Origin of the sequence: Pseudolysinimonas kribbensis, assembly GCF_039531715.1 — a bacterium.
Classification (GTDB): domain Bacteria; phylum Actinomycetota; class Actinomycetes; order Actinomycetales; family Microbacteriaceae; genus Pseudolysinimonas; species Pseudolysinimonas kribbensis.
In genome coordinates, this window is sequence record NZ_BAAAQO010000002.1 from 477,342 (window position 1) to 534,203 (window position 56,862).

At 71.5% G+C, this 56,862-nt stretch carries 53 protein-coding genes and 2 tRNA genes (1 of these 55 cut by a window edge); 18 read left to right on the forward strand and 37 right to left on the reverse strand.

Annotated features, from left to right (window positions below; all coding sequences use genetic code 11):
- The first annotated feature begins 199 nt into the window (after window positions 1–199).
- Together ABD285_RS03015 and ABD285_RS03020 are read left to right on the forward strand one after the other, a co-directional pair.
- Window positions 200–1,246, forward strand: coding sequence for a LacI family DNA-binding transcriptional regulator (locus tag ABD285_RS03015; RefSeq protein ID WP_284253817.1), 1,047 nt, complete (start codon window positions 200–202; stop codon window positions 1,244–1,246).
- Window positions 1,243–2,121, forward strand: a complete 879-nt coding sequence (locus ABD285_RS03020) for an aldo/keto reductase (protein WP_284253818.1) — start codon at window positions 1,243–1,245, stop codon at window positions 2,119–2,121. Before ABD285_RS03015 ends, ABD285_RS03020 begins: the two co-directional genes overlap by 4 nt.
- Here ABD285_RS03020 and ABD285_RS03025 read toward each other — a convergent pair.
- From ABD285_RS03025 to ABD285_RS03045, 5 genes are read right to left on the reverse strand one after another with little or no spacing between them, the layout of a single operon-like run.
- A complete protein-coding gene (locus tag ABD285_RS03025; protein ID WP_344200176.1) occupies window positions 2,118–3,284 on the reverse strand; it encodes a serine hydrolase domain-containing protein in 1,167 nt (388 codons plus the stop codon). The genes ABD285_RS03020 and ABD285_RS03025 overlap by 4 nt on opposite strands.
- Window positions 3,281–4,258, reverse strand: coding sequence for a glycoside hydrolase family protein (locus tag ABD285_RS03030; RefSeq protein WP_344200179.1), 978 nt, complete (start codon window positions 4,256–4,258; stop codon window positions 3,281–3,283). Before ABD285_RS03030 ends, ABD285_RS03025 begins: the two co-directional genes overlap by 4 nt.
- Before the next feature lie 4 nt (window positions 4,259–4,262).
- Entirely contained in the window at window positions 4,263–5,087 is an 825-nt protein-coding gene (locus tag ABD285_RS03035) for a carbohydrate ABC transporter permease (protein WP_284253819.1), read from the reverse strand.
- The gene (locus ABD285_RS03040) at window positions 5,087–6,001 is read right to left on the reverse strand and encodes a carbohydrate ABC transporter permease (protein ID WP_344200182.1); all 915 of its coding nucleotides are present in this window, start codon (window positions 5,999–6,001) and stop codon (window positions 5,087–5,089) included. Before ABD285_RS03040 ends, ABD285_RS03035 begins: the two co-directional genes overlap by 1 nt.
- Window positions 5,998–7,347 (reverse strand): ABC transporter substrate-binding protein, encoded by a 1,350-nt coding sequence (locus tag ABD285_RS03045; protein ID WP_344200185.1) that lies wholly within the window; start codon window positions 7,345–7,347, stop codon window positions 5,998–6,000. Before ABD285_RS03045 ends, ABD285_RS03040 begins: the two co-directional genes overlap by 4 nt.
- 182 nt (window positions 7,348–7,529) lie before the next feature.
- Between ABD285_RS03045 and ABD285_RS03050 the strand changes: the two genes are divergently transcribed.
- Window positions 7,530–8,579 carry a LacI family DNA-binding transcriptional regulator gene (locus ABD285_RS03050; protein WP_344200188.1) on the forward strand — a complete coding sequence of 350 codons (1,050 nt, stop codon included), beginning with the start codon at window positions 7,530–7,532 and terminating at the stop codon, window positions 8,577–8,579.
- Here ABD285_RS03050 and ABD285_RS03055 read toward each other — a convergent pair.
- Window positions 8,559–9,560, reverse strand: a complete 1,002-nt coding sequence (locus tag ABD285_RS03055; protein WP_344200191.1) for a LacI family DNA-binding transcriptional regulator — start codon at window positions 9,558–9,560, stop codon at window positions 8,559–8,561. The two genes, ABD285_RS03050 and ABD285_RS03055, sit on opposite strands and share 21 nt — an antisense overlap.
- 143 nt (window positions 9,561–9,703) lie before the next feature.
- On the opposite strand from ABD285_RS03055, the gene ABD285_RS03060 reads away from it, so the two are divergent.
- Together ABD285_RS03060 and ABD285_RS03065 are read left to right on the forward strand one after the other, a co-directional pair.
- Complete coding sequence (locus tag ABD285_RS03060) at window positions 9,704–10,579, forward strand: ABC transporter substrate-binding protein (RefSeq protein WP_344200194.1); 876 nt, start codon at window positions 9,704–9,706, stop codon at window positions 10,577–10,579.
- Window positions 10,576–11,001 (forward strand): hypothetical protein, encoded by a 426-nt coding sequence (locus tag ABD285_RS03065; RefSeq protein WP_284253826.1) that lies wholly within the window; start codon window positions 10,576–10,578, stop codon window positions 10,999–11,001. Before ABD285_RS03060 ends, ABD285_RS03065 begins: the two co-directional genes overlap by 4 nt.
- Before the next feature lie 249 nt (window positions 11,002–11,250).
- On the opposite strand, the gene ABD285_RS03070 is transcribed toward ABD285_RS03065, so the two are convergent.
- From ABD285_RS03070 to ABD285_RS03110, 9 genes are all read right to left on the reverse strand, one after another.
- A tRNA-Ser gene (locus ABD285_RS03070) sits at window positions 11,251–11,340 on the reverse strand.
- A gap of 74 nt (window positions 11,341–11,414) precedes the next feature.
- A complete protein-coding gene (locus ABD285_RS03075) occupies window positions 11,415–14,276 on the reverse strand; it encodes a glucuronyl esterase domain-containing protein (RefSeq protein ID WP_344200197.1) in 2,862 nt (953 codons plus the stop codon).
- Between the two features lie 221 nt (window positions 14,277–14,497).
- Window positions 14,498–15,736 carry an LCP family protein gene (locus ABD285_RS03080; RefSeq protein WP_344200200.1) on the reverse strand — a complete coding sequence of 413 codons (1,239 nt, stop codon included), beginning with the start codon at window positions 15,734–15,736 and terminating at the stop codon, window positions 14,498–14,500.
- A 115-nt stretch (window positions 15,737–15,851) separates the two neighbouring features.
- A complete protein-coding gene (locus ABD285_RS03085) occupies window positions 15,852–16,853 on the reverse strand; it encodes a proline racemase family protein (protein WP_284255655.1) in 1,002 nt (333 codons plus the stop codon).
- Window positions 16,853–17,785: a dihydrodipicolinate synthase family protein gene (locus ABD285_RS03090; RefSeq protein ID WP_284253832.1), complete on the reverse strand. Its 933-nt coding sequence runs from the start codon at window positions 17,783–17,785 to the stop codon at window positions 16,853–16,855. Before ABD285_RS03090 ends, ABD285_RS03085 begins: the two co-directional genes overlap by 1 nt.
- Entirely contained in the window at window positions 17,782–19,206 is a 1,425-nt protein-coding gene (locus ABD285_RS03095) for an FAD/NAD(P)-dependent oxidoreductase (RefSeq protein WP_284253833.1), read from the reverse strand. Before ABD285_RS03095 ends, ABD285_RS03090 begins: the two co-directional genes overlap by 4 nt.
- Window positions 19,203–19,526 carry a (2Fe-2S)-binding protein gene (locus tag ABD285_RS03100; protein ID WP_344200205.1) on the reverse strand — a complete coding sequence of 108 codons (324 nt, stop codon included), beginning with the start codon at window positions 19,524–19,526 and terminating at the stop codon, window positions 19,203–19,205. Before ABD285_RS03100 ends, ABD285_RS03095 begins: the two co-directional genes overlap by 4 nt.
- A complete protein-coding gene (locus tag ABD285_RS03105; RefSeq protein WP_344200208.1) occupies window positions 19,523–20,701 on the reverse strand; it encodes an NAD(P)/FAD-dependent oxidoreductase in 1,179 nt (392 codons plus the stop codon). Before ABD285_RS03105 ends, ABD285_RS03100 begins: the two co-directional genes overlap by 4 nt.
- A gap of 23 nt (window positions 20,702–20,724) precedes the next feature.
- On the reverse strand, window positions 20,725–22,350 hold the full coding sequence (locus ABD285_RS03110) for an LLM class flavin-dependent oxidoreductase (protein WP_284253836.1): 1,626 nt from the start codon (window positions 22,348–22,350) through the stop codon (window positions 20,725–20,727).
- Between the two features lie 48 nt (window positions 22,351–22,398).
- On the opposite strand from ABD285_RS03110, the gene ABD285_RS03115 reads away from it, so the two are divergent.
- Window positions 22,399–23,604 (forward strand): metal-dependent hydrolase family protein, encoded by a 1,206-nt coding sequence (locus ABD285_RS03115; protein WP_284253837.1) that lies wholly within the window; start codon window positions 22,399–22,401, stop codon window positions 23,602–23,604.
- Between the two features lies 1 nt (window position 23,605).
- On the opposite strand, the gene ABD285_RS03120 is transcribed toward ABD285_RS03115, so the two are convergent.
- From ABD285_RS03120 to serS, 3 genes are all read right to left on the reverse strand, one after another.
- Window positions 23,606–23,693 (reverse strand) — tRNA-Ser (locus ABD285_RS03120).
- A 34-nt stretch (window positions 23,694–23,727) separates the two neighbouring features.
- Window positions 23,728–24,540, reverse strand: coding sequence for a Cof-type HAD-IIB family hydrolase (locus ABD285_RS03125; protein WP_344200213.1), 813 nt, complete (start codon window positions 24,538–24,540; stop codon window positions 23,728–23,730).
- Window positions 24,537–25,805: a serine--tRNA ligase gene (gene serS, locus ABD285_RS03130; RefSeq protein ID WP_284253839.1), complete on the reverse strand. Its 1,269-nt coding sequence runs from the start codon at window positions 25,803–25,805 to the stop codon at window positions 24,537–24,539. Before serS ends, ABD285_RS03125 begins: the two co-directional genes overlap by 4 nt.
- 44 nt (window positions 25,806–25,849) lie before the next feature.
- On the opposite strand from serS, the gene ABD285_RS03135 reads away from it, so the two are divergent.
- Complete coding sequence (locus ABD285_RS03135; RefSeq protein WP_344200218.1) at window positions 25,850–26,833, forward strand: diacylglycerol/lipid kinase family protein; 984 nt, start codon at window positions 25,850–25,852, stop codon at window positions 26,831–26,833.
- On the opposite strand, the gene ABD285_RS03140 is transcribed toward ABD285_RS03135, so the two are convergent.
- Genes ABD285_RS03140 through pheA form a run of 3 tightly spaced genes read right to left on the reverse strand, consistent with a single transcriptional unit; the run spans window position 26,811 to window position 28,458 of the window.
- A complete protein-coding gene (locus tag ABD285_RS03140) occupies window positions 26,811–27,083 on the reverse strand; it encodes a hypothetical protein (protein ID WP_284253840.1) in 273 nt (90 codons plus the stop codon). The genes ABD285_RS03135 and ABD285_RS03140 overlap by 23 nt on opposite strands.
- Window positions 27,084–27,106: 23 nt before the next feature.
- Window positions 27,107–27,520 (reverse strand): hypothetical protein, encoded by a 414-nt coding sequence (locus ABD285_RS03145; protein WP_284253841.1) that lies wholly within the window; start codon window positions 27,518–27,520, stop codon window positions 27,107–27,109.
- Window positions 27,517–28,458, reverse strand: coding sequence for a prephenate dehydratase (pheA, locus tag ABD285_RS03150; protein WP_344200221.1), 942 nt, complete (start codon window positions 28,456–28,458; stop codon window positions 27,517–27,519). The genes ABD285_RS03145 and pheA overlap by 4 nt, the downstream gene beginning before the upstream one ends.
- Window positions 28,459–28,493: 35 nt before the next feature.
- On the opposite strand from pheA, the gene pgm reads away from it, so the two are divergent.
- The gene (pgm, locus tag ABD285_RS03155) at window positions 28,494–30,125 is read left to right on the forward strand and encodes a phosphoglucomutase (alpha-D-glucose-1,6-bisphosphate-dependent) (RefSeq protein ID WP_344200224.1); all 1,632 of its coding nucleotides are present in this window, start codon (window positions 28,494–28,496) and stop codon (window positions 30,123–30,125) included.
- A 10-nt stretch (window positions 30,126–30,135) separates the two neighbouring features.
- Here pgm and ABD285_RS03160 read toward each other — a convergent pair whose 3' ends face one another.
- Window positions 30,136–30,933: a M15 family metallopeptidase gene (locus ABD285_RS03160; protein ID WP_344200227.1), complete on the reverse strand. Its 798-nt coding sequence runs from the start codon at window positions 30,931–30,933 to the stop codon at window positions 30,136–30,138.
- 23 nt (window positions 30,934–30,956) lie between these two features.
- Here ABD285_RS03160 and ABD285_RS03165 point away from each other — a divergent pair, with 23 nt between their 5' ends.
- Both ABD285_RS03165 and ABD285_RS03170 read left to right on the forward strand, forming a co-directional pair.
- Window positions 30,957–31,241, forward strand: a complete 285-nt coding sequence (locus ABD285_RS03165) for a GNAT family N-acetyltransferase (RefSeq protein ID WP_284253845.1) — start codon at window positions 30,957–30,959, stop codon at window positions 31,239–31,241.
- Between the two features lie 34 nt (window positions 31,242–31,275).
- Window positions 31,276–31,551, forward strand: a complete 276-nt coding sequence (locus ABD285_RS03170; RefSeq protein WP_284253846.1) for a hypothetical protein — start codon at window positions 31,276–31,278, stop codon at window positions 31,549–31,551.
- Window positions 31,552–31,579: 28 nt separating this feature from the next.
- Here the strand turns inward: ABD285_RS03170 and lplAB are convergent, their stop codons facing one another.
- Together lplAB and ABD285_RS03180 are read right to left on the reverse strand one after the other, a co-directional pair.
- Window positions 31,580–32,629: a lipoate-protein ligase LplAB gene (gene lplAB, locus ABD285_RS03175; RefSeq protein ID WP_284253847.1), complete on the reverse strand. Its 1,050-nt coding sequence runs from the start codon at window positions 32,627–32,629 to the stop codon at window positions 31,580–31,582.
- Window positions 32,630–32,682: 53 nt separating this feature from the next.
- Window positions 32,683–33,567, reverse strand: coding sequence for an alpha/beta fold hydrolase (locus ABD285_RS03180; protein ID WP_344200232.1), 885 nt, complete (start codon window positions 33,565–33,567; stop codon window positions 32,683–32,685).
- A gap of 71 nt (window positions 33,568–33,638) precedes the next feature.
- Between ABD285_RS03180 and ABD285_RS03185 the strand changes: the two genes are divergently transcribed.
- From ABD285_RS03185 to ABD285_RS03195, 3 genes are all read left to right on the forward strand, one after another.
- Entirely contained in the window at window positions 33,639–34,058 is a 420-nt protein-coding gene (locus ABD285_RS03185) for a MarR family winged helix-turn-helix transcriptional regulator (protein WP_284253849.1), read from the forward strand.
- A gap of 25 nt (window positions 34,059–34,083) precedes the next feature.
- Complete coding sequence (locus ABD285_RS03190; protein ID WP_284253850.1) at window positions 34,084–35,400, forward strand: MFS transporter; 1,317 nt, start codon at window positions 34,084–34,086, stop codon at window positions 35,398–35,400.
- Window positions 35,401–35,478: 78 nt separating this feature from the next.
- Complete coding sequence (locus tag ABD285_RS03195; RefSeq protein ID WP_284253851.1) at window positions 35,479–36,729, forward strand: FAD-binding protein; 1,251 nt, start codon at window positions 35,479–35,481, stop codon at window positions 36,727–36,729.
- 1 nt (window position 36,730) lies between these two features.
- Here the strand turns inward: ABD285_RS03195 and ABD285_RS03200 are convergent, their stop codons facing one another.
- Genes ABD285_RS03200 through ABD285_RS03225 form a run of 6 tightly spaced genes read right to left on the reverse strand, consistent with a single transcriptional unit; the run spans window position 36,731 to window position 42,881 of the window.
- Complete coding sequence (locus tag ABD285_RS03200; protein ID WP_344200236.1) at window positions 36,731–37,831, reverse strand: mandelate racemase/muconate lactonizing enzyme family protein; 1,101 nt, start codon at window positions 37,829–37,831, stop codon at window positions 36,731–36,733.
- A complete protein-coding gene (locus ABD285_RS03205) occupies window positions 37,828–38,712 on the reverse strand; it encodes a 5-dehydro-4-deoxyglucarate dehydratase (protein ID WP_425564928.1) in 885 nt (294 codons plus the stop codon). The genes ABD285_RS03200 and ABD285_RS03205 overlap by 4 nt, the downstream gene beginning before the upstream one ends.
- 19 nt (window positions 38,713–38,731) lie before the next feature.
- On the reverse strand, window positions 38,732–39,643 hold the full coding sequence (locus ABD285_RS03210) for an NAD-dependent epimerase/dehydratase family protein (protein ID WP_284253853.1): 912 nt from the start codon (window positions 39,641–39,643) through the stop codon (window positions 38,732–38,734).
- Window positions 39,640–40,995 carry a Gfo/Idh/MocA family protein gene (locus tag ABD285_RS03215; RefSeq protein WP_344200239.1) on the reverse strand — a complete coding sequence of 452 codons (1,356 nt, stop codon included), beginning with the start codon at window positions 40,993–40,995 and terminating at the stop codon, window positions 39,640–39,642. The genes ABD285_RS03210 and ABD285_RS03215 overlap by 4 nt, the downstream gene beginning before the upstream one ends.
- Window positions 40,996–41,003: 8 nt before the next feature.
- A complete protein-coding gene (locus ABD285_RS03220; RefSeq protein ID WP_284253854.1) occupies window positions 41,004–41,897 on the reverse strand; it encodes a carbohydrate ABC transporter permease in 894 nt (297 codons plus the stop codon).
- A 36-nt stretch (window positions 41,898–41,933) separates the two neighbouring features.
- Window positions 41,934–42,881 (reverse strand): carbohydrate ABC transporter permease, encoded by a 948-nt coding sequence (locus ABD285_RS03225; RefSeq protein ID WP_284253855.1) that lies wholly within the window; start codon window positions 42,879–42,881, stop codon window positions 41,934–41,936.
- A gap of 173 nt (window positions 42,882–43,054) precedes the next feature.
- Between ABD285_RS03225 and ABD285_RS03230 the strand changes: the two genes are divergently transcribed.
- From ABD285_RS03230 to ABD285_RS03240, 3 genes are all read left to right on the forward strand, one after another.
- Entirely contained in the window at window positions 43,055–44,059 is a 1,005-nt protein-coding gene (locus ABD285_RS03230) for a LacI family DNA-binding transcriptional regulator (protein WP_344200243.1), read from the forward strand.
- A gap of 149 nt (window positions 44,060–44,208) precedes the next feature.
- Complete coding sequence (locus tag ABD285_RS03235) at window positions 44,209–45,540, forward strand: ABC transporter substrate-binding protein (protein ID WP_344200246.1); 1,332 nt, start codon at window positions 44,209–44,211, stop codon at window positions 45,538–45,540.
- 69 nt (window positions 45,541–45,609) lie between these two features.
- Window positions 45,610–47,241 carry an MGH1-like glycoside hydrolase domain-containing protein gene (locus ABD285_RS03240; RefSeq protein WP_284253858.1) on the forward strand — a complete coding sequence of 544 codons (1,632 nt, stop codon included), beginning with the start codon at window positions 45,610–45,612 and terminating at the stop codon, window positions 47,239–47,241.
- Window positions 47,242–47,295: 54 nt separating this feature from the next.
- Here the strand turns inward: ABD285_RS03240 and ABD285_RS03245 are convergent, their stop codons facing one another.
- The 4 genes from ABD285_RS03245 to ABD285_RS03260 are packed head-to-tail and all read right to left on the reverse strand — an operon-like array spanning window position 47,296 to window position 52,104.
- Entirely contained in the window at window positions 47,296–48,696 is a 1,401-nt protein-coding gene (locus ABD285_RS03245) for a glycoside hydrolase family 5 protein (RefSeq protein WP_344200249.1), read from the reverse strand.
- The gene (locus tag ABD285_RS03250) at window positions 48,693–49,745 is read right to left on the reverse strand and encodes a M24 family metallopeptidase (RefSeq protein WP_344200252.1); all 1,053 of its coding nucleotides are present in this window, start codon (window positions 49,743–49,745) and stop codon (window positions 48,693–48,695) included. Before ABD285_RS03250 ends, ABD285_RS03245 begins: the two co-directional genes overlap by 4 nt.
- Window positions 49,742–51,052 carry an MFS transporter gene (locus ABD285_RS03255; RefSeq protein WP_284253862.1) on the reverse strand — a complete coding sequence of 437 codons (1,311 nt, stop codon included), beginning with the start codon at window positions 51,050–51,052 and terminating at the stop codon, window positions 49,742–49,744. Before ABD285_RS03255 ends, ABD285_RS03250 begins: the two co-directional genes overlap by 4 nt.
- A 50-nt stretch (window positions 51,053–51,102) precedes the next feature.
- A complete protein-coding gene (locus tag ABD285_RS03260) occupies window positions 51,103–52,104 on the reverse strand; it encodes a LacI family DNA-binding transcriptional regulator (protein WP_284253863.1) in 1,002 nt (333 codons plus the stop codon).
- 65 nt (window positions 52,105–52,169) lie between these two features.
- On the opposite strand from ABD285_RS03260, the gene ABD285_RS03265 reads away from it, so the two are divergent.
- Both ABD285_RS03265 and rhaI read left to right on the forward strand, forming a co-directional pair.
- Entirely contained in the window at window positions 52,170–53,099 is a 930-nt protein-coding gene (locus tag ABD285_RS03265; protein ID WP_344200255.1) for an aldo/keto reductase, read from the forward strand.
- Window positions 53,100–53,203: 104 nt separating this feature from the next.
- Window positions 53,204–54,370: an L-rhamnose isomerase gene (gene rhaI / locus ABD285_RS03270; protein ID WP_284253865.1), complete on the forward strand. Its 1,167-nt coding sequence runs from the start codon at window positions 53,204–53,206 to the stop codon at window positions 54,368–54,370.
- Window positions 54,371–54,377: 7 nt separating this feature from the next.
- Here the strand turns inward: rhaI and ABD285_RS03275 are convergent, their stop codons facing one another.
- The 3 genes in view from ABD285_RS03275 to ABD285_RS03285 are tightly spaced (each overlapping or abutting the next) and all read right to left on the reverse strand, a layout consistent with a single transcriptional unit that may run on beyond the window.
- A complete protein-coding gene (locus ABD285_RS03275; protein WP_344200258.1) occupies window positions 54,378–55,802 on the reverse strand; it encodes an FGGY family carbohydrate kinase in 1,425 nt (474 codons plus the stop codon).
- Window positions 55,799–56,491 carry an HAD family hydrolase gene (locus ABD285_RS03280; RefSeq protein WP_344200261.1) on the reverse strand — a complete coding sequence of 231 codons (693 nt, stop codon included), beginning with the start codon at window positions 56,489–56,491 and terminating at the stop codon, window positions 55,799–55,801. The genes ABD285_RS03275 and ABD285_RS03280 overlap by 4 nt, the downstream gene beginning before the upstream one ends.
- Window positions 56,491–56,862: the 3' end of a class II aldolase/adducin family protein gene (locus tag ABD285_RS03285; protein ID WP_344200264.1), read on the reverse strand. 402 nt of this gene lie beyond the right edge of the window; 372 of the gene's 774 nt are visible here — the last part of the coding sequence; its start codon lies beyond the right edge, outside the window; its stop codon occupies window positions 56,491–56,493. The genes ABD285_RS03280 and ABD285_RS03285 overlap by 1 nt, the downstream gene beginning before the upstream one ends.

A 56,862-nucleotide genomic window follows, 5' to 3' on the forward strand; every position in this document is an offset into this window, starting at 1 on the left:
TGTGAGACAGGACGCTCGTTGCGGCATTGCCGAACGAGCTTCCGGGAGGTGATTCCACGGTGAATCCCTTCTTCGTGCGGTTCGATCGCGGGATGCATAATCGATTTAGCAGTACGATCACACCACGAGGCGGATCTGTCAAGGCTCGCCGCGACAATACGGGGGGACCGGGGCGCTGACCCTGTGACATCGTGTGGGGATGAGTGCGGAGAGAAGGCGGGTGACCCTGGCCGACGTCGCGCGCATGGCGGGCGTGTCGTCCGCCTCGGCTTCGCTGATCCTCAACCGACGAGCAGGGACGAGGATCTCCTCGGAGACGCAGGAACGCGTTCGGACGGCAGCCCGCGAGCTGGGGTACCGGCCGAACATCGCGGCACAGAGCCTGCGCACCGACAAGAGCCACACGGTCGCGTTCGTGTCGGACTTCGTCTCCACCACACGCTTTGCAGCACGCATGATCCGCGGGGCCATGAAGGCCGCCGACGAGCTCGGGCAGGTGCTGATCGTGGTCGAGACTGAGGGCGACGTCGAGCGGGAGGCCCGGGCGATGCATACAGTGCTCGACCGCCAGGTGGACGGGATCATCCTGGCCGCAGAGCGTGCTCGCGCTGTCGACATCCCCGACTTTCCCGACTCCGTGAACGTGATCATGCTGAACGCGATGAATGATGCGCATCCGCATGCGATCCTGCCGGACGAGCTCCAGGGCGGCCGCACCGCGGTGCGCGAGCTGACCGCGGCGGGGCACCGTGACATCGGGCTGGTGGGGTACGACTTCGAGAGCGGAATCGGTGGATCGTCGCCGTCGGTGACCCTGGAGCGGCGCATGCACGGCATCCGTGAGCAGATGGCGGCTGACCGCGCGAGGTTCATCGCGCAGGGCGGCTCCCGGCGGTGGGAGCCCGAGGAGGGCTACCGGATCGCCCGCGCGCAGCTGCGCGCAGGGCCGGTCCGCGCATTCCTTTGCCTCAACGACCGACTGGCGTTCGGCGCCTATCAGGCGATCGCGGAGGCCGGTCTGACGATTCCCGACGACATCTCGGTGGTCAGCTTCGATGATGACGACATCTCGAGCTACCTGCGCCCGGGGCTCACGACGGTGGCACTGCCGCACGAGGCGATGGGCCGGCTGGCGGTCGAACGGCTGTACCGGGGTTCTCCGGCCGAGGAGGTCCTGGTGGCGATGCCGTCGATCCGACGCGGCTCCGTCGCGCCGCTGTCGGTCGGAGCGAGGCGGACGGGATGAACGAACCGGATCAGGGTGTCGACCTCGGCCTCGGCGTCCGGCTTCCCCGGATGGGCCTCGGTGTCGGGGGACTGGAACCCGAGCGCACCGGCGCTGTGGTGGCACTGGCCGTCAGCATGGGCTATCGGCACGTCGATACCGCGCAGATGTACGGCAACGAGGAAGAGGTGCGGCGCGGCGTCGAGGACTCGGGGGTCGATCCTTCGTCGGTCTTCATCACGTCCAAGGTGACCACGGGCCGCCACCGGTACGACGACGTGCTGCGCGGGTTCGACGTCTCCGACAGCCGACTCGGCGCCGGACGCATCGACCTGTACCTCATTCACTGGCCGTTGCCGGGCGTCGCCGATTACGTCGAGACCTGGAGAGCGCTCTGCCGGTTGCGCGACGATGGTCGTGTGCGCGCCGTGGGCGTCTCGAACTTCGGAATCCCCCAGCTCGAGGTCCTCGCCGCTTCGGGCCTCCCGACCCCGGCCGTCAACCAGGTGGAGCTTCATCCGTACTTCGTCCAGACGGAGCTGACCGAGTATCACGCGCGGCATGGAATCGTGACGGAGGCCTGGGCGCCCCTCGCCCAGGGCCGGGTTTTCGACGATCCGGTGCTCGAGGATCTCGCGAGCGAACGCGGGCGAACGGTCTCCCAGATCGTGCTGCGGTGGCATCTGCAGGCGGGGCGGGTCGTCTTCCCCAAGTCGACCAACCACGTTCGTCTCGCGCAGAACCTGCGTCTGGCCGACTTCTCGCTGAGCGAGGACGAGATGCGTCAGGTGGTACGACCGCAGCACGACGGCCGGCTCGGGCCCCGCCCGGAGGACGTGGTCGAGGAGATGCCTGATCCCCGCGGGGACTCGGTGCTCGACGACCGGCTCCGCTAGCGCGTCACGCACTCCCGCAGGGCATCGACGATGCGCGTCCCGCGGTCGTCGTCGGCCTCCATCTGATTCGTGAGGAACGCGAATCCGATCTCGTGCTCGCGGTCGGCGAAGGCCACCTGACCCCCGGCCCCGTCATGGCCGAAGCTCGCGTCGGAGAGATACCGGCGCGCCTCGGAGTCCAGCTGGAATCCTGCGCCCCAACGCGGCCACGGGGGCGCCGCATCGAACACCGGGGCTCCCGTCGCGCGGGGGACGAGCGCGATGTCCAGGGTCGCGTCGTCGAGCAGGCGCACCCCGTGGGTCGGCGTGACGGTGGCTGACCAGACCGTGGCGAGGGCGCGCGCGTCGGCGATCCCCCCCGCGCCGGGGATCTCCGCGCTGTGGATCCGGGGGTCGTTGAACCCGACGCCGTCACCCACCAGCTCGGGCGGCAGGGCACCGCCGAGGGTCATCGCCCGCCAAAGCCACTCGTGTCCGGGGAATCCGCGTTCGCGCTGCTGGGTCGCGGTGAGCTCGTCGAGCGAGGGACCGGACCACATGGTCGCGACCCGATCATGCCGGTCGGCCGGCAGCCCGATCCACATGTCCACGCCGAGCGGCTCGGCCACCGCCTCGCGGAACCGGTCACCGACGCTGCGCCCGGTCACGCGCCGCACGAGCTCGCCGCCGAGCCACCCGTGCGTGATCGCGTGATAGGCCCATCCCGTGCCCGGGGCCCAGAGCGGCTCCTGCCGGGCGAGGATCGAGACCATGCGATCCCAGTCGACGATGTCGTCGACCGACAGGTCCTGACGGGGCGCCGAGAGCCCGGCCCGGTGGGCGAGAAGGTCGCCGACGGTGAGGTCGGACTTGCCCGCCTCCCCGAACTCCGGCCAGTACCGGATCGCCGGCGCGTCGTAGTCGAGCCGGCCCTCCTGCACCAGCCGCGCCACGAGGATCGACAGCACGCCCTTGGTGCAGGAGAAGATCACGCTCAGGGTGCGATCGGTCCACGGCGTGCGACCGTGCCGGTCGGCGGAACCGCCGTGCAGGTCGACGACGAGCTCCCCGCGGTGCAGCACGGCGAGCGCCGCGCCCATCCCCGGGCGACCCTCGAACGATGCCTCGAACGCCCGGGCCACGGGCTCGAAGCCCTCGGCGACGTGCCCCTCGCGTCGTGTCATCGCACCACCTCATCCACTCGGCACACCAGCTGACCCTGGGTCGTCCATCGCAACGGGAGCGGATCGGACAGCCGGCCGACGAACTCCCCCCGCTCACCCACGTTCTCGAACCCGAGCAGCACCCACTCCCCGGAGCGCGACCGGGCGATGCGACCGGCATAGATCGACTCATCGGTCAGCAGCGTCGCCGACTCGACCCCGATCTCGGTGCCGATCTCGCCGGCCGGCACGGCCCAGACGCCCCCGCGGGCGCCATCCGCCGCACGTTCGCCCGCCAGGTGCTCGGCGTCGCACGAGAAGACGACGACGGGACGACCCTCGACGAGGACCCACTGGACGACCTCCAGGTGGGCGAACCCGCTGCCCGGCCGGCTGAGCGGCGGACGCGCCTCCCAGCGGAGCAGATCCTCGGAGACGGCATGGCCGATGACTCCGCGATCCCGTTCGTCCGCGCCCTCCGCCGCGCGGGCCGTCAGCAGCATGTGCCAGCCGCCACGCGGATCGGCGACCACCCACGGATCGCGCCAGGCCTGCTCGTGCCAGGTGCCGGATCCCAGCAGCTCGTACCAGCGCGGGTCCGCCTCGAGCGCGGCGCCGGACGCCGTGTCCCAGTCGTGGAGGTCGCGCGAGCTCGCGGCGACGATCGACTCGATGTTGGCGTCGTCGCTCGGCGACGGGAAGCGCGATCCGGTGTAGAACATGCGCCACAGTCCCGCCGCGTCGTCCCGGATGACGCTGCCGGTCCACGCGGCGCTCGCGTCGGCCTCCCCCGCCCGGCCCGGCCCGATCACCGGTCCGTGATCCGTCCAGGTGATGAGATCGTCGGACGTCGCGTGGCCGATCGCCGCGTTGCGGTGCCGCAGGTGCGGGTCGCCGAGCGATCGCGGCGCGTGCAGGTAATAGAGGTGGAAGATCGTTCCGTCGTCGGCGATCCAGAAGTCCCAGACCCAGTGATCCGGGAGGGCGAACGTCATCCGGTCACCCCTTGACCGCGCCCTGCAGCAGGGCCCGGATGAACTGACGCTGGAAGACGATGTAGATCACGATCGTGGGCAGCATGACGATGAGCGCGGCGGCGAACAGCAGCGGGAGCGCGTCGATGTACTGCCCCTGGAACGCTCCGAGGGCTCCCGCCATCGTGCGCTTGTCGGGGTCGTCGACGAGCACGAGCGGCAGCAGGAACTGGTTCCAGGTCCAGAGGAAGATCAGGATGCCGAGCGCCGAGAGCGCCGGCCGCGCCAGCGGGATCTGGATGCGGGCGAACTCCTGCAGCACGCCGGCCCCGTCGACCCGGGCGGCCTCGGAGAGCTCCCGCGGCACGCCGAGGAAGTGGGCGCGCATCCAGAACACGCCGAACGGCATGTAGAGCCCGATCAGCGGCAGGATGATCGCCCATTGGGTGTTCAGCAGCCCGTACGAGGTGATCTGGTAGTAGAGCGGGATCACGATCGCCTCGAACGGGATCGTCAGGCCCAGCACCATCGCGACGAGCACGATGCGGCCGCCCCGCACCCGGAGATTGCCGAGCGCGTACCCCGCGAGGGTCGCGAACAGCAAGCTGACGGGCACCACGACGACGACGATCAGCAGGCTCGACCCCAGCAGCACCCAGACGTGCCCCACCGTGAACGCCGTGACGAAGTTCTCCCAGTGCGGATGGGTGGGCCACGCCAGGCCGGTCGGGATCCGGTCCGGCGACTGCAGCGCGGCCGACAGCATGCTGAGCAGCGGCAGCACCGTCAGGACGAGGATCACGACCAGGACGATTCGCCCCACGATGATCTCGCTTCGCGTCATGACCATCAGTCGGCCTCCCGGGAGAATCGCTGCACCGGCAGCACGACGGCGAGCACGAGGATGAGCAGGACGACGCCGAGTGCCGACGCGAGCCCGACCTGCCCCTGCACGAAGGCGAGGCGGAAGATCGAGATGCCGGGGACGAGGGTCGTGGTGCCGGGGCCGCCCTTGGTGGTCGTGTAGATGATGTCGAAGCTGCTGAGCGCCGAGATCACCGTGATCGTGACGAGCACGACGATCTCCTGGCGGACGCCGGGCAACGTGACCGACCCGAAGAGCCGGAACCAGCCGGCGCCGTCGATGCGGGCCGCCTCGTACAGCGACGGGTCGATCTTGCCCATGCCGGTGAGCAGGAGCACGGTGCACAGCCCGGTGAGGACCCACGATCCGATGAGGCCGACGGCGGGCAGCGCGGTGCCGAAGTCGGCGAGCCACGAGCGGGAGAGGAATCCCAGCCCGACGGCGTGGAGGATCTGATTGATCGTGCCGGTCTGCGCGTACATCCACGACCAGGCGATGCCCGCCGCGACGAGCGGCACGATCTGGGGGAGGAAGAGGACGGTGCGCGCCGTCGCCGCGAACGGGCCCTGCTTCATGTCCCGGATCAGCGTGGCCAGCACCAGGCCGCTGATGATCGGGATGATCGTGAAGAAGACGATCAGCACGAGCGCGTTGACGATCGGCGCGAGCAGCGTCGGCTCCGTGAAGATCTCGGCGTAGTTCCCGAAGCCGATCCAGGTGGAGGCGCCGATGCCGTTCCACTTGTAGAAGGAGTACTGGATCGCCGTCACGAGCGGGTACAGCACGAACAACAGGTAGGCGATCACGGCCGGCAGCAGGAACAGCCAGCCGACCGCGAGCGCGCGCCGCGCTCCCCGGGAGGTCCTCCGGGGAGCGCGGCGCTGGGTGGTGGTGCTCACGAGCCGGCGAGGTCCTTCAGGTAGAAGGCCTGGATCGCCTTGGCGAAATCGGCCGGCGTCATCTTGTCGGTCAGCAGCAGCTGCTCATCCGGCTGCAAGGCGCCCTGGTAGATGCCCGACGTGGTGTTGGCGATGAAGTCGGTGAATCCGTCGTCCTTGCCGACGGTCGCCGACAGCTCCAGCGCCTTCTCGATCAGGCTCCCCTTCTCGACGCTCGGGAGCTTCTGGGCGGGGTCGCCCCCGGGCGAGGCGCCCGTCACGTCGACGACGATCTGGCGCGCCTTCGCGTTGGTGGCGATCCAGTTCAGGAAGTAGAGCGTCGTGTCGTGGTGCGTGGACTTCGCGGGGACGGCGAACGTGTTGCCGGTTCCCATCGCGACGTACTTGTCGCCCTTCTTGACCGGCGGCGCGAGGAAGAACTGCGCGCCGTCCTTGCCGAGGGCCTTCTGGACGTTCGCCGCGTCCCAGTTGCCGTCCCACATGAACAGCCCCTGGCCCGCCGAGAAGTTCGCGACCATCGTCGTGTAGTTGATGGCGTTCACGTCGGGCGGCAGGTAGCCCTTCTTGGCCCAGTCCTGGAAGACCGTCGCGCCCTTGACCACGGCCGGCGTGTCGAAGGTGGCCCCCGGCTTGTTGAACATCCAGTCGATGAGCTTCTGCTTGTCGCCGTACTGGTTGATGAGAGCCTGCAGCGTGAAGGTGCCGACGCCGTCCTGCATGCCCGTCTGGACCGGCAGCACCCCGGCGTCCTTGGCCTTCTGCAGGTCGGCCTCGAGCTCGTCGAGCGTCTGCGGGACCGCGGTGATCCCGACCTTGTCGGCGAGCTTCTGGTTCATGTAGATGCCGGTGACGCTGTAGCCGATGCCGAACTGCCAGAGCGAGCCCTCACCGCGCACGCCGGCCTTGGTCATCCGCGCGGGAGCGAGCTGCCCGGCGGAGAACTTGTTCCAGCCGTAGGCGTCGAAGTAGGGATCCAGGTTGGTCAGCAGCCCGTCCTTGACGTTGGACCCGAGGGTGGCCAGACGGATGAGGTCGGGAGCGTCGGCGCTCGCCATGAGCCGCGGCGCGTTGGCGAGCAGGTTCTGGAAGCTGTCGCGCACGATCTTGAACTTCACGTTGGGGTGCTGCTTGGTGAACTCGGCGGCCAGCTTCGAGGTGACGGGGAACCCGGTCTCGTCCTGGATCTTGAGCGTCACCTTCTTCGTGGTGAGCGTCGTGCTGACCTTGCCGGTCTGCGCGGCGCCGCCGCCGCTGCTGCCCGGGGCGCAGCCGGCGAGCGCCAACAACGCGACGACCGCGCCGACCGCAATGGTCGTGGCGCGGGTCGCCGCTGGGGAATGCCTCATGGTGGACTCCTTCGTCGAATCGTCGGAACAACTCTCGGCCCGGACCGGTTTCGCCTGTCCGATATGCTGCTAAATGGTTTTAGCACTAGGTAGTGTGCGGGGCGGACGAGGCCATGTCAAGGCGGGTCGCCGGCGCCGGCGGCTGCCCCGCACCAACTACGCTGCGAATCGGAGGACTCGGGATGACGGTCAAGCGGGTCACTCTGGCGGATGTCGCCCGTCGAGCCGGAGTCTCGCCCACGGCCGCATCCATGATCCTCAACGGCAAGCCGGACACCCGCCTCTCGGCCGACGCGCACGCGCGGGTGAATGCCGCGGCGCGGGACCTGGGCTACCGGCCGAACATCGGCGCGCGCGCCCTGCGCACCGACCGCACCTACACGATCGGCTTCATCTCCGACGTCGTCGCCACAACACGATTCGCGAGCGGACTCATCAAGGGTGCGCTCGAGGAGGCGGAGAGCGCCGGCCACGTCGTGCTCGTGCTCGAGACGGGGGGCGAGCCCGCCCGCGAGACCGAGGCGATCGAGGCGGTCCTCGACCGGCAGGTCGACGGGGTCATCTTCGCCACGATGCGCGCGCGCGAGCTCTACGTGCCCGAGGTGCCGCGCTCGACCTCCGTGGTCATGCTGAACGCGACGAACGACCGCTATCCGATCGCGGTGCTGCCCGACGAGGAGCGCGGGGGGCGCGCCGCGGTCGACGCTCTCGCGGGAGCGGGTCACCGCACGGGCATCGCCCTCATCGGGCAGAACCAGGTTGTCGAGCGCGACCTCTTCCGGTCGGCGACCGTCGAGCGCCGGGTTCGCGGCATCCGCGGCCGCATGGACGAGCTGGGCCTCGCGTTCGTCGCGGAGGAGTCCTGCTGGGAGTGGGAGCCCGACAACGGCTACGACGTGACCTCGCGGCTGCTGGAGCGGCGCGACGACGTGCGGGCCCTGCTCTGCATGAACGACCGGTTGGCCTTCGGCGCCTACCAGGCCCTGAGCGAGCACGGCCTGCGGGCCGGCTCCGACGTGTCGGTCGTCTCCTTCGACAACGACGAGCTCGCGGCCTACCTGCGACCCGGTCTCACGACCGTGTCGCTGCCGCACGAGGAGATGGGGCGGGAGGCGGTGCGTCTCCTGCTCGCCGCCGCCCCGGAGCCGGGCGAGTACCTCGTGCCGATGCCGCTGATCGAACGCAGCTCCGTCGTCGACACGGCGCCGCCCTCATCCGCGAGCAGCGGTTGACGATCGCACGACCAGAGACGTCGCGAGCTCGAACCGCACGACGGACCCCACCGGCGGGCGGCCGCCGCGATTGGCCAGAAGCAGCCGCATGGCCGCGGAGCCCATCTCCGTGAGGGGCTGGCGCACCGTGGTCAGGGTCGGTGTCGCCCATCCGGCCTCGGGCACGTCGTCGAAGCCGATCACGCTGAGGTCGTCGGGGATCCGCAGCCCCAGATCCTTCGCCGCGTCGTAGACGCCGAGCGCCATGAGGTCCGAGCACGCGAAGACGGCGGTCGGACGGCCCGGACCGCGCAGGATTCCGAGCGCCTGGCGGTGCGCGTCGGCGCGGCGCCAGTCGGCGAAGCCGATGCGGATCGAGGCATCCGGGACCACGGAGCGGAAGCCGTCGATCCGTGCCTTGCTGTAGCGATGGTGGCGGTGGCCGCCGATGACGGCGAGGGCGGAATGGCCGAGCCCCGCGAGGTGCTCGGCCGCGGACCGCCCGCCCTCCCAGTTCGTGACGCCGACCGTCGGCACATCCCGCGGCGGGGGGCTCATCGGGTCGATGAGCACGATCGGGATGCGCGCCCGCCGCAGGGCGGCGAGCTCCGAGGGCGCGGGGTCGACGAGCATGATGACGGCACCCTCGGACGGGCGGCGCAGCAGCCGGGTCACCCAATCCCTCCCCGACCGGGCGATCGTGATGACCACGTCGGTGCCCGCGGCCGTCGCCGCATCCTCCACACCGGTCAGCACGCCGTTGGCCCAGGTGCCCTCGACGTCGCTGATCACCAGGTCGACCAGCGGCGGCAGAGGGGTCAGCCGGGCCGGGCGCTGGTCGGCGCCGCCATAGCCCAGCTGGTGCGCAGCGTCCAGCACGCGACGGCGCATCGCGGTCGAGACGTCGGTGCGGCCGCGCATGACCTTCGACGCGGTCGGCACCGACGTCGATGCGAGTGCCGCGACGTCGGCGAGGGTCACCCGGCGTTCGGTGGAGGCCATCGCGCGATGCTATCGAGTTTGCGCAAAGTGTCGGCCGCCCCGGTCGATCGGGCGGGTTCTGCTGGCAGCATCCTGAGCACAGGGCCCGCCGAGAGCGCCGGATGATTGCGCAATGCGGGCCCCTTCGACGACGAAGGGACATCATGACCACCACCCCCCGGCTGACCCGCCGATCGCTGCTGCTCGGATCGGCCGCGGTCGGCCTGACGGCCGCACTCGCCGCGTGCGCTCCCGGATCGGGCGGAGGCCAGGCCCTCAAGTTCTGGAACATGCCCTGGGGCGGCACGGCGTTCAATCCGCTCGACAAGAAGATCTCCGAGGCGTTCAGTCCGAAGAAGGGGCTGCCCCGTGTGACCTACCAGACGGTGCAGTGGGCGGACTTCGTCACCACGTTCGCCTCGGCGATCGCCGCCAACACGGGGCCGGCCGTCAGCAGCGGCAGCGGCACCCAGGCGTTCCAGTTCGCGACCGAGGACAAGATCGCCCCGGCCGACGACCTGCTCGACTCGTGGAAGAAGAACGGACTGTACGACGACTTCCTGCCGGGTCTGCTCGGCACCATGAAGACGTCGCAGGGCTACGTCGCGATCCCGTACAACCTCGACATGCGCGCCCTCTGGTACAGCAAGCCGCTGCTCGAGAAGGCCGGGGTCGAGCCGCCCAAGGACTGGCAGACCTACCTCGACGCGTGCGAGGCGCTCAAGAAGATCGGCGCATACGGGTTCGGGATCGCGTCGGGCAAGAACGGGAACGGCTTCCAGATCCTCGTGGGGCTGCTCATCAACAACGGGGGCGGGCTCTTCGACGAGGAGCAGAAGCCGCGCTGCGTGACGCCGGAGAACATCCAGGCCCTCGAGTTCGTCGTCGAGATGATCCGGAAGGGCTACGTCGACCCGGGCAGCGCGGGATACTCGACCGACAACGCGCAGGCGCAGTGGAAGGCCGACCGCTTCGCGATGGGCTACGAGGGCCGGGCCTCGCATCCAACCTGGGCGGCAGGTTCGCCAGCGACGTCGTGATCGGGGACCCGCTGGTGGGGGCGACCGGCAAGAAGGGCGCGCTGTACTTCCCGAATAACATCATGATGTACAAGCACACCCCGAGTCAGAAGGACTCCGAGGACTTCCTGACCTACTACTACGAGAACATGGCGCCGCTGTGGACCAAGCACACGGGCATCGGCCTGCCTGTGCTGAAGTCGATCGCCGAGACGCCGGAGTTCTCGTCCGACGCCAACGCGGCCAAGCTCATCTCGGTGTGGCAGCCGATCTGCAAGACCTGGGCCGCTCCCGGCGGCGACGCCCTGTTCGCGAACGTGACGATCGTCGACAGCACACCCGCGATGACGGACTGGGCGCAGTCGCTGCTGTCGCTGAAGGAGACCCCGAAGGAGTCGCTGACCACGCTGCAGGCCAAGCTCGAGGCGAGCCTCAAGAAGTAGAACGACGCCGGCACGAGCACGCTCAGATTCCAGGGCGGCATCAACGTGCCGGATCCCCGCCGGACGCCGGGGCCGGCCGGATGACCTCGCCGCGTGACGGCGTTCCTCGCGTCCGCGGCATCGGACTAGGTCTCGGGCGTCATCATCCCCGTCGACGGCGGCTGGCTCGCGCGCTGAGTGCCCGCGCATCGTAGCCCGACGAGACCGACGCCACGGACCCGCACATCCCACCGACCGGGGATTTTCTTGCGGAGACGGAGGGATTTGAACCCTCGGACCCCCAGGAGGGGTCTCCACCTTAGCAGGGTGGTGCACTCGACCGGACTATGCGACGTCTCCCGGTTGCGTCAGCAACTATAGCGGCTGCCGGATGGCGCCCCGTCGTGGGAGGGGGCGCCATCCGGACCCGGATCTCAGCTGCCGGCGTTGATGTTCAGCACCAGCTGCTCCGCGGCCGCGACCAGGGCACGCGACGGCGCGGCACCGAGCTTGCCGGCCGCTGCGAGGTCGCGCACCTGCGACACGAAGGCCTCGAGCTGGTCGACCGCCTGGGCCTTCTTGCCCTTGTCGAGCTGCTTCGCGGCGTGGTCCAGCTTCACCGTCAGGGCGTTCGTGAGACCGCCGTTCAGGTGCGCCCCCGCGACCGCGCTCTTCAGGCCCGCGAGCTCCGAGTCGAAGCCGGCGAAGTACCAGCCGCTCGCGCCGGCGATGCCGTCGGTGCCGCCCGTGATCCCGTTGTAGCCGCCCCAGTAATAGTCGTACGGGCTCTCGGTCTGACCGTTCGAGACCTTGAGCGCGTACGGGTCGGTGTTCAGTTGCGTCGCGTCGGCGGCCGTGACCGTCGACGTGCCGTAGAGGAAGTCACTCAGGTAGCGACCCTCGGGCGCGGCCGGAGCCGCACCGTGGGGGTCGCCCGCCGACACGTACTTGCCGATGTTGAACTTGACGTAGTCCGACCCGTTCACCCCGAGGTTGTCGTAGACGCTCTTGGCGATCTCGAGGCTCATGTTGTCGGTGTCCGCGCCGTCGTTGTAGTCGTTCAGGTTGGTGTCGATGATGATCGCGCGGTCGGGCGCGAGCGTCGCCACCAGGTCGGCCTGATCGAACGGCAGCCGAATGTAGTCGCCGTAGCCGTACGAGCCGTCCTCGTGCGTGTACTCGTGGCCGTACGGCAGGAAGTGCCGGAACAGCTCGGTCTCGCGCACCCGGTTGTGCCGGTACGAATTGCCGGGCCCCTCGGTGCCGTGCGACACGACCGTGTCGGCGCCCGGGTTGTCGTACGCCGTACCGGCGAAGTCGAACTCCTGGCCCTGGGCGTTGTAACGCCAGTTCGCCGGGCCGGTCGCCCCCGCGCCGCCCGCGACGACCGCCTTGACGCGGTCGTCGAAGAGCGCGGCGACGAACGCCTCCTTGCCGTTGATCGAGAAGCCCTTCGTCACGGCGCGACCCGGGTCGATCTTCGCGGCGAGCGCCGCGTTCTGCGACACGGCGGCCTGCAGCGCGTCGAGGTAGACGGAGACCGCCGTCGCGTGCGCGATGAGGATGCTCGAGTCGGCCGACGTGCTGTTCCGCTGGTACGGGAACAGCGTGTAGAAGGTGCCGATCCGGTTCGGGTTGCCCCACGCACCGGCATCCGTCCGCACATCGAAGGCCCAGGACGGGAACGTGACGTTCGCGATCCCGTTGGCCGTGAAGTTCGTGCTGAACCCCACCGCCGCCTTGCCGCCGCCGGGCACCGACGTCGGCAGCGTGATCGGGATCGAGATGTTCACCGGCACGCCGCCGTCGAAGTTGCGGTTGGTCGGGATCACCTGCGCCGTGACGACCGGATTGCCGGTGCCCGCGTACGCGTTGCCGGTGACCTTCACGGTGTAATCGACGCCGAGCTGCGGCTTGTACCCGTACTCGTAGAACTGCGCGAGCGAGAGCAGCTCCTGCTTGCGCTGCTGCCACTGCGCCGACGTCGTCACCTGGCCGTTCGTGCCCTTGCTCGGGTCGAAGAAGGTGAAGGGGCTCGGCACGATCTGCGTCGCGGGCAGGTCGTGCGGGTCGGGATAGGTGGTGTCGCCCCAGCGCAGTCCCGCGAACGCGGTCGTCACCCTCGTGACGGCGGCCTCCTTCTGGGCACGCGTGGCCGTCGGGCTGTCCTTCACCGCCAGATAGGCGGACTTCGCGGCGATCATCCGGTCGCGGGATGCCGGGGTCCACACCGCGCTGTCGTCGCCGTCGTCGGTCGGCGCCGTCCCGTTGCCGGAACCGCCCGGGTTGGACTTCGAGTCCCAGAACCGGATGTCCTCGTCGGCGCTCCAGCCGCTGTACGCGAACGGGGTCTTCCCGTTCCAGCCTGCGAGGGTCACGACCCCCCAGTCGCGGTTCGGGATGCGCTGCGAGTCGGGCAGGTTCGAGCCGTCCTCCAACCCCGTGAAGTACTGGCTCTTGCTCCAGTAGGTGAAGGAGTGACCCTGATCATAGGCGCCCACCTCGAGGCCGACCTTCGTGCCGTTCCTCAGCTGCCGATCCGGCTGGTCGCCCCAGCCCTCCAGCTGCAGCGCGAACTCGTACGTGTAGTTCACCCCCGAGCCAGGCGTGTACCCCGACGACTTGAACGCCGCCAGCCGCGTCGAGTAGTCCTGATTGGCGGGGTTGAAGAACGACCCGAGCGACGGGATGCCGGCGTTGTTGTACGACGTCACCGACGTGAGGTTCGGGTTGGCGCTCAGGAAGAAGGTGCCCTGCGTGTCGGTCTCGAAACCCCACTGGTCGTTGTACACGTCCATCGACACGTAGATGCCGTCGGTGTTCGCGGCGTAGCTCGGGGTGTTCCAGTTCGGGGTCGCGGTGTCGGACTCCGTGCTGTCGCCGCTCACCTGCACGAGGCCGTAGAGCACGGGGCCGTCCCACAGGAGGCGCAGGGTGCCGTCGGTCGTGGCATCCGGGTCGTCGCCGGTCATGCCGGCGTCGAACGTGTGGCCGATCGGATAGCTCTTCGCGCCATTCCATGCGGCGTCCTTGACGCCGTCGACGGCGGGGGCCTGCGTCGTGAACGACGCGTCGGCCTGCGCGCGGTCGGCCGTGACCTTGTAGCTCTGGTTGTCGCCGCCGTCGGGCGAGAAGCGCTCGAGAACGTCGGTGTTCGTCACGTACTTCTTGTCGCCGGGCTGGGTGTAGGGGTAGGCGTCCCCCGGGCTCGCCGCCGCTGCCGCCGCCGGCGCCACCGCGCCGATGAGCAGGGCCGCGGGCACGAGCACCGCCAGGGACCTGGTCAGTCTTCTCACTGAGATCTCCGTTGTTCGTCACCATCGACGCCGGGCGCGCGTGAGCGCACTCGACTACGGGAACCGCCCCTCCGTTCGTCGCCGCCCACCGCTTCGTGAGGTGCGACATCCGCCCGATGCCGTTCCCGTCGAGTGCATGGGGCGGCGGATCAGCGGCTCTGTGAAACCGCTTTCTCGGAAGCTACCACCTGGCCCTGACGAGCGTCAACGCCCGCCCCGACTCAGAAGTGGTAGGCGACGGAGCAGGTGCGCTGCTCGGCCGTCTGGCCCTGCAGACCCGAGATCACCTGGGCGTCCGAGGGGGTGCCGGACGGGCTGGGCGTGCTCGTGCCGGTGGGCTGGGGCGCGTTCGGGTCGAGGGTCGAGCCGGAGTGATCGCCGCCCACCGAGCGGTCGTCGAGCCCGATCGGCTTGTCGGCCTTGAGTGCTGCGAACAGCTGATCGGCGATGTACCTGGTGGGCTGCACCTTGCCGGAGAAGATGCCGGTGCCACCGGTCGTGCCGGGGTACTGCACGAAGACGATGTTCTGCAGCGGGATGTTCTTGAGCACGAGGGCGACCGACACGAGGGTGTCGAGGCGGGTGAAGTTCTCGCTGAGCGTGATGTTCTTCGTGGCGGCCTCGGCGATCCCGTACAGCTTGCCGAAGTCGGTGAGCGTGCCGCTGCTCTTGATCGTGCGCACCAGCGACGAGAGGTACACCTGCTGCGAGGTGATGCGGCCGAGGTCGCTGCCGTCGCCGACGCCGTGCCGCGAGCGCAGGAACGCGAGCGCGTCGGCCCCCTGGAGCGTGTACGTGCCCGCCTTGGGCAGGTTCAGCCCCGTGTACGGATCGTGGATGGGCGCGTTGACGCAGACGTCGACGCCGCCGACCGCGTCCGACATCGCGATGACGCCCTGGAAGGTGATGAGGCCGGCGAACTGGATCTTGAGGCCGGTCAGGTTCTCGACCGTGGCGACAGTGCACGGCAGGCCGCCGTAGGAGAGCGTCGTGTTGATCGGCAGACCGGTCGCCGGACCGCCCTTGTCGCACCGCGGGATGGGCACGACCATGTCACGCGGGATGCTGACGACCGTGGCGCTCTTCTGGTCGTGCGCGACGTGCATGAGCATCGTGACGTCGTTGAGGGCGCTCCCGCTGTCGTGCCTCGGATCACCGATGCCCCCCTGGCCGTCACGGGTGTCGGAGCCGGCGAGCAGGATGTTGAACCCGCCCTTCATCGCCCCGATGCTGGGCGGTGGCCCGGCCTTGTCCGCGCCGATCGAGACGGTCTTGATGTTCGCGTGCAGGTTGTTCACCGCGATCGCCGCGACGGATCCGACGGCGACGAGCGCGACCGCGACCGCGCCGCCGAGCACGGCGAGGACGGTCCTCCACGCGGCGGAGCGGGTCAGTCGCCCGTGCCGCGCGACGGTGGCGCCGGCGGGCTGACGGGAGGATCGATCGCGGAACTCGCTCACGGCGGCACCTTCTCTCGGCGGTCGCAGTCGGGACGGACACGCGCCGCGCGACGGGCGGCGCGCGACACAGGACCCTATCCTCGCCTGTCGCGCCTGACCATTGGCGGCGAATCGGTCAGAACTCGAATCCCTCCGGGTACGGGTCCGAGGGGTCGAGCAGGTACTGCCCGAGCCCGGTGACCCAGGCCCGGCCCGTGATCGTCGGGATGACGGCCGCCCGGTCGCCGACCGTCGTCTGCGAGATGAGGCGACCGACGAACCGGCTGCCGATGAACGACTCGTTGACGAAGTCGGTGTCGAGCGGCAGCTCGCCGCGCGCCCACAGCTCGGCCATCCGGGCGCTCGTGCCGGTGCCGCACGGCGATCGGTCGAACCACCCCGGATGGATCGCCATCGCGTGCCGGGAGTACCGCGCCGTCGACCCCGGTGCGATGAACTCGACGTGGTGGCAGTGGTCGACGCCGTCGATCTCCGGATGCCGCGGCCGGTCGGCCTCGTTGATCGCCTGCATGATCGCGAGTCCCGCATCCGAGATGTCGCGCTGCCGCGTGCGATCGAAGGGCAGGCCGACGGCATCCAGGTCGACCATCGCATAGAAGTTGCCGCCGAACGCGAGCGAGTACGGCACCGACCCGAGGCCGGGCACCTCGACGTGCGCGTCGAGCCGCTCGACGTACGACGGCACGTTCTCGATCGTCACGGCGTCGGCGTGTCCGCCCGACACGGCGACCCGCGCGACCACCAGCCCGGCCGGGGTGTCGAGCCGGATCGTCGTGACCGGTTCGACGACCTCGACCATGCCCGCCTCGACGAGCGCGGTCGCGACGCCGATCGTGCCGTGCCCGCACATCGGCAGGAAACCGGAGACCTCGATGAAGACGACGCCCCAGTCGGCATCCGGGCGGGTCGAGGGCTGCAGGATCGCGCCGCTCATCGCCGCGTGTCCGCGCGGCTCGGTCATGAGGAACCGCCGCAGGCCGTCGAGGTGCTCCATCGCGTACAGGCGGCGCTCGTTGCCGGTCGCGCCCGGGATGACCGGGACGCCGCCCGTGACGACGCGCGTCGGCATGCCCTCGGTGTGGGTGTCGATCGCCGAGATGACGCGGGAGCTGTGCATCACGCCGCCGTTCGGCTCTTGTGCTCGGCAAGCGCGGCGAGCGCGTGCTCGGTCTGCGCACGCACGAGCGCCTCGTGCTCGGCGGTGAGCGGCCCGCGCGGCGGGCGGCACGGTCCGCCGTATCGGCCGACCATGTCCATGCTCAGCTTGATCGCCTGCACGAACTCGGTGCGGGAGTCCCAGCGGAAGACCGGCACGAGGTGCCGGTAGAGCGCGCGCGCCTCGTCGATGCGCCCGGAGCGGGCGAGCTCGTAGATCTCGACCGACTCCGCGGGGAACGCGTTCGGGAATCCCGCGAACCACCCGACCGCGCCGTCGACGAGGAGCTCGAACAGCAGGTCGTCGGCACCGGCGATCACGTCGATGTCGCAGCGCTCCGCGATCTCGAACGCGCGCCGCACGTCGCCGGAGAACTCCTTGACGGCCACGACGTTGTCGATGGCGGCCAGCTCGGCGACGACGTCGGGCGTCAGGTCGACCTTCGTGTCGATCGGGTTGTTGTAGAGCATGACGGGCAGGCCGACCGAGGCCACCTCGGTGTAGTGGGCGACGATCTGCGACCGTGACGCCCGGTACATCGTCGGCGGCAGGCACAGCACCGCGTCGGCACCGTCCTCCGCCGCGAGCTCGGCCCAGCGCCTGGCGAGATGCGAGCCCGGGGCGTGGACTCCGGCGATGACGATGCCGCGCCCGGCGACCGCCGAGACCGCGGTCTGCACGACGCGTCGGCGCTCGTCGTCGGTGAGCGACGAGTACTCGCCGAGCGATCCGTTGGGACCGACGCCGCGGCAGCCGTTCTCGATGAGCCAGTCGCAGTGCGCCGCGTAGGCATCGTGGTCGACGGCGAGACCGCCGGGCGCGGCGGGGTCGGGCCGGTACGGCAGCGCGGTCGCGACGACGACGCCGCCCAGGTCGGTGGTGGGGGTGCTCATGTGCTCTCGCCTTTCGTGGGGATGGTCTCGGGAGTCCGTGCGAGCTCGCCGAAGCGCAGCGGGGTGACGATCGGGCGCCAGTCGGAGACCGCGTCGTCGAGGATCGCGCCGGTGGAGCGCGCGAGCAGCTCCTCGACCACGCGACCGCAGATGCGCGCCTGGCAGGGTCCGAGCCCCGCGCGCGTCGTGAGGCGGAGCGAGCGCAGGCTCTGCGTCCGCGTCGCGGTCGCGGTCGCGCGCAGCCGGCCGTACGGCACCTCCTCGCAGCGGCAGACGATCGTGTCGTCGGTGAGCCCGTCGCGCCAGCCGGGCCGTGGGCCGTGCGCGGCGGCGAGCGCCCGCGCGAACCGGCGGTACCGGCGCACCGCGGCCCGGGCACGCGCGACGCGGGGATCGTGGGCGGCCCCGCCGGCCGCGATCCACCCCGCAACCGCGCCCTCGGCGAGGGCGGCGTCCGCCCCGCCGATGCCGGTCACCTCGCCGGCGGCGAGCACGCCCGGCGCGCTCGTGCGCTGGTCGGCGTCGACCGCGACGAAACGGCCGGCATCGAGGCGGCATCCGGCGGCGAGCGCGAGCTCGAGCCGCGGCGTGAAGCCGTGCGACACCGCGAGCGCGTCGGCCTCGACGGTGCGCTGCGTGCCCGGCACGGGGCGCCACTGCGCGTCGAGCCGCGCGATCGTCACGGCCTCGACCCGATCGTCGCCGTGCGCGGCGATGACGCCGCTGCCCACGCGGTACGGGATGCGGCCGCGCAGCTGCCCACGCGCGTACCCGGCGAGCTCGCCGAGCTTGCCCGCCATCGCGGGGAGCACGGGCAGAGCGCCCGCCCAGCCGGCGGCGAGCTGTCGACGGCCGGCGGCCTCGTGCACGCTCAGCACGGTCGCGCCCGTGGCGGCGAGCGACGCCGCGACCGGCAGCAGGAACGGCCCGGCGCCGGCGACGACGACCCGGCGGCCGATCGCCACCCGCTCGGCCTTGGCGAGCGCCTGCGCCGCGCCGCCGGTGACGACGCCCGGCAGGTCCCAGCCCGGGAACGGCAGCGTGAGGTCGTGCGCTCCGGTGGCGAGCACCAGCGCATCCGGCACGAGGATCTCCATCGTGCGGTCGGGTCCGTCGACGGCGCCGATCGCGAGCTGGAGCCGCGGACGGCCGTCGACGTGGTCGAGCGCCCACACCTGCGCGCCGGTGCGGATCCGGCACCGGGGATGCCGTTCGAGCCGGTCGCGCAGCGTCGTGAAACGCGACCAGCGGTGATGCAGCGCGGACTCGGCGGCGGCCGGACGGGCATCCGGCATGTGCCGCCAGAACTGCCCGCCGAGCTGGGTCGTGGCGTCGACCAGCGTCACCTCGGCGCCCGCCGCCAGAGCGGCCCCGGCCGCGGCCAGACCGGCCGGCCCTGCGCCGACCACGACGACGTTCACGACGTCGTCTCCGGCAGCGTCTCGTCCTGGGTCGTGACGAGGTCTCCGTCGGTCGCCGGACGCTGACACGCCCGGATGTCGCGCACCCCGCCGACCGCCACGAGGCAGTCGAAGCAGACGCCGATCCCGCAGAAGATCCCACGCGGCCGCCGACCCGCTGCGGTCGTGCGCCAGGCGGTGCGATCGGCGGCCAGCAGCACCCCCGCGATCGACTGGCCCCGGACACCGGTGACCGGCTCGCCGTCGACGACGATCGTCACGGCCTCGGCCGCTCCCGGCCGCACCGGGTCGCCCCCCGGCGGCATCGCGCGCGCGGTCACGCCGCCGCTCCGAGGCCGAGCGAGGCGCGAGCGGGCGAGAAGGGCTCGGGGTCGAGTGCGGGGGGCCGCCCCGTCATGACGTCGCGCAGCAGCTCGGCAGTGCCGAGCGCCAGGCCGACGCCGGCGCCCTCGTGACCCGTCGCGTGCCACAGGCCGGCGACCCGCGGGTCCGCTCCGATCACGGGGAGATGGTCGGGCATGAAGGGCCGGAAGCCGCCGTACACGCGCATGACCGCGGCATCGGCGAGGAAGGGGAACACGCGGGTGGCCTTGCGCGCGATCTCGCGCACGGCATCCAGATCGAGCGCCGCGTCGAACCCGGCCTGGCGGCGCGAGGATCCGACCAGCACCGTGCCGCCGGCGGTCGACTCGATGACGCTCGAGGTCTGCAACGCCGCATCGTCCGAGCCGACCGCGCCCACGTAGTCGGCGTCGTAGACCTTGTGGAAGACGCGGTGCGGCATCCGGGTGGTCACGAGCACGACACCGCGGCGCGGCCGCACGGGGAGGGAGGCGCCGAGCACGGTGGCCACCTCGCCCGACCAGGGTCCGGCGGCGAGCACCACGGCGCCCGCCGGATGCTCGCCCCGGTCGGTGCGCACGCCGGTGATGCGACCATCGCCGTCGCGCAGCGCGCCGACGACCCGCTCGCCGTACGCGGTGCGGGCCCCGCGGGAACGCGCCGAGGCGAGCAGGGCCTCGGCGGCGATCACCGGCTGCACCTGCGCGTCCTCGGGGTAGTGCACCGCGGCGTGGACGCCGGGGGCGAGGTCGGGCTCCAGCACGTGGGCGACCGCGTCATCGAGCTCCCGCGCGTCGACTCCGGCCGCCCGCTGACGCGCCGCGAAGGCGAGCAGCGGCGCCGCACCGGTCTCGGTCGTCGCGACCACGAGGCCACCCTTGCGCTCGTATTCGATCGCGGGAACGGCGGCCGTCAGCTCGTCGGCGAGCTCGGCCTGCAGCTCGTCCCACAACCGGAGCGAGCGCTGCACGAGCGCGAGCTCCGGGCCGGCGTCCTTGTCGGAGACCAGGATGTTGCCCTCGCCCTGCGCGCTCGTGCCGCTCGCGGCGCCCGATCGATCGATCACGGTCACGGCGAGGCCCGCGCCGGCCAGCACACGTGCGCAGGCCGCACCGACGATGCCGGCTCCGACGACGACGACGTCCGCGCGCATGGCCCTCCCTCGCCAGTAATATGTCACATGCTATTCGGGTGGACCGTCGCCCGCGACGGCCGCTCGTCGTTGCCGGCCCACCAGCCCACCACGTGACCGATGTGGCGGTGCATGAGGGCGCGGGCGCCGGCGGCGTCGTGGGCCGCGAGCAGGTCGAGCAGCTCGTGATGCTCCGCGGCCGACGCGGCGAGGAGGTCGCTCTGCAGGAGCCGCGTGAGGCCGCCGAGGCGGGTGCGCTGCCGCAGATCCGAGACGATCGACTCGAGCACGGGGTTGCCGAGGTGCCGGAGCAGGCCGAGGTGGAAGTCGTGATCGGCGAGCAGGTACGCCGGGAGATCCCGGCGAGCCGCTCCCTTCACGATCGCGTCGGCCAGCCGGCGTCCCGCCTTCTCCATCTCGGGTGTGAAGACCGCCGCCAGCTCCGCCATGGCCTCCGGCTCGAGCAGGTGCCGCACCTGCGCGAGCTGCTCGAGGAGGGACTCGTCGACCTCCGTGACCCGGAACCCCTTGTTGCGCAGCGGCACGACCAGTCCGCGCTTGGCGAGGTTCAGCATCGCCTCCCGCACCGGCGTCGCCGACACGTCGAAGCGCGCGGCCAGCGCCGGCACCGAGACGACCAGCCCGGCCTCCATCTGCCCCGAGATGATCGCGCTCGCGACGGCCGTCTCCACCGTGTCGCGCAGACTGGCGCCCTGCTCGATCCTCGTGATGCCCGACGCGGTGCTCATGGTGCGTCCCACGGTAGCGGCGGCCTCAGCGGTAGCGATCGAACGGGAGGCGGCCTCGGCGAGCACCGCCTCCGATCCGGCGTACACGCCCTCGGCACGCGGCCAGTGGACCACCAGGTGCGTGAAGCCGAGTGCGCCGGCGCGGCCGACGGCCTCCTCGAACTCGTCGATCGAGCGCAACGCGAAGCGGTCGCCCGACGTCGCGTCGACCGACAGGTGCCGCTCGAGCGAACGCGGGTCGCGGCCGCGCCGCTCCATCGCCTCGTCGAGGCGGCCGGCGAGCGCGGCGATCTCGTCCCACCAGGCGTCGTCGGCGACTCCGCGCGGTCCGTTGGTGATCCAGGCCTGGCCGAGCCGGGCGACGAGGTCGAGCGCGCGCGGTCCGTTGGCCGCGATCGCGAACGGGAGACGGGGAGTCTGCACCGGACGGCCCACCATGCGGGCACCCACGGCGCGGTACCACGTGCCGTCGGCGTCGACGCCCCCGCTGCCCGGCGTCTCGAAGCGCAGCAGCGCGTCGAGCAGGTCGACGAACTCGGTGAAGCGCTCGTGCCGCTCGCCGGCGGTGTAGGGCCGCTCGCCGAGCACCTCGTTGTCGTGCGCGACCGCGGCGCCCGAGCCGACGCCGAGCAGCACGCGACCGCCGCTGATGTCGTCGAGAGTCGCGAGCTCCTTCGCGAACGGCACCGGATGCCGGAAGTTGGGTCCGCTGACGAAGGTGCCGAGGCGGATCCGCTCGGTGACGGTCGCGGCCGCCGTGAGCGTCGGGATCGTCGCGCCCCAGGGCTGATCGGCGAGGCTCAACCAGGAGAGGTGGTCGTAGATCCAGGCGTTGTCGAAGCCGAGCTCCTCGGCTGCGCGCCAGCGCTCCCGGGCGATCGGCCACGGGGCCTGCGGCAGGATGACGATCCCGAAGCGCATGCCACCGAGCGTAGGCGGCCGGCGTTCCCGTGGTATCTAATGTGTCACGTGCCGAACGGCCTGCTGATCACCGACGCCCTGCTCTTCGACGGCGAGTCGGCGGAGCTGGTCGAGACCGACATCCGGATCGCCGACGGCCGCATCGCGGAGCTGGGTCGCGGCATCCGGGCCGATGTGCCGACGATCGCCGCTGCGGGCCGCGTCGTCGGCCCCGGCCTGACCGACGCGCACTTCCACGCCTACGCGGTCGGGTTGCACAGCGACGAGATCGAGGCGATGCCCCTGAGCTACGTGGCGCTCGCCGGTGCGACCCGCCTGCGGCAGGCGCTCGCGCGCGGCTTCACGCGCGTGCGCGACGTCGCGGGCGGCGACGCCGGGCTCGCGCTCGCGCTCGAGCGCGGCCACCTCGTCGCGCCGCGCTACCTCTATACCGGGCCGGCCCTCAGCCAGACCGGCGGTCACGGCGACCCGCGCACGATCACCGAGCCCTGGGCGCCGCGCCCCGGCGGCTACACCGAGGAGGTCGTCGACGGGGTCGACGCGCTACGCCGCGCGGTCCGGGAGCGGTTCCGGATGGGCGCCCACGCGATCAAGATCATGACCTCGGGCGGCGTGGTGTCGTACACCGATCCGCTCCGGGTTCCGCAGTACTCGCCCGAGGAGGTGCGGGCCGTGACCGACGAGGCCGCCCGGCGTGGCAGGTACGTGGCCGCGCACGCCTACTCGCCCGAGGCGATCGTGCACTCGATCGACAACGGCGTGCGCTCGATCGAGCACGGCAACCTGCTCGACGCGGCCACCGCGCGGCGGATGGCAGGCGCGGGCGCCGTGCTCATTCCGACCCTCGCGGCCTACGACGCGATGGATCGGCGCGGCGCCGCGATGGGGCTCGCCGCCGTGTCGCAGGCCAAGAACCGTGAGGTGCTCGATGCGGGCAAGCACGCCATCCGGCACGCGCTCGACGCCGGAGTCGCCGTCGGCTGGGGCTCCGACCTCATGGGCGATCTCGCCGACGACCAGCTCGTGGGCGTGCGGCTGCAGGCCGAGGTCATGGGGGCGCTCGGCACGCTGCGCGCGATGATCCGCACGAACGCGGAGCTGTTCGGCACCTGGCCGGAGGGCGGGCCGACCGCCGTCGGAGCGGAGGCCGACCTCGTCGTGTGGGACGGGAATCCGGTGGAGGACCTCTCCGTCGTCTGGGACGAGAGCCGACCCCGCACCGTAATCCTCGGGGGACGCGTCGTCGGCGACTGACTGGCGGAGGGCGTGGGATTCGAACCCACGAATGCTTGCGCATCACCAGTTTTCAAGACTGGCTCCATCGGCCGCTCGGACAGCCCTCCCGGAACGGCCCGAGCATAACGGAGCCGGCCCGGGCTAGGCGGGGAACCGCCGCGCGAGCACTGCGGCGACGCCGTCCTCGAGGTCGCTGCCGGTCGTCTCGTCCGCGACCGCGAGCACCTCGTCCGGCGCCTGGCCCATCGCGACACCGATGCCGACCCACTCGAGCATGTCGATGTCGTTGCGTCCGTCGCCGATCGCCAGCACACGGGAGCGGGGGATGCCGAGCTCGCCCGCCACGAACTCCAGGCCGGTCGCCTTGTTGACGCCCTCGGGAGCGATGTCGAGCCACGCGGTCCAGCCGACGTTGTAGGTGACCTTGTGCAGGCCCATCCGGTCGACGATCTCCAGGAAGTCGTCGATCTGATGGTCGGGGGAGATGACGACGAGGCGGGTCGCGGCGACGTGGGCGAGCTCGTCGAAGTCGACCCGCTCGCTCGCCGCGGCGAGCGAGCCGTCGGGGAAGTGGCCGGTGTAGCGGAACAGGCCGTCGGCGTCCTCGACCGCGAAGCTCGCGCTCTCGAGGTGGTGCCGGATCGTGCCGAGCACCTCCGAGGGATCGAACGTCTCGACGTGCACGCGTGCATAGCCGAGCGGCGCCGCGGCATCCCGGCCGAGCACGATCGCGCCGTTCGCGCACACCACGAACTGCGAGACGATGCCGAGCCGTTCGAGCACGGGCAGCGTCATCGACACCGAGCGACCGGTTGCGAGCATCACCTCGTGCCCCGCCGCAGCCACGCGCTGGACGGCCTCGACGGTCGCGTCCGTGAGGGTGCCGTCCTCGTGGAGCACGGTTCCGTCGATGTCGAGGGCGACGATCCAGCGCGCGCTGTTGGGCAGAGTCACTTCGCGACGGGCTCCAGCACCTCGAGGCCGCCGAGGTACGGGCGCAGGGCCTCGGGCACGGCGACCGAGCCGTCGGCCCGCTGGTGGGTCTCGAGGATCGCGACGATCCAGCGCGTCGTCGCGAGCGTGCCGTTGAGCGTCGCGACCGGCGCCGTCCTGCCGCTCTCGGTGCGATACCGGATGTCGAGCCGGCGCGCCTGGAACGTGGTGCAGTTCGAGGTCGAGGTGAGCTCGCGGTAGGTGCCCTGCGTCGGGACCCACGCCTCGACGTCGTACTTGCGGGCGGCGCTCGAGCCGAGATCGCCCGCCGCGGTGTCGATGACGCGGTAGGTCAGCCCGAGCGACTGCAGCATGCCCTCCTGCAGCGCGAGCAGGCGAGCATGCTCGGCCTCGGCGCCCGCGGGCTCGATGTAGGTGAACATCTCGAGCTTCTGGAACTGGTGCACCCGGATGATGCCGCGGGTGTCCTTGCCGGCAGAGCCCGCCTCGCGCCGGTAGCAGGTCGACCATCCGGCGTACCGCAGCGGACCGTTCGACAGGTCGAGGATCTCGTCCTTGTGGTAGCCGGCGAGCGCGACCTCGCTCGTGCCCGTCAGGTAGAGGTCATCGGCCTCCAGCCGGTAGATCTCGTCGGCATGCGCACCGAGGAAGCCGGTGCCCGCCATGATCTCGGGGCGCACCAGGGTCGGCGTGATGAGCGGCGTGAAGCCCGCGTCGAGCGCGCGCTGCAGGCCGAGCTGCATGATCGCGAGCTCGAGCCGGGCGCCGACGCCCTTGAGGAACGAGAACCGCGCGCCCGAGACCTTCGCGCCGCGTTCCATGTCGATCGCGTCGAGCAGCTCGCCGAGGGCGAGATGGTCGCGGGGCTCGAACTCGAACGACGGGACCTCGCCGACGGTCTTGAGCGTGACGAAGTCGTCCTCGCCGCCGGCCGGCACGCCCTCGAGCACGATGTTGCCGATCGCGCCGGCGACCCGCGCGAACTGGGCCTCGGCATCCGACACCCGCTGCTGGCCGGCCTTCACGCGCGCGGCGAGACCCTGCGCCTGCGCGACCAGCGCGGCCTTCTCGTCCTTCGGCGCCTTCGCCACGACCTTGCCGAACGCGTTCTGCTCGGCCCGGTCCGCCTCGAACGAGGCGATCGCGGCGCGCCGCTCGGCGTCGGCGGCGACGGCGTCGTCGACCAGCCGCTCGGACTCGCCGCGCAGCCGCTGCGAGGCCTTGACGGCATCCGGCGACTCGCGAATCAGCTGCGGGTCGATCACCTGCCCATCCTACGGACGAGGAGGCGGCGGATATCCTGACCGGCATGGCCGCCCCCGCCCCGTCTCGGACCCGCCAGGCGGCCGTCGTCTACAACCCGATCAAGGTCGACCTCGACCGTCTGCGCGATGCCGTGGCCGCCGCGGAGAGCCGCGAGGGCTGGCGCAAGAGCCGCTGGCTCGAGACGACGCCCGAGCAGCCGGGGGGCGAGCAGGCGCGCCGGGCGATCGCCGACGGGGTGGATGTCGTGCTCGCCGCCGGCGGCGACGGCACCGTGCGCGCGGTGGCCGAGGCGCTGCGGGGCAGCGACGTCGCCATCGCGCTGCTGCCGGCCGGCACGGGCAACCTGCTCGCGCGCAACCTCGACATGATCCTGACCCACCTGGCCGACTCCGTCGATCTCGCCTTCGGCGGCACCGACCGCCGGATCGACATGGGCGTGATCGAGCTCGACCGCCCGGACGGGTCCGCCGAGGAGCACGCGTTCCTCGTCATGGCCGGCTTCGGGCTCGACGCGAAGATGATCGCCAACGCACGGCCGGAGCTGAAGAAGCGCGTCGGCTGGCTCGCCTACGTCGACGCGATCGCCCGTGCGCTGCGCGACACCGACCGGGTGCGCATGCGGGTGCGCGTCGACGGCGGCGAGGAGCGCACCGCGAGCGTGCACACCCTCATCGCCGGCAACTGCGGAGCGCTGCCCGGCAACGTGCTGCTGCTGCCCGACGCCGAGATCGACGACGGCCTGTTCGACGTCGTGACCCTGCGACCCGAGGGCCTGCTCGGCTGGGTGCAGATCTGGGGCAAGATCACCTGGGAGAACGGCGTCCTGCGCCGGGGCGGCTCGGTCGGGCGCAAGCTCGCCGGCATGGCGCGGGAGGTGCGGGCGCTGCGCTACTACCGCGCGCGGGAGTTGGACGTGCGGCTGGAGCGGCCGGAGGAGTTCGAGCTCGACGGCGATCCGTTCGGCGAGGTCATCGGGTTCCGCCTGCGGGTCGATCCGGGGTCGCTCATCGTGCGCGTGCCCGCGTGAGCGGTTCCGGATGTTCGGTCCGCCACCGCCGGGCGAGCAGGGCGAGGATGGCGATCCCCGCGACCAGGAAGCCGCCCGCCAGGGGCGGGGCGAGCGCCAGGATGGCGTAGCCGGCCTGCGCGACCGCGAACCGGCGATCCATCTCGCTCGGCTGGCCATTCACCGCCGAGAACATGCCGCTCGAATCGAGCACCGCCACCGCGGTCGATACGGCAGCGATCGCGCCGGCGGCGCACAGCACGCCCACCACGGCGAGACCGACAGCCCGCCCCCTCACCGTGAGCGACCCCCGACGGCGATCGCGGCGATGACGGCGACGAGCCCCGCCAGCACCACGGGCGGCATCAGCAGGTACGGCAACTGGCCGAACACGGCGCCATCCGGAGTCGACATGTTCTGCTGACCCTGCACCATCACCCACGTCAGCCAGCCGCCGACCGCCAGCAGCGCGACACCGGTCACCGCGAGTGCGATGCGGAAGGGGTTGTACCGCGGCTGCTCGATCCACGCGTCGTCATCGGGCGCCGCCGGCTCCGCGGGAACGGAGTCGGCGGGAACGGACTCCGCGACCGCCGGAGAGGCCTTGGCGGGGGCGGGATCCGGTGGGTCGGGAGGGTTGACGACCCGTGCCGCGGGATCCCCGTCCCAGCCGCGCTGGAACCGGGGGTCGTACCGCGGGTCGGTCATCGCGATCCGGCCTCCGGCTCCCCGGCGAGGAGTCCGCGCAGCCAGTCGCGCGCGTCGATGAACACGGCATCGTCGTAACGCGGCGCGGCCTCGATATGCCGGCGATCGGCGGCGGGGTAACTCCCCAGGAAGGTGACATTCGGACTGAACCGCTTGAGCCCGAGCAGGGCATCGGCGACCCGCTCGTCGTGGATGTGGCCCTCGAAGTCGATGACGAACCGGTACCGGCCGAGGGCGTCGCCGATCGGCCGCGACGTCAGCAGCGACAGGTTCACACCGCGGGTCGCGAACTGCTCGAGCATCTCGACAAGGCCCCCCGGATGATCGTGCGGCAGCTCGACGACGACGCTCGTCTTGTCGGCGCCCGTGCGCTCCGGGATCGCGCGCGACGCCGAGACGAGCACGAACCGGGTGACCGCGTCGCGGTTGTCGGCGAGCTGCGTCGCGAGGATCTCGACCGGCAGCAGGGTCTCGATGCCGGGCGGGGCGATCGCGGCATCGACCTTGCCGTCGACGAGCAGCTGCGGGGCTGCGATGTTCGAAGTCGCGATGAGGTGCTCGTGGCCGGGCAGCTCGCGGTCGAGGCGGCGATGCGATTGCGCGTACGCCACCGGATGCGCCGCGATGACCCGCACGTCGTGCAGCGCCGTCCCCGGGCGCACCGCGAGCACGAAGTCCACGGGCACGAGGTGCTCGCCCACGATCCGCAGCCCCGGGATGCCGGCGAGCGCGTCCTGCGCGGCCGTCACGCCGCCCTCGATGCTGTTCTCGATCGCGATCATCGCGGCCGTCGCGCGTCCGCTCACGACATCGTCGAGCGCCTCGCCCACGTTGGTGACGGCCCTGCGGCGCTTGGGGACGGCTCCCGGCACCTGATCCAGCGCCGTCCAGGTGAACGTGCCCGCCGGGCCGAGGTAGCTGTAGATCGGCTCCGGCATGGTGAGGAGTCTATTGAGCGCGGCAGACTGGGCGGGTGGATCCTCGCGCGGGGCAGCCCGCTTCGCCCTCCGACCTGACCGACATCCACGAGCTCGTCGGGTCGTATTACGCGCTCGTGCCCGATGCCGACGATCCGGCGCAGCGGGTCGTATTCGGCACGAGCGGGCACCGCGGGTCGAGCTTCGATCGCGCGTTCAACGAGACGCACATCGCCGCGATCACGCAGGCGATCGTCGAGTACCGCGCCGAGCAGGGCATCGGGGGGCCGCTGTTCATCGGCGCCGACACCCACGCGCTGTCCCGGCCGGCGCAGACCACCGCGCTCGAGGTGCTCGAGGCCAACGGGGTGCACGCGATCGTGGACGAGTTCGACGACTACGTGCCGACGCCGGCGTTGTCGCGGGCGATCATCCACCACAACCGGCAGCTGCGACCCGGGCGCGAAGCGGAGCACGCCGACGGCATCGTCATCACGCCGAGCCACAACCCGCCGCGCGACGGCGGCTTCAAGTACAACCCGCCGCACGGCGGCCCGGCCGACACCGAGGCGACGAGCTGGATCGCGGCGCGGGCGAACGACCTCATCCGAGGCGGCCTCCGCGACGTCACGCGCTCCGAGCCGAGCGCTGTCGACCAGTACGACTACCGCGACGCGTACGTGACCCAGCTGGCCGAGGCCATCGACATCCCCGCGCTGCAGAAGGCGGGGCTGCACGTCGGAGCCGACCCGCTCGGCGGCGCGAGCGTGCACTACTGGGCGCTCATCGCCGAGAAGTACAGGCTCGACCTCACCGTCGTGAACCCGGTCGTCGACCCGCAGTGGGGCTTCATGACGCTCGACTGGGACGGCAGGATCCGGATGGATCCCTCGAGCCCCTCGGTCATGGCCGGCACCGTCGCCCGGCTCGGCGACTTCCAACTGCTGACCGGCAACGACGCCGACGCCGACCGGCACGGGATCGTGACCCCGGACGGCGGCCTCCTGAACCCGAACCACTACCTGGCCGTCTGCATCCAGTACCTCTACGCCAACCGGCCCGGGTGGCGACCGGATGCCGCCATCGGCAAGACGCTCGTCTCGAGCTCCATGATCGACCGGGTCGCGGCGTCGCTCGGGCGGCGGCTGTGGGAGGTGCCGGTCGGGTTCAAGTGGTTCGTTCCGGGGCTCATCGACGGGTCGGTCGGCTTCGGCGGCGAGGAGAGCGCGGGAGCGTCGTTCCTGCAGCTCGACGGCCAGGCGTGGACGACCGACAAGGACGGCATCGTGCTCGCCCTGCTCGCGAGCGAGATCCTCGCCGTGACCGGCAGGACGCCGTCGCAGCTCTACGCGGAGCTGACGGCCGAGTTCGGCGCGCCCGCGTACGCCCGCATCGACGCGCCCGCGAACACGGCGCAGAAGGGGCGGCTGGCGAAGCTGTCGGGCACCGACATCCACGATGCCCAGCTCGCCGGGGATGCCATCACGGCCAAGCTGACCACCGCACCCGGCAACGGGGCCGCGATCGGCGGCGTCAAGGTGGTGACCGAGAACGCGTGGTTCGCGGCGCGGCCGAGCGGCACCGAGGACGTCTACAAGATCTACGCGGAGTCGTTCCGCGGCCCGGAGCACCTCGCGCAGGTTCAGGCGGAGGCGAAGCGCATCGTCGACGGTGCTCTCGCCGGCTGAGCGCTCGACCTCAGTAGCTCGGCGCCGGCGCGTACCCGAAGAAGGTCTCGAGCGACGGGAAGCCCTGCTTCTGCAGCTCGGTGGCGAGCTCGACGCCGACGTAGCGGAAATGCCACGGCTCGTACTCGTACCCGGTGATCGGCTCCTGCCCCTGCTGATAGCGCACGACGAAGCCGTACCGCCACGAGTTCTGCGCCAGCCACTGGCCGGCCGCCGTGGTGCCGAAGCCCTGGTTGGTCGCGGTGTCGATGTCGACGGCGAGGCCGGTCTGGTGCTCGCTGTACCCGGGGCGCGCGCTCTGCCGGTCGGCCTGCGCCTGCCCCAGCCGACGCACCCAGCCGTTGTAGACGGAGACCTGATCCGGGTAGCTGCGGTACGGGCTCACGACCGTCAGGCCGTCGCCGGTCGGTGACTGCGCGTGGTAGTCGGCGAACATCTTCTGCATGGCCGCCACCGCCTCCGGGCGCATCAGTCCCTTGTAGCCCGGCAGGTTGAGGGGGGCGAGCGCGGGTGCGTAGTCGCGCGGGTTCAGCGGGTGCTGCTTGTCGACCATGACCCAGAGGCTCGTCGCATCGGTGGTCGAGAACTGGTTCTTGTCGAACGTCGGGGTCGGGGTCGGCGTGGGCGTCGCGGACGGCGAGCGGGTCGGCGACGCGGAGCGCGTCGGTTTCGGCTTCGCCGTGGCCGGCACCAGCAGCAGCGTCACGAGCCCGATGACCACGATGAGCAGCACGACGACCGCGGCGATCATCGCGGACAGGAATCCCTTGCGCGACATGACGCGGGGAGGCGGGGAGGTCTCCGGCACCCGCCCAGGGTAGCGTCGGAACGATGACAGACACCGTCGTCCACGACGAAGCCCACGACCGGTACGTGCTCGAACGCGACGGCGCCGAGATCGGCACATCGATCTACGAACTCGGCGACGGCATGATCCGGGTCCTGCACACCGAGGTCGACGAGAGCCTGCAGGAGCACGGCCTCGGCTCGGCACTCGTCAAGGGGATGCTCGACGACATCCGGAGCCACAGCGACCGCCGGCTGGTGCCGGTGTGCCCGTTCGTGCGCGGCTATCTCGCGCGTCACGCGGAGTACCGCGACCTGATGTCGCGCTGACCCGGCGCGCAGGATGCCGACCTATGCTGTCGCCGTGGACTGGCTGATCTTCGGCGGCATCGTCGTCGTTCTGGTGCTGCTGGGCGTGCTCGCGCAGTACAAGGGCTGGATCGACCTCTCCGCCAAGAACTCCGGCAAGGGCCGCGCGATGGGCGGCGCGGGCATGATGGCCGTCGACGAGGTCTTCCACCCGACCGCGTACGAGGCCCGGCTCGATCAGGACCGGCAGACCTCGATGCCGGCGCCGGCTCCGGTTGCGGGCGACGGCGACCGCGACGTGTACAAGGGCAACGTCAAGATCGAGCTCTGAGGCCTCCCTACGCCGCTGCTCGACCCGCTCACGGCACGCGGGTGATCCAGCCCGGCGTCGCGAACTTCGTGCGGACGAGCTCCTCGGCCGCCGCGAGCTCCTCCGGGCGCAGCTCGTCGTCGTGCAACCCGTGCAGGGCGCGGAACGTGTCGACCATCCGCTCGATGACCGCCTCGCGCGGCAGGCCGGTCTGACTGCGCAGCGGGTCGACCCTCTTGTTCGCCGACTTGGTGCCTTTGTCGCTCATCTTCTCGCGGCCGATGCGCAGCACCTGCACCATCTTGTCGCCGTCCATGTCGTAGCTCATGGTCACGTGGTGCAGCACGCCGCCGTTGCCGAGCCGCTTCTGCGCGGCGCCGCCGATCTTGCCGCTGGGGCTCGCGATGTCGTTCAGCGGCTGGTACGTCGCATCGATCCCGAGCGACTTGAGTGCTTCGATGGTCCACTCGTCGAGGAACGCATAGCTGTCGGCGAACGTCATGCCCTGCACGAGCTCGATGGGCGCGTAGAGCGAATAGGTGACGGCCGACCCCGGCTCGATGAACATCGCGCCGCCGCCGCTGATCCGCCGGACGACCTCGAACCCGTAGCGGTCGGCGTTGTCCTGATCGACCTCGTTTCGCACCGACTGGAAGCTGCCGATCACGACGGCGGGCGACGCCCACTCCCAGATCCGCAGCGTCGGCTTGCGGGTGCCGGCCCCGACCTCCTCGGTGAGCACCTCGTCGAGGGCGAGGTGCATCATCGGGCTGAGCGGCCCCGGGTGCAGCAGCTGCCATTCGTAGTCCTCCCACGACGTGGCGCGCTGCAGGGCTCGGCGCACCGCGGTCGCGACGGCGTCGGGGGAGAAGCCGAGCAGCACCGCGCCCTCCGGGAGCGCACGCTGGATCGTCGCGGCGAGAGTGCGTCCGTCGGTCTCGGCCGGCATCCCGTTGACCGCGCCGTCGATCGCGGCGAGCGCCTCGTCGGGCTCGAGGAAGAAGTCGCCGGCGAGCCGGAAGTTCCGGATCACGCCCCCGTCGACATCGAGATCGACCACCACGAGCTTGCCGCCGGGCACCTTGTACTCACCGTGCATGCGTTCAGCCTATGAGCCCGCGCCTGGCCAAAAACGCCCAGTGATTCGCCGACTCAGTGGGCGTTTTTGGCCAAGCGGGAGCGGAGCCACTCGACGAGGTCGGCGATGACCTCGGCTCGGGTCGTCTCGTTGTAGACCTCGTGGCGGGCACCCTCGTAGAGCTCGAGGGTGACGTCGGTGAGACCGCCGCGACGGCGGTAGGCCTGAGCGAGCAGGGTCGCGCTGCGCGGGCCGCCGAGCGCGTCGTCGGTGCCGACCTGGATGAGCAGCGGCAGGTCCCGGGCGAGCCTGCGCGGGGTGCCGAGCAGCCGCAGCGCGTCGAGCAGGCCGTAGAGCTGAATGGTGCGCGCCTCGAACGTGAGCGGGTCGTCGCGGAACCGGGTGGCGACCGCGGGGTCGCGGCTCAGCCATTCCGCGCCGGTGCCGCCCGGCATCCGGAACCGCTTGTTCAGGTCGCCCGAGTTCATGTGACGGAACGTGCGGTACGCGGTGCCGCTCAGCACCGCGCCGTCCCACGGGGTCGCGTCGTCGTTCAGCAGCATCTGCGCGAACAGCGACCCCATGCTGTGCCCGAGCAGCACGAGTGGCAGCGCCCCGTGCTCCGCCCGCACGTCGGCCGTGAAGCTCCGGATGCCCGCGATCGTCGCGCGCACGCCGCCCGGTCCGAGCCGGCCGAGCTTCGAGACGTCGCCGCCCCACTGCCCCAGCCCCGTCGCCCCGTGCCCGCGGTAGTCGAGTGCGCGCACGGTGTAGCCGGCCGCGACCAGGTCGCGCGCGAGCGGTTCGTACCGCGTCGCGTACTCGCCGAGGCCGTGCAGCAGCTCGACGATCCCGCGCGGCTGCGCCGCATCCCAGCGCCAGGTGTGGATCTGCACGCCCTCGGCGTCGGTGAACGTCGCCTCGACCGCGGTCGTCTGTGCTTTCCCGCTCTGGGACATGCCCGAATCCTAGGAGCGCGCGGGCCTCCACGACCGAGCGTTAGCGTCGCTAATGAGCTAGGCTAACGGTTGTGGCTGCGCGACTGGATGACGACGAGCTGCGCCTCGTCGTGCAGCGGGTGGCCCGGCGCATCCGCAACAACCGCCAGGACGAGGGCATGAGCGACTCGCAGCTCGGCGTGCTGTTCCGGCTCGAGAGGGGCGGCGACGCGTCGCCGAGCGCCCTCGCCGACCACGAGCGGGTCTCACCGCCCTCGATGAACCGCACCCTCAACGGGCTTGAGGGCCGCGGGCTGGTGCGACGCGAGCCGTCCGCCGACGACGCGCGCAAGGTCGTCGTGTCGATCACCGACGCGGGCCGCGAGCTCATCCGTGAGACGCGTCGGCTGCGCACCGCGTGGTTCAGCCGGCAGGTCTCCGCGCTGAGCCGTGAGGAGCGGGCGGCGCTGGAGGCGGTGGTCCCGATCCTGCGCAGGATCGCGGACGCATGAGCGCCCGGATCGCGACGGTACGGCGATGAGTTCGGCATTCCGCTCCCTGGGCGTCTTCAACTACCGCGTCTGGTTCGCCGGCGCGACCGTCTCCAACATCGGCACCTGGATGCAGCGCACGGCCCAGGACTGGATCGTCCTGACGATGCTGACCAAGAACGACGCGACGGCCGTGGGCTTCACGATGGCCCTGCAGTTCGCCCCGCAGCTGCTGCTGACCCCCATCACCGGCCTCGCGGCCGACCGCCTCGACCGGCGGAGGCTGATGATGGCCACGCAGGGGACGATGGGGGCGCTGGGGCTCGCGCTCGGCATCCTCACCGTCACCGGCACGGTGCAGCTGTGGATGGTCTACGCCTTCGCCCTCCTACTGGGATGCGCATCCGCGTTCGACGCACCGGTGCGGCAGACCTTCGTCTCGAGTCTCGTGCCGCCGAGGCTGCTCTCCAACGCGGTCGGCCTCAACTCGATGTCGTTCAACAGCGCGCGGCTCATCGGCCCCGCGGCGGCGGGCCTGCTCACCGCGGCGGTGGGCGCCGGCTGGGTGTTCCTGATCAACGCGATCACGTTCGCGGCGACGGTCGGCGCGCTCTTCCTGTTCCGTCGCAGCGAGCTGCTCCCGCATCGACGCGTCGCGCGCGCCCGAGGCCAGGTCCGCGAGGGGCTGGGCTACGTGCGACGGCGAAGCGACCTGCTGCTGGTGTTCACGATGGTGTTCCTGATGGGCACGATCGGCATGAATTTCGCGATCTACTCGTCGACGATGGCGAGCGTCGCGTTCCACCAGGGGGCCGAGACGTTCGGCCTGCTCTCCTCGGCCTTCGCCGTCGGGTCGGTGATCGGGTCGCTCTTCGCAGCCCGGCGCGAACGCCCGCGGCTGCGCTCGATCACCCTCGGGGGCGCCGGCTTCGGCTTCGCCCTCATCGCCGCCGCGTGCATGCCCACGTACTGGTCGTTCGCCCTCGTCCTGCCGCTCGTGGGGGTCTCCGCGATCACCATGATGAACAACGCGAACGCCTATGTGCAGACGACGACGGACCCGGCGCTGCGCGGTCGCGTCATGTCGCTCTACATGGCGATCGTCATGGGCGGCACGCCGATCGGCGCGCCGCTCATCGGCGCCATCGCGAACGCGTTCGGCCCGCGCTGGAGCCTCGTCGCCGGCGCGTTCGGCGGGCTCATCCCCGCCGCGATCGCCGCCGCGTGGTGGATCCGGCGGCGCAACGTGCGGCTCGGGTGGGATGCCGGCCGTCGCTGGCCGCTCGTGCTGCGGCGCGGCATCGACGTGGAGGTCGCGACCGAGTCGATCGCGATCGAGGAGGCCGAGGCCCAGAAGGGCTGAGCACCCCGCGCCTTTGCGCGCTCGTCGCCGACCCGCTGTGCGTCGTCGCCCCGTTGGAGGAACCCCTAGCGTGGACTCGTGAGCTCCATCGCCGGCTCGACCTGGTCGGGCACCCATCGTTTCGCCGCGCCGCGCCTCGTCGAGGCCCGATCGATCGAGGAGGTGCAGCGGGTCGTCGCCGCCGGCGGGCCGATGCGCGCGCTCGGCACCCGGCACTCGTTCAACGATCTCGCCGACACGGAGGGCACCCTCGTCACGGTCACGGGGATCGACCCCGACATCCGGATCGACGCCGACGCGGGCACCGTCACGGCCGGCGCCGGCATCCGGTACGCCGAGGTCGCGGCCGCGGTGGGCGAGGCCGGCTGGGCGCTGCACAACCTGGGATCGCTGCCGCACATCTCGATCGGCGGCGCGACCGCGACCGGCACCCACGGCTCCGGCGACCGCAACGGCAACCTGTCGACCGCCATCCGCGCGATCGAGTACGTCGATCACCGCGGCGAGCTCGTCACGGCCCGCCGCGGCGATCCGGACTTCGAGGCCCTGCCGGTGGGCCTGGGCGCCTACGGCATCGTCGTGCGGCTCACCCTCGACCTCCAGCCCGGCTACCTCGTGCGGCAGGACGTGTACGCGGGCCTGCCGTGGAGCACCGTCCTGTCCGACCTCGATTCCGTGACCGGGGCCGGCTACAGCGTGAGCCTGTTCACCCGCGACTGGGCCGGCGAGACCGTGCCGATGGCGTGGGTCAAGCGCCGCCTCGATGTGGATGGCGTGCCCGACGCCTGGCTCGGCGCCCATCGCCGCGCCGAGCAGGTTCCGATCTTCGACCTCCCGGACCCCAACGTCACGCTGCAGGGCCGGCTCGGACCCTGGTATGAGGGCCTGCCGCATTTCCGCGTCGATTCGACACCGAGCGCGGGCGCCGAGATCCAGAGCGAATGGTTCGTCGGCCGCGGCGACGCCCCGGCGGCGATCGAGGCGGTGCAGGCGGTCGCGGGCCGCATCGCACCGGTGCTGCAGGTGAGCGAGATCCGCACCATCGCCGCCGACGAGCTCTGGCTGAGCGAGGCGTACCAGCGCGACAGCGTCGCCCTGCACTTCACCTGGGCCGACGACGCGGAGGGCGTCGCGCGCGCGGTCGACGTGGTCGAGGAGGCCATCGCGCCGTTCGGCGCCCGCCCGCACTGGGGCAAGGTGCACCACTTCGACGCCGCCGCGATCGCACGCGTGGTGCCGCGCGCAGCGGACGCCCGGCGGGTGTTCGAGCGCCTGGATCCCGACGGCGTGTTCGCCGGCCCCGCGCTGCGGCGGCTCGGGCTGCGCTGAGTCAGGCGAAGCGGAGGCCGAGGCCGAGCGACGGACCGCCCGAGACCCAGCCGTCCTCGACAAGGACGCCCGTCGGCGCGGTGAGGGCTCCCAGGTCGGCGAATCGCGCCTCCTCGACGTCCTCGACCCACGCCGTGCCTGGCAGGGCGAACGCGAGCTGCGCCGAGAGCTCCGGCAGCAGGTGCGGCGCGAGCTCGACCCCGCGCTCCCGGGCGAGCTCGGCGATCTCGAGGAACGGCGTGATGCCGCCCACGCGCACGACGTTCGGCTGCACGATCGCGGCGGCGCCGGCGTCGAGCACGTCGCGGAACCGGTACAGCGTGTGCAGGTTCTCGCCCTGGGCGATCGGGATCGAGGTGCGCCGCGCGAGCTCCGCGTAGCCGCTCGTGTCGTCGGCTCGCAGGGGCTCCTCGAGCCACCGGATGCCGAAGCGCTCGATCGCCGCGGCCGCGTCGGTCGCCCGGGCGAGATCCCATCGCTGATTCGCGTCCACCATGAGGGCGCGATCCGGTCCCAGCACCTCGCGCACGGCGGCGATGCGGTCCACGTCCTCCGCGAGGTCCGGCTTGCCGATCTTGATCTTCACCGCCCGGAACCCCTGGCCGACCCAGCGCCGCGCCTGCGCGACGAGGTCCTCGAGCGGGTAGTGCAGATTCACCCCGCTCCCGTAGGCGGGCAGCCTGTCGTGCCGGCGGCCGAGCAGCTCGGGAAGCCCGACGCCCGCCCGTCGCGCGCGCAGATCCCAGACGGCGAGATCGAGTCCTGCGAGGGCGATCGTGGTGACTCCTGCGCCGCCCGCCTCGTGCACGCGCTCCCAGCACGAGCGCCAGAGCGCCGCATCGATCGGCCGGCCGACGGCGAAGGGCGCGACGTCGTCCTCCAGCAGCGCCTGCACGGCGCGCAGCCCGATCGTGGGCGTCCACGAGAAGCCGTGACCGACCGCGCCGTGCTCGTCCCGCACGTCGACCACGACGACACCGACCTCGCGCACGTCGTCGCCCCACGGACGGGTCAGCGGGATGCGGACCACGCGGGTGCGCACCTCCCGCAGGAGGGGGCCGGGCTCGCCCCCCGCGAGCGGATCCGCGGGACTCCGGATCACGCCGCGAGCTCCCGCCCCCGACGCAGGAGCGCGCCGAGCCGATCGAGCTGCGGCGGTGCCGGATCGACGAGGGGGGGCCGCACGGATCCCACCGGTCGGCCCTGCAGGCGAAGCCCCGCCTTGATGAGCGAGACGGCGAAGCCCGGCGTCTCGTCGCGCAGCGCGACCAGGGGCGAGTAGAAGCCGTCGAGCAGCCGGTCGCGCGCGGCGGTGTCGCCCGCGCGATCCGCCCGGAAGTAGGCCGTCGCGATGTCGGGCGCCATCGCGAACACCGCCGAGGAGTAACGGGGAACGCCGATCGCCGCGTATGCGGACTGGCTCATCTCGGCCGTCAGGAGGCCGTTGAAGAACAGCAGCTCCCGACCCGCGGCACGCGCCTCGAGCACCATCCGCTGCATGAGCGCGACGTCGCCGACGCCGTCCTTGAGACCGACCACGGTCGGCAGCTCGAGCAGGGCGCGCAGCGAGACCGGCGTGAACTGCGCGGCGCCGCGGTGATAGACGATGAGGGGCAACGCCGTCGCGCGCGCGATCGCGGCCACATAGGCGATGAGGCCGGCCTGCGGCCCCTGCACGAGATACGGGGGCATGACGAGAAGACCGTCGGCTCCGAGCTCCTCGGCCGTGCGTGCGACGTCGAGCGCGTGACCGAGGGGGCCGCCGACCCCCGCGATGAGAGGTGCCCGGCCGGCGATCCCCGCGCGCGCCGCCCGGACGACGGCCGCGTACTCCGTGAGTCCGAGGGCATGGAACTCGCCGGTGCCGCATCCGGCGAACACGCCGGCGGCGCCGTGGTCCACCCCCTCCCGCACCAGGTCCTCGGCGAGCGAGGGCACGACCCGGTCCGCCTCGTCGAAGGGGGTGACGGGGAAGAACAGCACCCCTTCACCGAAACTCAGCTCACGCAACGCCGGCCTCCGTCTCCCGCTCGGCGAGCTGGTCCCGCCAGAGGCGCGTCGCACGCCAGCCGAGCACCTCTTCGGCCAGCCGGCTGCTGAACACCGCATCGGCGTCTCCGAGGTGGCGTGCCTGATCGGCGACCTCCGGCACCAGGCGCGCCAGCGCCTGCCCGACGGGCTCACGGACGAGCGAATCCGGAGCGCCGACGAAGAACACGCCGCCGTTCGGCACCGACGCCGCCTGGCGCAGCCAGGACAGCACGAAGTCCCCGCCGTCGCGCGCGTCGAGATAGTTGAACAGCGACACCGCCGCCAGCTCCGGATCGGCGAGCCGCTCGGCGATCGTGTGCCCCTGCTGGGTGGGCGTCCCCGCCCACTCCTCCGGCGCGATCACGTAGCACGGGCGGAATGCGGCGATCCGCAGCCGGTCGCCGTGCTGGCGCACCGTCATCGCGACCAGCGACTCGATGGCGGCCTTCGACAGCGCGTAGCCGTTCCAGGGCGCGACCGGATGCCGTTCATCGATCGGCAGCACGCTCGGCACCCATCCCGTCGGGCTTCCGTACCCGATCACGGTCGGGCTGCTCGCGAGCAGCAGGGACGGCACGCCGATCTCGAGCGCCGCCTCGCGCATGACCCAGGCGAGGGTCGTGTTGACGGCGAAGATCTGCGGGTCGGGCAGGCTGAACGGCACCGCGATCGCGGCCAGGTGGACGATCCCGTCGGGACGGATGTCGGCGACCGCGTCGAGCGCGGCGCCGGGGACGAGCAGGTCGACCTGCCGCTGCTCCGCGCGCAGCCCGGCCACCGGGGACCGGTCGACCGAGACCACATCGTGCCCCGCCTCGGCGAGCACGTCCACGACGCTGCGACCGAGCCGGCCGGAGCCACCGGTCACGAGGTACCGGCTCACGCGATCGCCATTCCGAGCGCGCGGGCGCCGGCCCCGAGTTCGATCTCCGACACGCGCACCGCCTGACCCGTCTCGAGCGACCTGTTGCCCGCCAGTCCGACGGCGACCGCGCGCACCCCGTCCGGCCAGCCGGCGACCCGGCCGAGGGCATCCTCGTCCGGACCGCGGAAGACGTCGCGGAGCAGGATCCGGTCGCCGCCTCCGTGACCTCCGGCGCCCATCGGGATCGGCACCTCCTCGGCCGGCGCGAAGTGCTCCTGCACCACGAGACGCTCGCTGACACCGCGGGTACGGTCGGCCCGCACGCCCTCAGGATGCGCGCTCGGGTCGACCGTGACCCGCCCGTCCTCGCCGATCAGCACCGCCCCGCGCTCGACGACCGCGAGCTCGGCACGACCCGCGGTGCCGTTGATGGCGATCGAGTAGCCCTCCCACGGCGAGTGGGCGTTGAGCGAGTACGACATGCTCGGCCCGCCGGCGTAGTCCACGACGAGCGACAGGTTGTCTTCGATGGTGATGCCCGGGTCGAACACGTCGCGGTCGCGCAGGTAGCCGTCGTAGCGCTCCTGGTCGTAGTAGAGACCGCGCAGCTCGGGGTCGGCGCGCAGGTCGAGGCTGAACGCGTCGCGCAGCGGCGAGTCGATCGACCCGCGCTCGGCACGCGGTCCCAGGCCCCGCCTTGCCGCGTTGTCGGCTCCGTAGAAGCGCAGGCCGCCACTGGCGAACACCCGGGACGGGACGTCCGCGATCCACCAGTTCACGAGATCGAAGTGGTGGGACGCCTTGTGGATGAGCAGGCCGCCGGAGTTGCGCTTGTCGCGGTGCCAGCGCCGGAAGTAGTCCGCGCCGTGCGCGGTGTCGAGCACCCATTCGAAGTGCACCGACGTGACCTCGCCGATGCGCCCGGAGGCGACCACCTCGCGCAGCGCCGTGTTGCGCGGGGCGTAGCGGTAGTTGAAGGTGATCGTGACATCGCGCCCCGAACGATCGGCGGCCTCGGCGATCCGGCGCACCCCCTCTTCGGTCGTCGTGAGCGGCTTCTCGACGACCACGTCCGCGCCCGCGTCGAGGGCCGCGACGACGTAGTCGGCGTGGGTGAGGTCCGGCGTCGTCACGATGACGCGATCCACCCGGTGCTCCCGGATGGCGGCCCCCAGATCCGCCGGGTCGAATCGCGCCGGGCGCCCGAGCGTCTCCCGGCCGGGCAGGGAGGCGCTGTAGTCGAGGCGGCCCGGATTGCGGTCCGCCCAGGCCACGAGCTCGGCGACGTCGGCATGGTCGCCCGCGATCGCGTCGAGATACATCTGCGAACGCGAGCCCGAGCCGACGAGTGCGTATCGGCGGCGTGTCACGACTTTCCTCACTTGATTCCGGTGGTGGCGATCCCGCGCACCAGGTAGCGCTGTCCGATCAGGAACGCGATGAACAGGGGCACGAGAGAGACCACCGACATCGCGAACATCGACCCGTAGTCCGAGCTGGACTGCGCATCGACGAACCCCTTGAGCGCGATCGACGCGGTGAACTCGTTCGGCGAGCGCAGGTAGATGAGGGGCCCGAAGAAGTCCGCCCAGGTCCAGATGAAGGTGAAGATCGCGGTGGTGGCAAGAGCCGGCGTCATGAGCGGGAGGGTGATCCCGGCGTAGATGCGCAGGTGGCCGGCACCGTCGATGCGGGCCGCCTCGAAGATCTCGTCGGGCAGGGCGCGGATGAACTGCACCATGAGGAAGACGAAGAACGCGTCGGTCGCCAGGAACTTGGGCACGATGAGGGGCAGGAAGGTGTTGAGCCAGCCGAGGTCCTTGAAGATCACGAACTGGGGCACGAGCACCACTTGGAACGGCAGCATGATCGTGCCGAGCATGATGGCGAAGAACAGCGACCGGCCACGGAAGCGCAGGCGGGCGAACGCGTAGGCGGCCAGCGAGCACGAGACCAGGTTGCCGATGATGGCGCCCACCGCGACGACGGCCGAGTTGAGCAGGAACTGCCCGAACGGGAACTCCTGGGCCGTCCACCCCTTCATGTAGTTCTCGAGCGTCAGGTGGCTCGGGAAGATGCTCAGGTCGCGGAAGATGTCCGCGTTCGGCTTGAGCGACGACACGACGAGCCAGATGAGCGGGTAGAGCATGATCACGCAGAGCGCGAGCAGGGCGGCGTGCCGGAGGATCGACTGCCAGATCGGCCGCCGACCGCGACGTCGTCGTCGTCGCGGCGCGAGGACGATCGGCGTCTCGGCGTCGAGAGCGGTCATGGTCGGGCCTTTCGAAGCGTGCTCGGTCGGGGTCGGTCAGTCGTCATAGAAGACCCAGTACCGCGACAGCCAGAAGTTGATGCCGGTGAATCCGGCGATCACGAGGAGCAGGAACCAGGCCATCGTCGACGCGTAGCCCATGTCGATGGGCGCCGTGAAGGCGTTCTGGTACAGGTACAGCGTGTAGAAGAGCGTCGAGTCGCTCGGTCCGCCCGTGCCCCCCGACACGATGTAGGCCTGGGTGAACGACTGGAACGCGAAGATCATCTGCAGCACGAGGTTGAAGAAGATGATCGGCGTCAGCAGCGGGAAGGTGATCGAGAAGAAGCGCCGCACCTTGCCCGCTCCGTCGACGGCGGCGGCCTCGTGGTACATCTCCGGGATCTGGCGAAGGCCGGCCAGGAAGATCACCATGGGCGAGCCGAAGGTCCAGACGTGCAGGAGCACGAGGGTCCACAGGGCGAAGTCGGGGTGCGAGATCCACCCGGGGCCGTCGATCCCGAACACGGCCAGGAAGCCGTTGACGAGCCCGTCCTTGCCGAACACCTGCCGCCAGAGGATCGCGATCGCGACCGAGCCGCCCATGAGGCTCGGCAGGTAGAAGACCGATCGGTAGAACGACAGGCCGCGCATCCCCCGATCGAGCACCAGGGCGAGAGCGAGAGCGAGGATCAGCTGCAGCGGGACGGACACGACGACGTAGAGCACCGTGATCCCGAAGGAGTGCCACAGGCGCTCGTCCTGCGCCATCCGCACGATGTTGCCGAATCCGGCCCAGCGCGGCGGGGTGAGCAGGTCGTAGTGGGTGAACGAGAGGACGAGCGACGCCACCATCGGGCCGATCGTGAACACCACCAGGCCGATGAGCCACGGCGCCAGGAACAGGTAGCCGGTGATGTTGTCGCGGGCTCGTGGCTTCGGGCTCCGGGCCCCGCTGCGCCGGCGTGACACGGTGAGCGAGCGCAGCTCTCCGAGACTGCTCACGATGACCTCCTCGTCCGTCGTCCGCCCGGCGGTCGCGCCGGGGCCCGTGAAAGCGGTTTCTCGATTATGCGGCGGGATGCCCGCGAGGTCAAACGGCTCGGCCCCGGCGATTCGTTATGGTGACACCTATCGCGGGGCGGTCGCCAGTGGCCGTGCGGGAAGGGCGGACCACCGTGGCGAGCCGATCGGGCGCAGCGACCATCGCCGAGGTGGCGCAGCGCGCCGGGGTGTCGCCCGCCACGGTCTCGCGCGTGATGAACGGGCGCTTCGTCGGAGAGCCGCAGGTCGCCGAGCGGGTTCGGCAGGCGGCGGCCGAGCTGGATTACTCCCCGAACCATCTCGCGCGCAGCCTCGCCCTCGGCGAGACCAAGGCGATCGCCTTCCTCGTGCCCGACCTGTCGAACCCCGCGTTCCAGGCCGTGCTCTCGAGCCTCAGCAAGACGGCGGCGAAAGACGGCTACCGGGTGCTCGTCGTCGACTCCGGCGAGTCGCCGACGGAGGAGCCGCTCCTGGCCGCCGAGGCCCGCCGGCGGTGCGATGCGATCGTGCTGTGCGCGCCGCGCATGTCCGAGGACGATCTCGTCGTCGCGGCGGATGCGCTGCGTCCGGTCGTCGTCATCAACCGTCAGACGTCGCGCGTGAGCGCCCCGACGCTGTCGATCGACTACCGGTCGGGGGTCGAGAGCCTCGCCCGCCACCTCTACGACCTCGGTCACCGCCACCTCGTCTTCCTCGAGGGGCCGGAGGGCAGTGTCTCGAACCGGGCGCGACTGCTCGGCCTCGAGGACTTCGAGCGCTCGACGCCGGATGTTCGCCTGGACCGGTTGCCCGTGGGAGCCGGATCGGAGGACGGCCTGCTCGCGGCGGGCGACGTCATCGCCACCGGCGCGACCGCCGCGCTCGCCTTCAACGACCTCGTGGCCGTCGGGCTGATCGGCGGGCTCGTGGAACGCGGCGTCCGGGTGCCCGAGGATCTCTCCGTGACGGGGTTCGACGACATCCCGTTCGCGCGGTATATCTCCCCGCCGCTGACCACCGCGTCGGTGCCGCACGAGGAGCTCGGTGTCCAGGCATGGAGCCGGATGCGTTCCCTCGTGCGCCACGAGACGCCCGAGCACAACGTTCTGTTCCAGCCCCGTCTCGAGCTGCGCAAGTCGACCGCGGCGCCGCGGGCCTGAGCCGGGCCGGGCCCGCCGGCGCTCGTTGACACCGTTCGGCCGCGGTGCTAGCTTCCCCGTGAAAGCGGTTTCTCAGCTTTGCGATCCCGAAACCGCCCGGTTCCGCCGACACGGCGGGCCGTCGAACTGAGAACAACGAAAGAGGCGCAATGACGCGTACAGCACGCCCCCTTGCCCGCGTAGCCGCTCTCGGCGCGACCGTCGCGGCAGCACTCATCCTCGCGGGCTGCGCCGGCTCGCCGGCCGCCGCGCCGAGCGACGCCGGGCCGACCTTCAACCCGAAGCAGAAGATCACCCTCCACATCTCGTGGTGGGGCAACGACGGGCGCGCAGCGCTCATGTCCAAGGCGATCGACCTGTTCGAGAAGAAGTACCCGAACATCACGGTGAAGGCCGAGAGCGTCGGGGCTCCGAACGACCTGTTCAACCGCCTGACCACCGACTTCGCCGCGGGCGGCACCACCGCGCCCGACGTCTTCGCTCTCGGCGGCGCGCTGCCGCAGCAGTACGGCGGCTCCGGGCAGCTGCTCGACCTCGGCACGGTGAGCAAGTACGTCGACATCCAGGACTACGCGGCGACCGCCACGGTCAGCGCGACGGTCAAGGGCAAGCTCTACGGGCTGCCGACCGGCGGCAACGCGATCGGCGTGCTGGTCAACGAGGACCTGTTCAAGAAGGCCGGCGTCGACCTGCCCAAGGCGAACTGGACCTGGGACGACTTCATCAAGGCGGCGGACGAGATCGGCAAGAGCCACACCGGGGTCGCCGGTGTCGACCTGCGGATCCAGGACATCCTGGGCACCTACATCGCGCAGCTGAACAAGACCGGCGTCTACGACTTCAAGGGCAAGGTCGCCGCGACCCCGAAGCAGATCCAGAGCTGGCTCGAGATCGAGCAGAAGCTCGTCAAGGGGGGCGGCATGCCCGACCCGTCGGTCGTCGTCGAGAACCACAACCTGACCCCCGACCAGACCCTGTTCGGCACCGGCAAGGCGGCCATGGCGTTCTCCTACAGCAACCAGATCGCCGCGTACTCGGCGGGCACGGGAGGCGCGAAGGTCGAGATCGTCACCCCGCCCACCTCGACGAAGCTCTCCGGCCTCTCGGTGCTGCCCTCGCAGTTCTGGGCGATCAACGCGCACACCGCCCAGCCGGCGGCGTCGGCGCTGCTCGTCGACTGGCTGCTCAACCAGCCCCAGGCGGCGAAGGTGATCCTGGCCGACCGCGGTCTGCCCTTCAACCCGAACACGCTCAAGGTCGTGCAGCCGCTTCTCGCCCCGGCGGACGCGGAGGCCGCGGGATACCTGCAGAAGGTGCTCAAGGTCGGCGTCGAGGCGCCGCCGCAGCCCAACGGCGGCTCCGTCATGAACGACCTGTCGCAGCGCATCGAGTCCGACGTGCTGTTCGGCAAGACCTCGGCGGCCGACGGCGGCACGTCGTTCGTCCAGCAGTTGACGGCGGCGCTGGCCACGGCCCAGTAGTCGCATCACCTTCGGTGGGCGGTCTCCGATCGGGGACCGCCCACCGTCGTCTCGGGGAAGGATGTCGGCATGACGGGGATCGACGACGCGCTCGCGCGGCTGCGCAGGTCCGACCCCGTGCGCGAGGCCGGGCTCTCGGGGGCCCTCGCGGAGGGGATCGCCGAGGCCGGCATCCGGTTCGCCTCGATCGGCGGCCCGCTCGGCGACCGGTGGATCCAGGCGCTGCGCGAGCTCGACGCCTGCGTCGGGCCGCTCGCCCCGGGCGAGGACCCCGTGCTCAGCGAGGGCGGGGTCTACCACGGCGCGTGGATCGAGAGCACGGGCACGATCAACGCCGAGGTGCTCGACCGCTTCGCGCCCGCGGTCACGCGGTCGACCCATCTCCTCTTCGCCGACCATGCCCGAGCCGACGGGCTGATCCCCTACAAGGTGACCGCAGACGGTCCGGCCTTCTCGCAGATCCAGATCGTCACGCCGTTCGCCCGGTCGGTGTGGCGGCACCACCTTGCCACCGGCCGCCGCGACCTCGCGCACCTTCGCCGGATGCTCGGCGTGCTCACCGCGAACGACGCCTGGCTCGCCGCGCACCGCGACACCCGTCGGACGGGCGCGGTCGAGGCGTTCTGCACCTTCGACACCGGCCACGACCTCTCGCCCCGCTTCTGGCACGTGCCCGACCGCTGCTTCCACGGCGACGCGGCGCGCTTCGATCCGGCCTCGCCGGGGCTCCCGTTCATCGCCCCCGACCTCACGGCCAACGTCGTCGCACAACGGCTCGCACTCGCCGACATCGCGGCCGAGCTCGGCGACGACGCGGACCCCTGGCGCGAACGGGCGGCCGTGTCGCTCGCAGCCCTGTGGGAGCAGTGCTTCGACGAGAACGCGGGCATGTTCTACGACCGGGACGCCTCCGGCGGGTTCGTGCGCGTCGACTCCGACGTGCTGCTTCGGGTGCTCGCGTGCGGCGTCGGCGACGACGCGTTCGCCGCCGTGGCGCTCGAGCGCCACCTCCTGAGCACCCGCCGCTTCCTCGGCCACTACGGGCTGACGTCGCTCGCGCTCGACGATCCGCGCTTCGATCACGACGCGAGCCGCAACTCCTGGGGCGGCCCGAGCAACTTCCTGAGCATGATCCGCGCCCCCGACGCGTTCGAGCCGCACGGCCGGCTCGCCGAGCTCGCGGTGATCGAGCAGCCGGTGCTCGCGGCCCTGACGATCGCCGACCGGTTTCCGCAGTGCCTCGATCCGTGGAGCGGCACCCCGGGATTCACGTCGGTGTACTCCCCGGCGATCCTGTGGTTCCTGGATGCCGTGGAGCGCGCCGCGGGCATCCGGACCCGGCACGACGGCGGCATCGACTTCGGCGGTCTCGTGCCGACCCGGCTCGAGCACGGCGCCGCCGCGACGGCCACCGCCTACGCGCGCACGATCGGCGGGATCCGATACGAGCTCGCGGGCGACGACGAACGGGTCGTCGTTCGGCGCGACGGCTCCCCGCACCTCGAGTTCGCGCGGGGCTGGCACGTCGAGGCGGATGCCGCGGGCGCGCCCGTCGCGGTCGTCGGCGTCGCGGGCGGCCCCGTCGCGGGCACGTTCACGTGGCCGGGCGGCGCGCTCGACCTGGCACTCGCCCCGAACGAGCGCCTCGCCCTGGCCGACGGCGCCCGCACCTCGATCGGCTTCATCCCGCCGCACTCGTAACTCGCGAATGACCGATTAATCCCAGTGCGGGAGCGACGTACTGGTCGATTTTGGTCAGTCGCGCGCGAGGTGCTCCCGGAGGAGTTCGACGAGGGGCGACCGCTCCCGGGTGCGGTCGAAGCGGAACCCCGACGCGAGCTCGCGCGCCTGGTCGGGCGTCACGCCGCGGAAGAGGTCGCCGAACTGCTCGGCGAGGGGCTCGGCGAGCAGGATGTGCCGCACGAGCACGGCGATATGCGGCTGCCGTCCCCACGGCCACGGCGCGTAGCCCGGGAACTCCCGGTCGAACAGCGCATCGAGGGGATCGAGGATGTCGCGCACTCCGGCATCCGACCCGCCCCACGAGTCGATGCCGAGCCGGCGCTTCTTCTCGACGAGCGCGCCGATGAGCTGCAGGTACTCGCTGTCGGGCGCGACCGTGCGCAGCCCCTGCAGCCTGATGTCCTTGTACGTCCAGAGCGCCCAGCTCGCGCCGTGCTCCCGGTAGATCTCGAGCTGATCGCGCAGCAGCCGGTAGCGCCACTCCTCGACGCCGCGCCCCGGCGGGTACATCGGGCCGAACTCGCCGATCCAGATCGGCGTGCCGGTGCGGCGCATGTACTCGGTGCGGCGGAGGAATGTCTGCTCGACCACCGTCCGGTCGAAGAATTCGCCGCGAGTGGTACCGGGGTACTCGGTGGCGCTCGTGATGCCGGGCAGCGCGTAGTCATGCGCCGTGTAGACCGTGTTCTCCATCGGCTCCGCGCGGCCGTCGAGGAACGAGAAGTCGGTGGAGTACTTGTTGCCGTCGAGGAAGAGCACGTGGCGCCGATCGATCGCCCGGATCGCCCGCTCCAGCCGCTCGTAGAACGCCGGCAGCACCTCGCCGCTCGCGTCCGACGGTTCGTTGATCGGGTTGTAACCGGCGACCTCCGGCCGGTCCTTGAAGCGGTCGGCGAGCGCCTCCCACAGATGCACGACGCGGTCCTGGAAGTGCCGGTGCTGCCAGAACTCGGCGATGTGGGTCGGGTTGTCGCTGTGCCAGTGCTGGTTCTGCCGCCCGGGCAGGGCGTGCAGGTCGATGATCGACCGGATGCCGTGCCGGGCGAGCACGGTGACCGCGCGATCGAGCTGCGCGAAGCCCGACTCCTTGAGCTCGAACGGCCGCGCGTCGTCCTCGAAATGCCGGTAGTTCACGGCGATGCGCATCGAGTCGATGCCGATGGCGGCGAGATAGGCCGCATCCTCATCCTGGATGAAGTCGCCGAGGTAGGCGTCGAAGAACGCGTCGTAGGCCTCGCGTCCCATGCGGTCGAGCAGGATGCGGCGGATGCCCTCCTCGTTGCCGGGGTAGCCGGAGATGAAGTTCTCCATGTTCATCCACCCGCCGAGGCTCACCCCGTGCAGGTGCACGGGCCGCTCGCCCTCGTCGACGAGATCGGCCCCCCGCACCGCCAGCCAGTCGAGTCGTGTCATGGCAGTTCCTCTCCGTAGCCGAGGGTGCGCGGCCGCTGCCGCCCCCGTGCGTCCACGACCGGCCAGCGGGGGTCGGTGGTCAGTTCCTCGATCCCGTCGGCGTGCACGACCACGGTGTCCTCGAGCTTGAGACCGGGCGCCCAGGGGTTCCAGGCGAACGCCTGTCCGGCGACGATCCGGTCCGCGGCCGCCGGGGTCGCCTTCGGGTCGCGCCCCAGATATCCGGTCGGGCCGCCCTGATGATGACGCAGCCAGGCGTCGGCGCCGAAGCCGTGCCGCTCGTACGACCGGGCGATGTCGCCGAGCACGTCCGAGAGCACGCGCCCGGGCTCGGTGGCGGCGAGGGCATCCGCCTCCACCTCGCGCAGCGCCGCTTCCCGCGTCCCGTCGCCCGGATCCGCCCCGACCCACCGGGTGAGGTTGACGATAAGACCGTCGCGCCGGGCGCCGACGACGGCCATCGCCCGCGCCCCGAGCCGCGCCGCGGTCGGGAGCGGATGCGGCACGCCGGTGCGCGCCTCGCCTGCGACGAGCAGCACGACGGGCTCGGCGCCCGCGGCGACGAGGCGGGCCGCGAGATCTGCGGCCACCGCTCGCTCCGTGCGGTCGGGGCGGGTCGCGGCGAGCACGTCGGTCGTCAGCGCGGCCACCTCGGTGCCGAGCGCGCGATAGCGCTCGAGCTCGGCGGGCAGGAGGGAAGCCCGCGCCGCCCGGAGCTCCGGCACGACGTCGCCCTCCGTGAGCCACCCGTCCGCGGCGACGGGGAGCGGTTCGAACCACGGCAACTCCTGGATCCGGACCCCGCCTCCCAACTCCTCCTCGCGCAGGCGATCGACCTCGTTGGCCGGCGCGTGCACGAAGATCGATCCGTCCGCGTCGACGGCCGCGGTGAGCACCGCCGGTCCGCCGAGCGGGACCGAGACGCGGGCTCCGTCGAAGAGCCAGGCGAGGGACTCCGCACTCGTGAGCAGCAGGCCCTCGGCTCCGCGCGCGTCGATGATCGCGCGCAGTCGCGCGAGCTTCCGGACCCGATCGGTCGGCCGGTTCACGGCACCGGCTCCCGCGCGTCGTACTGCCGGAAGGCGGGCCGCAGCCGCGCGATCGCGACGAGGACGATCCCGATGACCACGGCACCCAGCAGCGGAGGCCACCACAGCGCGCCCGCCGCGGCCACGAAGCCCGCGAAGACGTCGCCCACCCGCGGCCCCGCGGTCAGCACGAGCGTGTACAAGCCCTGCAGTCGGCCGCGCATCTCGTCCGGCGCGGCGGACTGCATCATCGTCGTGCGGAAGATGCCCGCGATGTTGTCCGCGGCCCCGACCAGCACCAGGGCCGTGGCCAGCCCGATCAGCCAGGGCAGGTCGACGTGGTGCGCGTCCGCGTCATGCGGCAGGAGCGACAGGGTGAGCACGAGTGCACCGAAGACCGCGACGCCGCTCGCCATGCAGCCGGCCGCGATGAGCATCGCGCGCCCCTGCCGCCGCACCCGTCCGAGGGGTCCGGAGAGCACGCCGCTCACGATCACGCCGACCGCGCTCGCGGCGACGAGGATGCCGACGGTGGTCGCGCCGCCCCCGAGCAGGACCGCGCCGACGGCGGGCAGCAACGCGTACGCCCGACCGAACGCGAAGGTGGCGATCTGGATGCCGATCGCCGTCCGCAGGTTGCGGGCCGACCGCAGGAAGCGCAGTCCCTCGGCGATCGCCGCCGGGCCGACACGCGCGCGCACGGCCGGCACGATGGCCGGCAGCGACGCGATGCCCCAGAACCCGACGAGGAACAGCCCGAGGTCGATCGTGTAGGTCCAGGCGAATCCGACGGCGGCGACCAGCAGTCCGCCGAGGGCGGGGCCGACCGCCGACTGGAGGCCGGCGCTGATCCCGCTCAGGGCCGCGACCGCCGGCAGCAGCCGGCGCTCGACGAGGCGCGGATGGATGGCGAAGCGGGCGGCGCCGACGAGGGCGCCGACGGTCGACGACAGCGTCGTGAAGACGTAGTAGGGCCAGAGCTCGGTCACCGACAGCCAGGAGAGGCCGGCGATCCCGAGAGGGGCCACGAACGAGATCGACGAGGCGACGATGAGCACCTTGCGCCGGTCGAACGCGTCGACGATGGCGCCGCCGAAGATCCCCATGACGATCATGGGCGCGAGCGCGAATCCACCCACGAGAGCCACGGCGGCGGTCGTTCCGCTCAGGTCGTACACCTGGATGCCGATGGCGACCGCGGTCAACTGAGTCCCGATGCCCCCGGCCACCCCGCTCATCCAGAACCGGCGGTACGCGGGGCTCTCGCGAAGGGGCGCCACATCGAGGAACCAGCGTCGCCGGGGCGGTGCACAGTCGACGGCGGACACCCGGCCACCTTAGCAAGAAAGCGCTTTCTCGCTCTCGCTCTCGCGCTCGATCACCCTCCGGACGACGCCCGCACGACGAGCTCGGGCTGGAAGACGACCTGCCGCGGCCGCGGCTGCGCGGCGGCGGCCTCCTCGAGCAGGATGCCGACCGCCGTGCGCCCGATGAGCTCGGTCGGCTGCCGCACCGAGCTGAGCGGCACCATCGCCGCGCTCGCGACGTCGATGTCGTCGTAGCCGATCAGCGCGACGTCGCCCGGCACACGGACCGATCCCTCGACCACGAGCGTCTCGAGCACGCCGAGGGCGACCAGGTCGTTCGCGGCGAGCACGGCATCCGGCATTCGCGCCGATGCGAGGAGAGCGCGTCCGGCGCGCCGGCCCTCGGTCACCGTGAGCGCCGCCGTCGGCACGACCTCGAGCGTCGCGCCGTCGATCGAGGCGACCGCCTCCCGCGCGCCGGTGAGCCGATCCGCGACCTGCCGGATGCCGACCGGGCCGCCGACGAACGCGATCCGACGCCGGCCGATCTGCAGCAGGTGCGCCGCCGCCATCCGGCCGCCTGCGACGTCGTCGACCGACACCGAGCTGACGCGCCGGTCGCTGCTCGCCCGGTCGACCAGCACGGCCGGAATCCCGCGCTCGCGCAGAAGTCGCAGCCGCTCGTCGATGCGGCCGTACGGCGAGATCAGCACGCCGCGCACCCGCTGCTCCTCGAACAGGTCGAGGTAGCCGGCCTCGCGCGCGGAGTCCTCGGCGCTGTTGCCGAGGATCACCGACATCCCGTGCCGCACCGCCTCGTCCTCGGCCCCGCGGGCGAGATCGGTGAAGAACGGGTTGCGCACATCGAGCACGACGAGGCCGATGGTCTGACTCTGGCCGGCCCTCAGCATCCGTGCGGCGTCGTTGCGCACGTAGCCGAGCTCGGCGATGGCCTCCCGGATGCGACCGAGCGACGCCGCCGACACCTTCTCCGGATGGTTGAGGGCGTTCGACACCGTGCCGACCGAGACCCCCGCCCGCTCGGCGACGCCGCGGATGCCGATCGACGCCATGGCCCGATCCTGCCAGCGCGCGCCCGGAATGAATCCATTCACGACGCACCCGGCACAATCTGAGGGTGAGCGCGCTCGACCTCTCCCTTCCGGTGGTCCTCGGGACGGGCTGGTTCGACCCCGACGTCGCCGGTGCCGTGGACGCCTCCATCGCGACCTACCTGGACGCCGGTGGACGGGTGCTCGACACCGGACGCGTCTACGGTCGCAGCGAGGACGCGATCGGCGACTGGTTCCGCGCGCACGGCGACGTGCCGGGGGTGCGACTCGTCACGAAGGGGGGCCACCCGGATCTCACCGACTGGCTTCCGCGCCTGTCGCGCCACGCGGTGCTCGCCGACGCGCGCACGAGCGCGGACAAGCTGGGGAGGCCTGTCGATCTCTACCTGTTGCACCGCGACGACCCGGCGGCTCCCGTCGAGGACCTGGCCGACACACTGCGGGTCGTGGTCGACGAGGGTCTGGCCTCGGAGGTCGGGGTCTCGAACTGGGCGCTCGATCGGACCCGCGCACTCGATGATGCCCTGCGCGAGCGCGGACTCCGGTTGGCGGCCCTCAGCAACTACGCGGGACTCGCGGCTGCCAGCGGCACGCCGGAGCTCGCGGGCGTGCGCAGCCTCGACGCGGCGACGCTCGCGTGGGCGCAGGCGCACCGCATCCCGAACCTCGCCTGGTCGTCGCAGTCGGGCGGCTATTTCGTCGGCCGCGAGAGATCGCTCTTCGACGGTCGCGAGAACGTGCGCCGCCGGGGGGTGCTCGACCGAGTGGCCGCGGCCGCGGGTGTGCGTTCGGACGACCTGCTCGCCCGGTGGACGGCGACGCGCACCCGCAGCATCGTGCCGATCGTCGCGAGCCGCACGCCCGAGCGCCTCGCACGCGTCCTCTCGAGTACGCGGGATGCGGCATTCGACCCGGCGGTCGAGCAGCTCATCGCCGCGCTCGACCCTGCCGGCTCTCTCAGCCGCGCGCTCCTCGATCCCGACCCCGCGTGGTGAACCTCACCGCCGTCGACGGGCTGACCGTTTCGCGACAGGTCGGGATGCCGTATCGTTAAAACGATTCAATCGCGGCCGTCGCCGCCCGGATGAAAGAGCCGCCCATGGTCGATCTCGCGCCCATCTCGTCCCGTCTCGCCGAGCAGCGGATCGAACTGCCCTCGTGGGCGTTCGGCAACTCGGGCACGCGCTTCAAGGTGTTCGCCCAGCCCGGTGTGCCGCGCGATCCGTTCGAGAAGATCTCCGACGCCGCCCAGGTGCACAAGCACACCGGCCTCGCGCCGACCGTCGCCCTGCACATCCCGTGGGACAAGGTCGACAGCTACGACGACCTCGCGAAGCACGCCGAGGACAACGGTGTCGCACTCGGCACCGTCAACTCGAACACGTTCCAGGACGACGACTACAAGCTCGGCTCCGTCACGCACCGCGACGACCGCATCCGCCAGAAGGCGATCGACCACCACTTCGCGTGCATCGACGTCATGAACCAGACCGGGTCGCGCGACCTCAAGATCTGGCTCGCCGACGGCACCAACTATCCGGGACAGGACGACATGCGCGGCCGCCAGGACCGGCTGCACGACTCGCTGTCGAAGATCTACGAGCGGATCGGCGAGAACCAGCGCCTCGTGCTCGAGTACAAGTTCTTCGAGCCGGCGTTCTACCACACCGACGTGCCGGACTGGGGCACCAGCTACGCCCAGGTCAGCGCCCTCGGCGAGCGCGCCGTGGTGTGCCTCGACACCGGCCACCACGCGCCAGGCACCAACATCGAGTTCATCGTCATGCAGCTGCTGCGCCTCGGCAAGCTCGGCTCGTTCGACTTCAACTCGCGCTTCTACGCCGACGACGACCTGATCGTCGGGGCGGCCGACCCGTTCCAGCTGTTCCGGATCCTCGTCGAGGTCGTGCGCGGCGGCGGCTACGGCGACGACGGCGACACGGCCTTCATGCTCGACCAGTGCCACAACATCGAGGACAAGATCCCCGGCCAGATCCGCAGCGTGCTCAACGTGCAGGAGATGACGGCGCGGGCGCTGCTCGTCGACACCGCGGCGCTCGCGACCGCGCAGGCGGCGGGCGACGTGCTGAGCGCCAACGGCATCCTGATGGACGCCTTCTACACCGACGTGCGGCCGGCGCTCGCCGAGTGGCGCGCCGCGCGCGGGCTGCCGGAGGATCCGATGGCGGCCTATGCGGCATCCGGGTACGGCGCGAGCATCGTCGCCGACCGGGTCGGCGGCAACCAGGCCGGCTGGGGCGCCTGAGCGGCGCTCAGACCGGGTTCTCGCCTCCGTCGCGACCGAGGGCCGCGCAGAAGAGGTGGTAGCGCTCCTCGAGGGGATCGCGCAGGGCCTCGTCGGGGTCGACGGTCGATCGACGCCCCGCGAAACGCTCGGCGACGACGCCGATCGTCTCCCCGCCCAGGGCCGCCGCCGCCAGCACCGCCGCGCCCGCGGCGCTGCCCGCCCCCTCCGAGACGATCACCGTGCGCGCGAGCACCGTCGCCCGGATGCGGTTCCACACCCCGCTCGCCGCCGCCCCGCCGGCGAGATGGTGGCGTCGCCGCTCGACGCCGAGCCCGGCCAGGCGTTCCAGGCCGAACCGCTCGACGAAGGCGACGCCCTCGTAGACCGTGCGGAACCGAGCCGCGGGGTCGTCGGCGGGAGCGGCCGCGCCCGGCACGCTCACCGAGAACCCGGCGAATCGCGGATCGGCGATCGGGAAGCGCTCGCCGATCCGCGCGAGCGGATACGCGACGACGGCCGACGGCCCGACCGCGGCGATCCGTTCGGCGTGACCCGCCGGATCGAGGCCGGCGGTGATGCCGCTCGCCAGGACGCCGGCGCCGCTGTTGGAGGCGCCTCCCGGCCAGAACAGGCCATCGGGGGCGACGTGCGAGTACACGCCCGTCGCCGCGTCGACGACGTCGCGGGGCGCCACCGCCTTGATCACGAGCGTGGTTCCGAGCACGCCGACCGTGTCGCCCTCGCGGACGGCGCCGGTCGCGATCTGCCCGGTCGCCCCGTCGGTCATCCCGGACACGATCACGACGCCGGTGGGCAGGCCCCAGTCAGCGGGGCGCGACACCTCCCCGATCACGCGTCCCGGTCCGACCAGGTCGGGCAGGTGGTCGCGGGGCATCCCCACGACGGCGAGCGCCGCGGCGTCCCAGGCGGCGGTGACCGGATCGATCCCGCTCTTCAGCGCGTGCGAGGTGTCGGAGGGCAGCAGCCGCCCGGCCAGTGCCGCGATCACGACGTCGGGAGAGAACACGTAGCGCGCCACCCCACCGGCTGCCGCGCCGTGCATCCACGCGGCTCGGGCCAGGGCGGCGGACGGCCTCGCACCGAGACCCGCCTCGGCGAGGGCGCGCAGGTGCCCGGCACCGCGCGGGTCGTCGTACAGCACGGCGTCGCCGACCGGCACCCCGTGGGCGTCGACCGGCACCACCGTGCCCGAGGTGCCCGTGATGCTGAGCGCGCGCACCTCGCCCGCCCGCCCGCCGAGGTCCGCCGCCACGCCGCGGACCAGGTCGCGCACGACGCCCGCGTAGACGGCGGGCTGGGTGCGCTCCCCGTGCGCACCCGTGACCGCCATCGGGGCGCGACGTTCGCCGAGGGTGTGGCCGGATGCGGCATCCACCGCGCGGACGCGGGCACCGGCGGTCGCGAGGTCGATCCCGAGGACGATGCTCACCCGGGCGACCCGATCCGGTCGAGAAGCCGGGTGGCGAGGCCCTCGAGGCTGCGCACCACGATGTCGGGCTCGGCGAGCTGCTCGGCGGTGGGGTGGTCGGGCGCCTCGCCCCGCAGCAGCCACACGGTGCGCAGGCCGAGCGCGCGGGCCGGGCGCACGTCGGTGTCGAGCCGGTTGCCGATGTGGACGGCCTGCTCCGGCCGCACCCCGGCCTGGTCGAGACACCACGCGAACAGCTCGGGCGACGGCTTCTCGAACCCGACGATCGCCGAGACGCCCCAGACATCGACGAACGGCGCGACGCCGTCGCGCTCGAGCGCCCGGACGACGTCCTCCTCCTGGTTGGCGAGGACGCCGAACCGCACGCGGCGATCGAGGGCGCGCAGGAACGGCAGCACGTCGTCGTACATGGTGCCCGCCGGATGCACCCAGTGCGCCCGGGTGCGCTCGTGCAGCTCCGCGCGGCGCTCCCGGCCGCCGAGGAACTCCTCCGCGAGCGTCGCGCGCAACGACCCGGCCTGCGCCGCGCGCTGCGCGTCGTACAGCTCGCGGAAGCGGTCGCGATCGGCCGGCGCGACGCCGTCGGCGGCGCGGAGCTCGTCGAGGGCCGTGAGAACCGCGACCACGAAGTTCTCGTCGTCGTAGATCGGCCCCCCGACATCGCAGAAGACGGCGGCGAGCCCCGCCATCAGGCCGTGCCCGCGAGGTTCTTGCGCCGCTCGGCCATGTCGGTGCGCTCGAAGTAGTGCGACACGGCGTCCTCGCCCAGGCCGCTGATCCCGCCGATCGACAGCGCCTGCACCCGGGCCCTGGCCCCCTTGACGGTCATGAGCGTGATCGCCTCGATGGCATCCGCGCTCCCGCCGATCGCGACGATCCCGTGATTGCCCAGCAGCACGACCGACGGCAGCTCGCCGTGCTCCGCCGCGTAGCCGCGCAGGCGATCGAGGAACAGACGGCCGAGGGCGATGCCGGGTGCCGCGTACGGCACGAAGAGCGGCACGCCGATGACCACGGCCTCATCCGAGTACACCCATTGGGCGAAGGCCGTCTCCGCGTG

Excerpts from the sequence above, each read along its gene's own strand:
- ABD285_RS03015 (WP_284253817.1), top strand. The coding sequence starts at position 200 with ATGAGTGCGGAGAGAAGGCGGGTGACCCTGGCCGACGTCGCGCGCATG.
- ABD285_RS03020 (WP_284253818.1), top strand. The coding sequence starts at position 1,243 with ATGAACGAACCGGATCAGGGTGTCGACCTCGGCCTCGGCGTCCGGCTT.
- ABD285_RS03025 (WP_344200176.1), bottom strand. The coding sequence starts at position 3,284 with ATGACACGACGCGAGGGGCACGTCGCCGAGGGCTTCGAGCCCGTGGCC.
- ABD285_RS03030 (WP_344200179.1), bottom strand. The coding sequence starts at position 4,258 with ATGACGTTCGCCCTCCCGGATCACTGGGTCTGGGACTTCTGGATCGCC.
- ABD285_RS03035 (WP_284253819.1), bottom strand. The coding sequence starts at position 5,087 with ATGGTCATGACGCGAAGCGAGATCATCGTGGGGCGAATCGTCCTGGTC.
- ABD285_RS03045 (WP_344200185.1), bottom strand. The coding sequence starts at position 7,347 with ATGAGGCATTCCCCAGCGGCGACCCGCGCCACGACCATTGCGGTCGGC.
- ABD285_RS03050 (WP_344200188.1), top strand. The coding sequence starts at position 7,530 with ATGACGGTCAAGCGGGTCACTCTGGCGGATGTCGCCCGTCGAGCCGGA.
- ABD285_RS03055 (WP_344200191.1), bottom strand. The coding sequence starts at position 9,560 with ATGGCCTCCACCGAACGCCGGGTGACCCTCGCCGACGTCGCGGCACTC.
- ABD285_RS03060 (WP_344200194.1), top strand. The coding sequence starts at position 9,704 with ATGACCACCACCCCCCGGCTGACCCGCCGATCGCTGCTGCTCGGATCG.
- ABD285_RS03085 (WP_284255655.1), bottom strand. The coding sequence starts at position 16,853 with ATGCACAGCTCCCGCGTCATCTCGGCGATCGACACCCACACCGAGGGC.
- ABD285_RS03090 (WP_284253832.1), bottom strand. The coding sequence starts at position 17,785 with ATGAGCACCCCCACCACCGACCTGGGCGGCGTCGTCGTCGCGACCGCG.
- ABD285_RS03105 (WP_344200208.1), bottom strand. The coding sequence starts at position 20,701 with ATGCGCGCGGACGTCGTCGTCGTCGGAGCCGGCATCGTCGGTGCGGCC.
- ABD285_RS03110 (WP_284253836.1), bottom strand. The coding sequence starts at position 22,350 with ATGCGCTTCGGGATCGTCATCCTGCCGCAGGCCCCGTGGCCGATCGCC.
- ABD285_RS03135 (WP_344200218.1), top strand. The coding sequence starts at position 25,850 with ATGGCCGCCCCCGCCCCGTCTCGGACCCGCCAGGCGGCCGTCGTCTAC.
- ABD285_RS03145 (WP_284253841.1), bottom strand. The coding sequence starts at position 27,520 with ATGACCGACCCGCGGTACGACCCCCGGTTCCAGCGCGGCTGGGACGGG.
- pheA (WP_344200221.1), bottom strand. The coding sequence starts at position 28,458 with ATGCCGGAGCCGATCTACAGCTACCTCGGCCCGGCGGGCACGTTCACC.
- ABD285_RS03165 (WP_284253845.1), top strand. The coding sequence starts at position 30,957 with ATGACAGACACCGTCGTCCACGACGAAGCCCACGACCGGTACGTGCTC.
- lplAB (WP_284253847.1), bottom strand. The coding sequence starts at position 32,629 with ATGCACGGTGAGTACAAGGTGCCCGGCGGCAAGCTCGTGGTGGTCGAT.
- ABD285_RS03180 (WP_344200232.1), bottom strand. The coding sequence starts at position 33,567 with ATGTCCCAGAGCGGGAAAGCACAGACGACCGCGGTCGAGGCGACGTTC.
- ABD285_RS03190 (WP_284253850.1), top strand. The coding sequence starts at position 34,084 with ATGAGTTCGGCATTCCGCTCCCTGGGCGTCTTCAACTACCGCGTCTGG.
- ABD285_RS03220 (WP_284253854.1), bottom strand. The coding sequence starts at position 41,897 with ATGACCGCTCTCGACGCCGAGACGCCGATCGTCCTCGCGCCGCGACGA.
- ABD285_RS03235 (WP_344200246.1), top strand. The coding sequence starts at position 44,209 with ATGACGCGTACAGCACGCCCCCTTGCCCGCGTAGCCGCTCTCGGCGCG.
- ABD285_RS03240 (WP_284253858.1), top strand. The coding sequence starts at position 45,610 with ATGACGGGGATCGACGACGCGCTCGCGCGGCTGCGCAGGTCCGACCCC.
- ABD285_RS03245 (WP_344200249.1), bottom strand. The coding sequence starts at position 48,696 with ATGACACGACTCGACTGGCTGGCGGTGCGGGGGGCCGATCTCGTCGAC.
- ABD285_RS03260 (WP_284253863.1), bottom strand. The coding sequence starts at position 52,104 with ATGGCGTCGATCGGCATCCGCGGCGTCGCCGAGCGGGCGGGGGTCTCG.
- rhaI (WP_284253865.1), top strand. The coding sequence starts at position 53,204 with ATGGTCGATCTCGCGCCCATCTCGTCCCGTCTCGCCGAGCAGCGGATC.
- ABD285_RS03280 (WP_344200261.1), bottom strand. The coding sequence starts at position 56,491 with ATGGCGGGGCTCGCCGCCGTCTTCTGCGATGTCGGGGGGCCGATCTAC.